Raw genomic sequence first — 57671 nt, 5'->3', positions numbered from 1 at the left:
AAAAGTATTGGCGTGCAAATAAGCAATGAAGTAGAAGGAAGTGAAGTAGAAGGAGATGTAGCAAACAAAGAAAATGAACTACATGAAGCGGAAAAAATTACAGAAGTAGATGAAATAGTAAGTTACGTTCATGCACAAAATTTTCGTTATTTATTTAACGAGTTAACTAATACGTGGGTTTCTATCAATCGCGGCGGTCCTGAAGCAATCGAAGGAATTCTCGTTCCAGGAGCTGGAGATTACTATACATTAGTAAATAGTGATGAAGTAATAAGACTAAATCCAAATCATATTAAAAGTATTAGCTGTGGTCCTAAAGGGGTCTTTAAACAAAGTGAAAAACAATCTAACGAAACTAGCCAAATGGAAGATACACAACAAAATGGGAAAATGAAGAATGGAGAGAACAAAGGCGAAGTGAAAAGCGAAAAGAAAGATGAAAAGAAAGATGAAAAGAAAGGCGAGAAGAAAGGCGAAATGAAAGGCGAGAAGAAAGGCGAGAAGAAAGATGAAAAGAAAAAGGAGGATAAAGAAAAATAGGATGATAAGTTCGAAAAACAGAAGATAAAAGATAAGCAAATAAAAAGATACACAACGACGTTCTCTTGCATCCTTTTAAGAAGGAGGGAAATTATGGACAAATTAAAATTTCTTCTGGGGAAACCAGTCAAATTAGAGATTTCAGGAAAAAGCATTATACAGGGAATACTTGTTGATTACGGTATAGACATTGTTGTAGTATACAACGGTAAAGAATATTTATATATTCCTTATCTGCACATTCACTATATTAAATTTGATGTAGATCCCATTACTGAGTTATCGAATACGGTTCCAGAGGTACCATTGAGCAATGAAGACTCTGCCATTTCCTATCGCAAAACATTAATGAATGCAAAAGGGCATTTTACCGAAATTTATGTGATTGGGAATAAGTCTATACATGGATACGTCGTTAATGTTTTGAATGATTATTTCGTTTTTTATTCTCCAGTGTACAAAACTATGTTCGTTTCCTTAAATCATTTGAAATGGTTAACACCATATCAAACAAATATTACACCATATACATTAGGAAACGAATTATTACCTGTTAAGCCCACTAATCTTTCATTACAGAGAACTTTAGAAGAGCAATTAAAGAAAACAGAAGGAAGATTAGTTATTTTTGATTTAGGCGATCACCCAATGAAAATTGGATTATTGAAACAAGTACAAAACAATATCGTCGAACTCGTAACAGCCAATGGGGAATCTATTTATTGGAAAATCACACATTTAAAAACTGTCCATCTCCCTCAATCTAGTTAAAAAATAAAATGATCCCTCCTATCTAACCTACTTAATATTTTTTCCGACGACATTATCTCATCTTGGATAGAAGACGGCTTTACTGCCCTAAGAGGCAAGAAAAGTTCTTGCCTCCTAGACTTCCTCTCGCATACTGATTCTGTTTTCGATCGAGAAGCGGCAGGAAAGCTTATTCATGTCGGAAAATTATGCTTATCGAATATTGACTGAACAATTGTCTACAATCGGAGGGATTTTTATTTAACTTTTCAAAAAAACAATTGAAATCCAGTGATACAGCATAATTAATGTGAAAATGACTGTTGGTGGAATGACAATAAATGTTATTTTTACATATGTGGACCAAGCAATTTTATTGTTATATTCTTTCAAAAGATGCATCCATAATAAAGTAGCTAAAGTTCCAATCGGTAAAAGCAATGAACCTATGTCACTGCCGATAATACTAGCAAGGTACGCGATTTCTAACATAGGAGAAGGTAAATTCATTTCAGTAAGCGTCAATGTTCCAATCATTAGCGCAGGATGATTATTAAATACGTTTGATAAAATGGATAGAGTCCCTCCCATAGCAAAACTTAAATAAAGAAAGTCATCTCCAATGTAGTGGTTCAAGATTTTTATTAAGTAATGGATTAGACCAATGCGATTTAAACCGTAAACGACAACATACATACTAAAAGCAAACAGTAGTATATGCCAAGGAGCTTTCATGAGTAGATCATACGGCTTAATCTTTAAATAGTACCATCTCCATCCAAGTAAAATGATTGAGCTGATTATGGCCGTTACTTCTAAAGGAATACCTATATAAGAAGTAAAAAATAAACTAACCCTCACAGCTAAAACAAACACAAGCACCCATATTATTTTCTTTTGTGATATTTTCATGTAATCATCTTGAGGATTTTTTAAAGGATGATCCAACTTATTATGGAAATTGATCGGGATGGAAAGAGAAGGCAACTTCTTCGGAATATCTTTATAAAATACTAGAAAGAGCAGTCCGAGTAAAAAAAGCAGTCCAATCATTGAAGGGATAAACATCATTGCTGTCTGTACATATAAATCCATATCAATTATTTTCAAAGAAATTAAGTTAACCATATTGCTAACACCTATCGGAGCGCTTGAAGCCGTTGCTATGATCGCACCGCTAATTAAATAAGGTGATTTTTGGTGTTTCTTTAATCGGAAACGGTTTAATAGTATTAATAAAATTGGCGTCGTAATCAGAATACTTCCGTCATTATTAAAAAAAAGGGTCATTAAGAAACAAAGTAAATTTGTGTACCAAAAAAGTCTAATTCCCGAACCTCTTGTCTTAGTGACAAGAATGGTCGCTACCCAATGAAAGAACCCGATACTTTCAAGAACTAACGCCATAATAAGTGTGGAAATAATCGTTAAAGCAGCACCGCTTACTTTAGAACTTATAGCGATTAAATCAGAAAAGTGAACGACTCCGCTTATAACGATCATGAAAGCTCCTAAGGTAGCGGAAACCGTTTCATTTAATCCTCTTGGCCTCCAAAAAATGAACATCATCATTAGCACAAAGGAAACGATCGTGATCACTATTTTCGAATCTGTCATTTTGTAACACTTCCTTTTAATGAATGAACTCCTTTCATTTATCCATAATCTTCATTTGTACTGCATATATATGTGTCCGAGTAATAACTTGTACTACGCAAATCGCACATTTTTCTTAAAATCAACTGTTTTGCTATAATAAAACGTGGAACTATTAATGCAGGAAAGGGTGTTGAAAAATGCCAGCTGTAGAATCAAATATGTTTCCGCTCGGAGAAAAAGCTCCTTCATTTGAACTCGTTAATGTGATCGATGGAAAGACTGTTCGCTTAGAAGATGCCAAATCCGATATTGCCACCGTCATTATGTTTATTTGCAACCATTGCCCGTTTGTCAAGCACGTTCAGCATGAGCTTGTTCGCTTAGCAAATGATTATCAACCAAAAGGAATTACCTTTATCGCCATTAACTCAAATGATGTCGAAAAATATCCTGAAGATTCACCAGAAAATATGAAGAAAGTAGCCGAAGAACTCGGATATCCATTTCCTTATTTGTTCGATGAAACACAAGAGGTAGCAAGAGCGTATCAAGCGGCTTGCACGCCGGATTTCTATGTCTTTGACGGTGAATTAAAGTGCGTCTATCGCGGACAACTTGACGACTCAAGACCGAATAATGGAATTCCTGTTACTGGGGAATCCATTCGTGCTGCTCTTGACGCACTACTCAATAATGAACCTGTACCGGAAAAACAAAAGCCAAGTATCGGCTGCAGCATTAAATGGAAAAATTAAAAGTAAATATTGACTTTTTAAGTTTTACCATTTATACTAACTAAGTACCATTCAGTTCGTTATATCAAGGATCATTGTAAGTCGTGCCTGATCGGAAGAAAAGGCCCTCTTATAAGGCCTTTCTTTCGTAAGCGCGACTTTTTTATTTTATGAGTAATGGAACGATGGTCAATATTTGTTTGGAGGAATTGACATGAACACAGGAAAAGTAAAATGGTTTAATGCAGAAAAAGGATTTGGATTTATTGAAGCGGATAACGGCAACGATGTATTTGTCCATTTCACAGCGATCCAAGGCGAAGGATTTAAAACGTTAGAAGAAGGCCAAAAAGTAACATTTGAAATTATTAATGGCAATCGCGGACCGCAAGCAGCAAACGTACAAAAAGCATAAAAAAACAGTCAAAAAGTAAGGTGATACCGCTTTTGGCGGTATCGCCTTTTTTTATGCCGAAAAACGAATTCACACTGGCGCAGTCTCGGAACTGCAAGGATGGAAGAGAGGTAGGGCTTTCATTGTTTTGCGTTTTTCGGTATGTTTTTATTAGGTGTATTTTATTAAAAAGCCGCCTTGCAATGGAAAACAACTTATTGTCGTAACCTCGGTGTTTGGTCTTCCCCAAACACTTTTTATTTTTTGATTGACTCTAACGTTACGTTATAGCGTAAGCTCAAGTTGGAGGTGAAAAACAATGCATTATAAAGTGAAAGAAGTAGCAGATATGGCGGGAATCAGTGTACGCACCTTGCATCATTATGACCAAATCGGGCTTCTTGTCCCAGACACCATCACACCGTCTGGCTACCGCCTTTATTCAGAGCAAAATCTAGAGCGCTTGCAGCAAATTTTGTTTTTCAAAGAAATGGGTTTTCGCCTTCAAGAAATTAAGCATATTCTCGACCATCCTCACTTTGACAGAAAAAAAGCGCTACAAGCTCATAGAGAAATGCTGATCAAAAAGAAAGAGCGCCTCGAAGAAATGATTAAGACGGTAGAAAAAACAATTCAATCAATTGAAGGAGGAATTCAAATGGAAAAGAAAGAGATGTTTAAAGGGTTCGATATGAGAGAAATTGAGGAGCATCAAAAAAAATATGCCCAAGAAGCGAGGGAAAAATACGGTAAAGAAATGGTGGAGAAAGTAGAACAACGAACATCAACGTATACGAAAGAAGATTGGGCTACAATCAAAACGAAAACAGAGGAGATTTACAATCGAATCATCGCCCGAATGGAATATGGTCCTGAAGATGCACAAGTTCAAGAAGCGGTTGCAGAATGGAGACAACTCATCACCGACTATTTTTACGAGTGCACCCTTGACATTTTCCGCGGGCTTGGTGATTTATATGTCAACGATGAACGATTTACCAAAAATATCGATCAATTTAAAAAAGGATTGGCCGCCTTTTTACGCGAAGCCATTCACGTTTATTGCGATCGACATAAAAGTGAATAGAATTTTAAACATCGAACTTCCATTTCCTTTTTGTTTATAATTTTTAAAACCAACTTGACAAATATGATTAATTGGTTTTATCATGAAATAAACAAAATATCAAAAATTCTGAAAACAAAAGGCTGATCAGACAAACTGAAGGCACTAAGGCGTTCTATGTGACGACTTAGTGCCTTTTCTGTTTTGTCACCACTAATAATGCTTGGAGGAGATGGAAACATGAAAAAACTCATTATTTTTGTGATGATTGGATTTATTGCTCAACTGATTGATGGGGCACTTGGAATGGCTTATGGGGTGACGTCGACGACATTGCTTCTCACATTTGGGATTGCCCCAGCGGTCGCTTCGGCCTCTGTTCATTTAGCGGAAGTCGTGACAACTGCTGCTTCTGGTGCATCACATTTAAAATTCGGAAATGTGGACCGTGATATGGTGATAAAACTCATTCTCCCAGGTTCTATCGGGGCGTTTGTCGGCGCTTGCTTTTTAAGCAACCTTCCTGGCGATCTCATTAAGCCATATGTTTCCCTTTTTCTATTAACACTCGGATTTTACATCATGTACCGCTTTCTCTTTCTTCATTCAAGACAAAAACAGATAAATCATAAAAAAATATCAAGCAAACAATTCATTCCATTAGGTTTACTAGCAGGCTTCTTTGATGCTACGGGTGGAGGAGGATGGGGCCCTATTGCTACACCAGTTCTTCTTGCCAATAAAGGAATAGAAGCACGAAAAGTGATAGGAACCGTAGATACCGCTGAGTTTGCAATAGCAGTCTCAGCAACACTGGGATTCTTCATTTCACTAGGATGGGAAGAGGTTAATTGGTTTTGGGTCGGAACGCTTATGCTAGGGGGACTCATCGCCGCTCCGATCGCCGCATGGCTTGTGAAAATCATGCCGTCCCATTTACTTGGCGTCCTTGTTGGTGGGCTCATCATTTTAACAAATGTGCGAACATTGCTGCATTCTTGGGGAATTTTTGAAGATTGGTATACACCCGTATATGCCACTGTCTTATTCGGTTGGGCTGCTTCCGTGTGGTTGGCAATTCGCAATCACCGCAAAACACCCTTATCCAATGATTTAACTTCATAAAAGTGTAATGTTTTTTAAACATGATAATATGATCAAAAGACGATGGGGATGTAGCCATCGTCTTTTTTATTCCATATAATGTATGAATATACAAAAAATATCAATGAACCTTATTGAATTAAAGAGAAAAACACCTAAATAATGAAATAAATAATGAAAACGTTTTCTTCAGAAAATTATAAAAATACAAGGGTTTTTATAAAAAATATATTGTCAAAACCAAAATCTTTCAATATAATAAACTCATGTTAGAAAACTATCCATTAAAATGTGAGGTAATGTAACATGCCAGAAGTAGCCGTATCTCAATGTTATGATGTGGAAGTTTTTGAGCGAATTAAAGAAGCGATTGAACAAAAACATGTAGAACTTTTACATTTACAATTTGTTGATATTGAAGGAATTTTAAAGCAAGTTACCATTACAGTTGATCAGCTTGAAGACGCTGTAGAAGGAAAAATCATGTTTGACGGTTCGTCCATTAAAGGATTTTCTCCAATCAACAAATCAGACCTCTACCTTCTTCCTGACTTGAACACTTTTGCGGTATTACCGTGGACGGTAGAGGAAGAATACGCAGAAGCGCGCTTTCTTTGTTCTGTCATCAATCCCGATGGAACGTTATTTGAAGGAGACCCTCGGAACGTATTAAAGAAAACGATTGAGCGAGCAGCGGAAAAAGGGTTTACCATCTCTGTCGGTCCCGAATTGGAATTTTTCTTATTTAAAACGGATGTAAACGGGAACCCAACGACACAACTACAAGATAACGGTGGATACTTTGAGCCATCTCCAAAAGACCTTGGTGAGCGTGTTCGCTTAGAAATTTATCGCGCATTAAAAGCAATGGGATTTACAATTGAAGCTTCACACCATGAAGTAGCAGAAGGGCAGCATGAAATCAACTTTAAATACGCGGATGCATTAAGTTCTGCGGATCATGCAACAACATACAAATGGGTCGTCAAAACGATCGCAAGTAAATATGGCTTACACGCAACATTTATGCCAAAACCGGTATTCGGCATTAACGGTTCTGGTATGCACGTCAACATGTCATTATTTAAAGACGGTGAAAATGCCTTCTTCGATCCTAGCGATGAGAATCAACTTTCTGAAACAGCGTATCAATTCATTGCTGGTTTACTTGCAAACGTAAAAAGTTTCGCAGCGGTGACCAACCCATTAGTCAACTCTTACAAACGTCTTGTACCAGGTTACGAAGCTCCTTGCTATATCGCTTGGTCCGCTTCGAACCGTTCAGCTTTAATTCGTATTCCAGCGAAAAGAGGCTTAGCGACTCGCGTAGAGCTTCGTTGCCCAGATCCATCTGCTAACCCATATTTAGCGTTCGCGGTTATCGCAGCTGCAGGTCTCGATGGAATTGAAAAAGGTCTACAAGCTCCTGCTCCAGTTGATGAAGACATTTTCCATATGACGGAAGAGCGTCGCACTGAACTTGGCATCGAAAATCTCCCTAGTAGCTTAGGAGCGGCTATTGAAGAGTTTGAAAACGGCACGATTGGTCGCAAAACATTAGGCGATCATGTTTTCAGCGAGTACGTCGCTATGAAAAAAGCAGAATGGGACAGTTACCGTACAGCTGTACACGCTTGGGAAATCGAGCACTATCAAGCGAAGTTTTAATAGAGAAAAGCGGGCACAATTGCCCGCTTTTTTATTGTCTTTTGAAATACTTTTCAACAATCAAATGCGTAAAAAGATCCTGGCTTCCAAAGTTCGTTGAAGTTGATGAAATATTGCATACTATTATTAAGTAAGAAGCTCGAAAGGAGAAAAAGAATGAAGCCCAAAAAGATAAAAGTCATCGTAGTTCAAGCGTTATATCCAAAACCAATTACAGTAAACCTAGATCATATGTTCAGCATCGGCGATTTATGGTGGGTACCAAGTTCGATCGGCCGTCATTACGGATTGAAAAATGAGGATACATATCAAGCATTTCTTGAAACAAGAAAATTTATGATGGATCCTAGTTTTAAGATGAAGCGAATGGATGGGTTAGCCGAAGTATTAGCGGAAATACGTAATGATATAGCATTAGTTTTAATGACAAACAGCCCGCAACCAGACAGTGAAGCTATTCTTGAAAAGTTAGGTTTAACGAACGTTTTTCATAAAAAAATATTTGAAGCAGGCAAACCAACAAAAACAGCGAAACACTTTGAAGAAATTCGCTCGGATTTTAAAGTAAGGTATGAAGAAATGATGAGCATCGGTGATAATTTACTAAACGATATTGTTCCAGCAAAAAATCTTGGGTGCAAGACGATCTATATTGACCCTCATAAAATCGGAAATAACGAAAGTGCTGACAGAATCGTTGAAAAATTGGAAGATTGTTTGGAAATACTGGGAAATTTACCCAAGGAAATGTAGTGAGATGTAAGATATTAAGAAACATCGCCTCTTGTTGTAATAACAAGAGGGTTTTTTATATTTTGTAATAAATGTTATATTTATCATAATCGGACGTCTTTATGACCAACTCTTTGTAAGTGCTTGATATGAACTGATGTTGTATGATTTAAATGATAAAAGGGTTCTGATAGAAAGGATGATACCGTGAAAGTGAATTCAGTAAAATTGATATCCGCTCTCTCGGTTCTTGCAAGCGGCGTGTGGCTTGTTGGTCTTTGGTTTACGATAAAAGATCAATTTTTTTACGAAGCCGCTCGCCCAGTAAAAGAAATTTCGTTAGAAGATGTTGCGGAAGAACAGAAAGACGGATTTCAAATTGTCGCTCTTGGCGACTCGTTAACGCGGGGAACGGGAGATGAAAGCGGAAAAGGATATGTCGGTTATGTATTGGACGAGCTGAAAACAAAAACAAAACAAACCATCTATGTGAAAAACCTAGCCATTAAAGGTCAAAAATCGGCAGGGTTAGTCTCTCAACTTCAACAAGTCGAAGTGCAACGACAAATTAAACAGGCGGATGTCATCTTGATGACGATCGGTGGAAACGACTTGTTTCAGGGCGGAGAAACGCTAAGTCATTTTTCACTTGAGCGAATTAATCAAGCAAAAGCGAAGTATTTGCGAAACTTACATACCATTTTTAAAACGATTCGCAACTTAAATCAGGATGCTGTCGTTTTTTACGTCAGTCTTTATAATCCGTTTAATGATCTTGCGGATGCCAAAAAGACATCCGCCATCGTGCGTGAGTGGAATTTCGATTCAGCGGAAGTGGCCGCAAACTATCCAAAGATCATCGTGGTTCCAACATTTGATCTGTTCGAACTGAATGTCAAGGATTATTTGTATAGCGATCATTTCCACCCGAACAAAGAAGGGTACAAGCTCATTGGTGAACGTGTGGCATCCCTCATCACCTTTGCGGAAGGGGAGAAAAACCATGACGAATGAAAATACGACTCTTGTCGTGAAAGACTTAAGAAAAAAGATTGGAAAAAAAGAAATCATTAAAGGCCTTTCTTTTGAGTTAAAAAAAGGCGAAGTATTTGGCTTTTTAGGCCCGAATGGAGCAGGGAAAACAACAACCATTCGTATGCTTGTTGGACTGATTAAACCGACATCCGGCCAAATTCTGCTATGTGGGTATGATTTACATAAAGAATTTTCAAAATCCATTCGCCAAATCGGTTGTATTGTTGAAAACCCTGAACTATATCCTTATTTGAGCGGATGGGAAAATCTCGAACATTTTGCACGAATGGTCCCCGACATTCCAAAACAACGGATATCCGAAGTCGTTGAATTAGTGGGGCTGCAAAATCGGATTCATGACCGCGTAAGCACGTATTCATTAGGAATGCGCCAACGACTTGGGATCGCACAGGCGCTCTTAGGAAAACCAAAAATCCTCATTTTAGATGAACCAACGAACGGATTAGACCCTGTTGGGATTCGAGAAATGCGGGAATTCATTCGTTATTTAGCGGAAAAAGAAGGGCTTACTGTCCTTGTTTCTTCACATTTACTAAGTGAAATCCAGCTTATGTGCGATCGCGTTGCCATTATGTCCAAAGGGAAAATTATACGAATCGATACGGTCGAACATCTCCTTTCCGAGCAAGAACGTGTTGTTTGGAAGGTCGATCCGATTGAAAAAGCAAGAGCTCTTTTAGAAAAAGAAACGGTGATCGCAGGAGAAAAAGACGGTACGTTAATTACCCATTATGATGCTGAAAAACTTCCATTATGGAATGAAAAGTTAGTGAAAGCAGGCATCAAAGTGAGTGAAATCCGTACCAAACTTCCAACGCTTGAAGACTTGTTTATCGAGCTGACTGGGGGCGAGACCATTGATTAATTTAATTCATAATGAAATGATTAAAATTGTTCGTAAAAAGCGTTTGCTTATCATTGCAGCGATTATTGCGGTTCTCGTTGCCCTTTTTACATACGCTCAATTGAAACGTGTTCAATCCATACAAGAACGATTAGGAACAACCGATTGGCGTTCGCAACTCCAACAACAAATCATTGATACCCAAAACCGTTTAAATTCAAGCGGAATATCAGAAGAATGGCGAAAGTTTTTACAAATTCGCCTCCGTCAACAACAATATTATTTAGATCATAACATCAATCCATCTGCACCGGGCGCACCTACGTTTATGCGAATGTTTGTAGAAAACTCCATTGACCTTTTTATCCCGTTAATGGTCATGGTCATTTCCGCTGATTTAGTTTCTTCAGAAGCGAGCGGGGGAACGATTAAATTACTGTTAACACGTCCTGTAAAAAGATGGAGAATTTTATTAAGCAAATATCTGGCGATGATTTTAGCTGTCTCATTTATTCTATTGTCTTTAGGAGTGATCTCTTATCTTATTTCTGGAATTGTATTTGGTTTCGGCGGCTGGACATTGCCATTATTAACCGGATTCTCTGTACAAGGAGAAGAATTAGATACATCCAACGTCCACTTAATTCCGCAATGGAAATATTTATTAATGGAATTCGGACTTGCTTGGTTCGTATCGATCGTTGTAGGAACATTGACGTTTATGCTTTCGGTTTTAATGAGAAGTACAGCCGCTGTCATGGGGATTATGTTAGCTGCACTCATTTCAGGAGCCATTTTGTCCAGTATGGTATCATCTTGGGAATCAGCCAAATACCTTTTTATGGTCAACCTGCGGCTAACGGATTACGTGAGCGGCATGGCGCCGCCAATCGACGGAATGACACTTGGATTTTCCATGACCGTTCTCACCGTTTGGGGACTGGCCGCGCTTATCATTTCATTTCTTGTTTTTACAAGACGTGATGTTTATTAATGAACTCCCTCTATATTTTATTTAAAAACAAGAAGAAATCACATAAACTAGAATAAGAAGAAAAACATGTGAAATTGATCGGTAAAGAAAAGGAATGAAGCTAGATGATGGAAACAAAAAAAATACTCGCCAAATTAAGCAATCGAACACCGACTTTGTTAGGAAAGGAACAATTTACGAAATTTGCGGTGCTTTTGCCGTTAATCGAAAAAGATAACGAGATTCACGTCTTATTTGAAGTTCGCGCCTTTCATTTAAGAAGACAACCGGGAGAGATTTGTTTTCCAGGCGGGAGAATTGACGCTTGTGATCAAAATGAACAAGAAGCAGCGATTCGGGAGACTTCAGAAGAATTAGGAATCGAAACATCAAAGATTACAAATATTTTTCCGCTCGATTACATCATTTCTCCTTTTGGAACGATCATTTACCCGTTTGTGGCCATCATTGCTCAATGCACTATGAAACCAAATAAAGAAGAAGTTGCGGAAATATTTACGGTTCCGTTATCCTTTTTTAAACAAACGACACCGGAGGTTTATCACGTTCACTTCAAAGCGCAACCTGAAGCTGATTTTCCATTGGATAAAATTCCGAATGGCAAAAACTACAATTGGCGCCTCCGCGAAATGGACGAGTATTTTTATTATTACAAAGATAAAGTGATTTGGGGGTTAACAGCAAGGATTCTTTATCACTTTATAGAAATTATTAATCAGGACTAGGAAAACATCATGATTAATCGAATAGGTATAAATAGTGTTCGAAAAACAGGAGGGGTCATGATGAAAAAACCGGTTGATTTAGGATATGGGATTTCATTCATTGATGTTTATGATTTAGGAATGCCACAGCGAACAGGTACATACGTGCTTCATGAAGAAGAGTTAACAATTATCGAAACAAGTGCCAGTCCATCTATTCCGTATTTACTAAAAGGGCTAGAAGCGTTAGGGCTTGAGGCGAAAAACATTAAAAACATTATTGTCACCCACATTCACCTTGATCATGCAGGAGGAGTCGGGCTTTTACTTGAAAAGTGCCCGAATGCAAACGTCATCGTTCATCCGAAAGGAAAACGGCACTTAGCCGATCCTTCCAGATTAATTCAAGGCGCAAAAGCGGTTTACGGTGAGAAATTTGACGAATTGTTCGATCCGATTTTACCTGTTCCAGAAGAACGCTTAATTGTAAAAGAGGACGGCGATACGTTGCAAATTGGCGAAAATCGTACATTGACATTCCTTCATACACCTGGACATGCCAATCATCATTTTTCGATTTATGATTCTCGCAGCAACGGAATTTTCACAGGAGATACGGCTGGCGTTTTTTATCCGCAATTGCTTGACTATGGAGTAGAATTGTATTTGCCTTCGACATCGCCAAATCAATTTAATCCGAAAGCGATGCTAGATTCCATTGAACGATTTGAGAATTTAAATGTTGACCGAATTTACTTTGGTCATTTTGGGATGTCAGAAAATCCAAGCGCTGTTTTTGAACAACTAAGATACTGGCTGCCGAAGTTTGTGGAAGTAGGGGAAAGAATAACAAAGGAAAATCCTAACGCTTCTTTTGAAGAAAAAACGAATGCCATTTTTAACGGTCTTTTTGAGATGATTCGCGCCTTTTTAGATGAACGCCGTATCCCTCGTGAAGCAGATGTTTATAACATCCTTCGCTTAGATTCACAAGTTTGTGCGATGGGAATTGCGGATTACTTTCAAAAGTAAAAAACACTCATCATTGTCAGGAGGAATAGGATGAAACAACGTGGCATTCGCCGAATTAAAACGGTACAGTATCAAACCAATAGTCCGATTCATCGCAACGGCTTTGTTTTGGAGCCTGGAAATTGGGAAGAGTATGATCCTTTTTTAATGCTAGCCGAAGATTTCTTCCAAAGAGGCACGTTCGATCTTCATCCACATCGCGGAATTGAAACGGTTACGTATGTGATTGATGGAACGCTTGAACATTTCGACAACAAATTCGGCTACGGAAAGCTCGAGCCAGGCGATGTACAGTGGATGACCGCTGGAAGAGGGGTCATCCATAAAGAAGATCCAGCACCGGGGTCAACGGTACACAGTTTGCAATTGTGGATTAATTTACCGAGTTCGAAGAAAATGACTGAACCTCGTTATCAAAATTTAAAAAGCAAGGATATGCCAGTTCGGGAAGAAGAAGGCGCCATCATCCGTGTTTTTTCCGGTTCATCCAAAGGCATACAGGCACCAACTCTTAATCATGTTCCTGTAACCATGATAGAAATGTTGCTAGAGCCAGGAGCGAGTGTGGTACAAGATTTACCTGGAAGCTATAACGGGTTTATATATATTTTAGAAGGCAGCGGAACCTTTGGTATCGATCAAACAGAAGGGAAAGCGGGACAAGTGTTATTTTTAAGCCGAGCGAACGATGTTGATAAAAGCGAAATCATGATTACGACTAAAGAAAAACTCCGCATTCTGTTATATGCAGGGGAACCAATCAACGAACCTGTGGTTGCGTACGGCCCGTTTGTCATGAACACGAAAGAAGAAATCCGTCAAGCGATTATTGATTATCAAACAGGGAAGTTTGAGCAATAAATCTCAAAGGTGGATCACTTCATATGCCAATCAATTACGTATGGAAATCATTTCTTTTTCATACACTCCATTTTTTAAAAGTGCCGGAGTTGGATTTGCCAGCACAAGCAACGGAAGAATTTGAGAGAATTTATAGTCATTATATTTCGTCGGGTAATGGAGACTTCATTCCTTATACAAGCAATTACCCGAAATATTTGTTTTTGCATTATCTTATCGAAAATAAAGACGTGCTTGTACATGGCTCGAACAACGAAAATATCGAGATTTTTGAGCCGAGAGAGCAATTGCTTTTTACTGGAAATCCGGTAAAAGCCGTTTTTGCCGCATCAGATGGCATTTGGTCCATGTTTTTTGCAGTCATTAATCGAAGGGAATATGTCGGATCTTTGCGAAATGCTTGTTTTACACTTCAAACTAAAAAGGGAATCAAGCGATTTTATTATTTTTCAGTTAACGAAGAGTATAAAGGGAAACTTTGGAGAGATGGATGCATTTATATCATGCCTAAAAATTTTTTCAAACGAGGCGGTATTCAAGATGAATGGATATGTGAAAACAAAGTGAAACCACTCGCCAAATTATCTGTAACCCCAAAAGACTTCCCGTTTTTAGAAAAGGTTAAACGTCATAAAGAAACGGATTCGATGTTCAAAACAATCGTGAAAGCACTTATTTTTAATCGTTAACCGGGTGGCGAAGAACGATCGAGAAAAAAACGTTTGGGTTTTAAAAAATAACCCAAACGTTTTTTGTTGTTACTTAAGTTTTATTAGATAATACCCCTTCCCGAAGTTTTACATATTCAGAAGTTTTTAGCTACTTCTTGAGCTTGTTTAATCGCTTTTTCTTTAATACCTTCTGCTTCATTAGGGAATGCGGCCATACCTTCTACAATAATCGATTGAACATTTGTAATTCCGATGAAGCCGAGCACTGCTTTCAAATAACGATCTCCAAATTCCATATCTTTCGCTGGACCTTCGGAATAAATTCCGCCACGGGCTTGAATATGTACCGCTTTTTTATTCGTTAATAATCCCACAGGTCCATTTTCTGTATATTTAAAAGTTTTACCTGCGATACAAATCGTATCAATATACGCTTTCATTTTTGGCGGAACGCTGAAATTCCACATTGGAGTAACAAATACGTATTTGTCTGCCTCGATAAACTGGTCCGTTAATTGATTGATGCGGCTTACTTTTTGTTTTTCATCTTCGCTTAACTGCTCAAATGACTGCCCTTGCTGGAGTTTACCCCAACCACTAAATACATCGGCATCAATATATGGAATATCCGTTTGATAAAGATCTAATTCCACTACCTCATCTTGTGGATTTTGTTGTTTGTAGGCATTTAAAAATGCTCTGCCGACAGATAAACTGAACGATTGGTCTTCTGTTTTCGGATTCGCAGTAATATATAGTAATTTTGCCATTTTTATCCCCCTTTTTTGTTTAACTCAGAAGTCATCGATTATTTTCTTCAAAAAAGTGAACATCATTCTTTTGCAATAGAAATTTGAATGGGAAGGGATATTTTTAACACTAACTATAATAAAGTAACCTACTTACTTTTGTAAAGTGATATGATTGTCTATTCGATTGTATATTTTGTGGCTTGTATGTACAACTTTGCCGTGATACCGTAGAGAAAGAATCCCTTGATGTCGTGTTAGGGATAAACGCAGATGGGGGATCCTTCCGTTACAGAAAGAAGGATTTTATCAAATTTTGGCGAAAGTTCATTACTAAAATTCGGGGAAGTGAAACGATGAAAAGCAAGAAAACAAAATATTACGTAGTTTGGGAAGGAAAAACAAAAGGCATCTTTTCATCATGGGATGAATGCAAACAATATGTGTTAGGAGTCGCCGGAGCGAAATATAAATCATTTTCATCAAAAGAAGAAGCGGAGCAAGCTTATCAAGAAGGTTGGATGAAATACTATAGAACTGCAGAGAAGGAGAGAACACCGCAAACGATTGAAAATGCTGCATATATAGAAGAGAGCATATGTGTAGATGCTGCGTGTAGCGGCAATCCGGGACAAATGGAGTACAAAGGAGTATACACAAAAACAGGAGAGATTTTGTTTCATTTTGGTCCCGCGCTTGGCACAAACAATATTGGAGAATTTTTAGCGATTGTTCACGCTTTGGCTTTTCTAAAACAGCATGGAAAAGATTGGCCGATTTATTCAGACTCGCAGACTGCCATCAAATGGGTGAAAGCGAAAAAAGTGAATACTTCATTAATAAGAAATAAAGATACAGAACGAGTTTGGCAGCTCATTGAAAGAGCGGAGCAATGGCTCAAACATAACGATTACAATAATCCTATTCTCAAGTGGGAAACAGATCGTTGGGGTGAAATTAAAGCGGATTTCGGACGTAAATAACTTAAACTAAAACATGTGGCGACGATACTTAATCATATTGTATTGCCTTTTTTCTTTTGTTAAACGTGCAACAAAACTTCATGTCAGATGATTTATTAAGTCCAAAAGGAAAGCTTAAAATTACTTTGCTAGCGGCAATTATCGTCGTTAGTGAGTTTTACACGATAGGTATTGAGTTATTTTTCAAGGGAAAGGGCTCTAAAGACTTGCGACACTGGCAAGCGAAAAACTTCATACTTTATTGTAAAAGAAAAGAGCCTATCTCCTTTCAAAACAAAGAAAAAAAGGGAGATAGGCTCTTTTTATCGTATCCGATCGACTAGTTTTCCTGGAAAACGCCATACTAAAACTAATCTTAATTTGAGGTGGCGAATGATGACAATTGTGAGACTCGGATATGTCGCAATGAGCGTTCATTTACAAAATTGCTCACCATCACAGACCATGACATTTGCACGGTTTCAAAAAATACAGAATCGCGAAGCGGCCATTAATTACGTTTTTAAATGAAATAAAAGGAACTGTTCCGCAAATTGACTGTATGATTGAAGCAAAACAAAAAGATGAAGCTTTATTCCGCTTAGTAGAGGATTTGCGACATTATTCAGAGATTGAATGGATTGACCGAGCAAGCTTTTATGTGCGATAGAGGCTGAACCAAATAGAAAATGTCAGCCTCCATCTATTCATAAATCGATTGACTCCAAACCGTTTACTTGACAGAATCATTGATTTTTACTTGATCCTTTACGACCGTCTCCATATAGTTTTTGCCCCATTCGTACATCGCATCAAGAATCGGCATTAGACTTTTTCCATGTTCAGTCAGTGAATATTCTACTTTTGGCGGAACAACAGGGTAGACTTTGCGTTCAACAATAAGGTCCGCTTCCAGCTCTCGCAACTGATTAACAAGCGTTCTTTGGGTGATCCCCGGCATAAGAGCCTTCAGTTCACCAAACCGCTTCGTTCCGCTTTTTCCTAGATGCCATAAAATAAGCATTTTCCACTTGCCACCAATCACAGCAAGTGTTAATTCTTTTTCACAATTATACGTCTTGCCACAAACATGTCCCATTTATTTCACCTCCATGTCTATTATAACCATTAGTATACTTTCTGCCTCTATATGACCATAATGTACATACTTATATATGATAAGCTTAATTTTCCGACATAAACAAGCTTTTCTGCCACTTCTCCGAACGAAAACGCCATCAGACAAATGAATTTGTCTGTCATGCGTTTTACGTTCGGAATCGGCATGCTTCTAGCATGCCGGGGCAGCAAGAAAAATCTTGCCGCCTATGGCAGAAAAGCGGTCTTCTATTCATGATGAGATATGTCGGAAACTCAACTTGAATCTATATAAAAGAATGCTCTATACTATAGTGTTACCGCAATAGCGGCTTATTTTAACTAAAAAATATTCACACCAAGGCTTTTAAACTGTTATAATGATCAAAAACTTTGCTATGGGGGAGATTTCATTGATCAATTATAATAACCGGACCTTTGTTTCTGTTGAAAATACCAGCAATGGTGAAGTTTCTTCAAAAACTTACTTTCATTACAAACAAGAGGGAAATATCATCACTGCTACATATTCGGGCGGTGAGATCGTAAGCGGAATGCTTATAGGAATCGTTAACGATGATGGCAGTCTAGAATTTCGATATAATCACGTTAACATAAAAAATGAGATTAGGGGAGGAAAATGTAAATCTATTCCCGAGCTTTTGCCTGATGGTAGAATTAGATTATACGAAAAATGGCAATGGTTAGACCATGATCATAGTGAAGGGGAATCCATTGTTGAAGAGGTAATGAAGTGAATCTTGTCAAATTAATAAAATCCATGGGGGAATAAAAAGAATGAAAAAAGCGTTAATTGTGATTGATTATACGATTGATTTTGTTGATGATCATGGCAAGTTAACGTGTGGGAAGCCAGCGCAAGAAATCGAAAAACGAATTTGCGAATTGACAGAAACGTTTATCAATCATGGAGATTTTGTTGTCATGGCCGTTGATTTTCATAAAGAAAACGATCCGTTTCATCCTGAAGCAACATTGTACCCGCCGCACAACATTGAAGGAACAGAAGGAAGAAAGCTTTATGGAAAATTGCATTCGATTTATGAAACATATAAAGAAAATATTTATTGGATGGATAAAACGAGATACAGTGCTTTTTCAGGAACGGATTTAGAGCTTCAGCTCCGCTCCAGAAAAATTCAAGAAGTTCATCTTGTAGGAGTTTGTACGGATATATGCGTTCTTCATACCGCCATTGACGGCTTTTACAAACATTTTGACGTCATCATTCATGAAGATGCGGTACAAAGCTTTAATCCGGTTGGACATCAATGGGCGTTGGAACATTTTCAAAACAACCTTGGATTTCGAGTCGTCCGAAACTATCAATAGGAGTGAGTCATATGACGTATCACAACCTTTCTCTTCATACGGATAAATATCAAATTAATATGATGTATGCCCATTGGAAAAATGGGACCCATAACGAAAAACGTGTCTATAATGCCTTTTTTCGAAAAAATCCGTTTGGGAATGGATTTGCGGTGTTTGCGGGCCTTGAAAGAATTGTACATTATTTACAGAATTTAAAATTCGAAGAAGAAGACATCGAATATTTACAACAACAAGAAGAACATTATGATCCTGCCTTTTTAGAAGAGCTTCGCAACTTTTCATTCACAGGAAACCTCTATGCCGTAAAAGAAGGAACCGTTGTATTTCCGAATGAGCCAATTATTCGGGTCGAAGCTAGAGCATTTGAAGCCCACCTAATCGAAACAGCCATTTTAAATTTCATGAACTATCAAACGTTAATCGCGACAAAAGCCGCAAGAATCAAACAAGTTGCCGGAGATGATTTATTATTTGAATTCGGGACAAGAAGGGCACAAGAAGCGGATGCAGCGATATGGGGAGCCAGAGCAGCCTATATCGCAGGCTTTCATGCGACAAGCAATTTACGAGCGGGAAAGCTGTTCGGAATTCCAACAGTAGGAACACACTCCCATGCATGGGTGCAAGATCATGATACAGAAGAAGAAGCGTTCGAAAAATTTGTGAGCGTATTCCCGAATAACGCCATATTATTAGTTGATACATATGATACTCTCCGTTCAGGTGTACCAAACGCGATTAAAGTCGCACATAAAGCAAAAAAAGAAGGAAAACAAGTAAAAGGGATTCGTTTAGATAGCGGAGATTTGGCGTATCTTTCAAAACAAGCAAGAAAGATGCTCGATGAACACGGTCTTCAAGACGTTAAAATTTCAGCATCAAATGATTTAGATGAACAAGTGATTATGCATGTCAAACTGCAAGGTGGAAAAATTGACGCTTGGGGAATCGGAACAAAACTCATTACCGCTTCGGAAGATCCTGCATTAGGCGGGGTGTATAAATTAGTCGCAAAAGAAAAGAATGGAATGTTTCATCCCGTAATTAAAATCTCCGAAGATCCAAATAAAATTACAACACCAGGTGTTTTAACCTTTTATCGAATTCTTGATAAAACAACGGGAAAATCTCATGGAGACTATATCGCCATGGTGGATGAGACCGTACCAAAAGAGGAATTGAAAATGTTTGACCCTGTTCACACGTACAAACAAAAAATCGTGAAAAACTTTGAAGCGGTCGAAATGCTTCAGCCGATCTTTATAAACGGAAAGTTGGTCTATGAGCTTCCTACCATTGAAGAAATTCGAAAATATCATCAAGAATCCTTATCGCAAATTTGGGAAGAAACCTTACGTCTTTTAAATCCGCAGGAGTATTATGTCGATTTAAGCGAAAATGTATGGAAAACGAAAATGAATTTAATTCAAAAATATCGGAAAGAAACAAATGACTTGGAATAAAATTAGAATTATTTTGTTTGTATGTCCAATTTATATATGATAAGCTTAATTTTCCGACATAAACAAGCTTTTCTGCCACTTCAGAAGCATGCCGGGCGGCAAGATTTTTCTTGCCGCCTATGGCAGAAAAGCGGTCTTCTATCGTGATGATAAAGATATGTCGGAAACTCAACTTGAATCTATATATATGGAGGAATACAATAGTTACAAGGATTATTTTTTGACTATTCAAAAAAGTAAAACGTTATTGGTGTTTGCTGTATGGGTCGCCTATAGAATTGAGTATCAATTGAGGAGGAAAAAACGTGTGGAATCATACAGAGGTAACAAAAAAATTATCCATCAAATTTCCGATTATACAAGCAGGAATGGCGGGTGGGATCACGACGCCTGAGTTGGTTGCTGCTGTATCGAATGCAGGCGGTCTAGGGATGCTTGGCGCGGGGTATATGACACCGGAACAATTGGAGTCGGATATTCAAAAAATAATAAAATTGACTTCCAAACCCTTTGGGGTCAATCTGTTTGTCCCTGAGAACCCGGTTGTCATCCAAGAGGAAATCGAAAGAGCGAATCAGCTGCTCGAACCGATCCGGCAAAGGTTGGGAATCAAAAAGAAGAGTCATCTTCCGCAAATCAACACTTCTGTCTTTGATGAACAAATTCAAATCGTTTTAAAATATGAAGTCCCTGTTTGCAGTTTCACATTTGGCATTCCTCCTAGAGAAACGATTCATCAATTAAAGAAGAACGGGATTGTCACAATTGGAACAGCCACAACCGTAAAAGAGGCAATCATGAATGAAGAAGCTGGAATGGATATGGTTGTGGTCCAAGGCAGTGAAGCTGGGGGACATAGGGGAAGTTTTGCAGAACCTTTTGATGATTCCATGATCGGAACAATGGCTCTGATTCCGCAAGTAGCAGATCATGTTTCAATTCCGATTATTGCAGCTGGAGGGATCATGGACGGTAGAGGCGTTTTTGCTGCTCTTATATTGGGGGCGGAAGCGGTTCAAATGGGAACAGCCTTTGTTACCTGTGTCGAAAGCGGAGCGAATGAACTGCACAAAAAAGCCATATTAAATGGTACTGAAGAACAGACGGTCATCACTTCGGCATTTAGCGGTAAGCCAGCTAGGGGATTAAAAAATGAATTTATCGTAAAAATGAAAGAACATGAGGATAGCTTGCCAGCCTACCCAATTCAAAATATGCTCACTCAAGATATCCGTTCAGAAGCTGCCAAACAGAAAAAATCAGAGTGGATGTCGCTTTGGTGCGGACAAAATCCTCGACTAAGCAAACATTTGCATGCTGCAGAATTGATCGAAATGATCACAAATCAAATAGAAGAAATCATAAATAAATTCCACTTAATAAAAGAAACCGAGAGACTTATTTGATCCCTCTTTTAAAAATAGGTAAGGTATGGTCCGATCAGAGAATACCCTACCTTTTTTCTTTTTGATCTAGTCAAAGGTTTTATGCAAGCTTTTATATATCATCGACTATGTATTTATAAAAACATATTTGCAACAAGAAACTAACACCACAACGTTTGACTGTACGGTTTTTGAACGATATAATTTCATTTAGAAACTGATAATAGGGAGGGAGTTCATTGGGAAGTTACTTAAAATTGGTGAACTTGCAGAATTAGCTGGCGTATCCAAAAGGACCATTGATTACTATACGCAATTAGGGTTGCTCGAACCTGTTCGCTCTGAGACCAATTATCGCTATTATCCCGAAGAGAGCATCGAACATTTGCAGTTAATCCATGCATTAAAAAAACAACATTTGACTCTTGAAGAAATAAAAGAGCGATTACAAATGCTCAAAAATCAACCAGCTTCTGTAGATGAAATTATAGATAAAATTGAGCATCTTCAAGAACAGATGAAACATATTCAAGAAGAAGTGCTGGAATTAAAGCCGTTACTTAAACAATTAGATGAACAACAGATCAAGCTGATGACAAAACCATTGGCTCAACAAGGTTACACTTTATTACACACATTAGCTTTATTGATTGGCGAAAATCCTTTTATTTAATCAATAGATGTTGAGGAGAGATGAAAAGGATGTTTAGAAAATTTTTATCCAAACTTGGTATTGGTTCTGCCAATATTAACCTCGTTTTGCATCATTCCCGAGTTCGTTTGGGAGAGGCCATTAGCGGTGAATTTTTCATCGAAGGGGGAACAGTAGAACAGCATATTAATAAAATTGATGTAGAACTTCGTTTAACATTAAATCAAAACGGGCAAACGCAAACAAAAACAGTAGCAACAATCCCAGTATCCTCTGCCTTTGTCATTCAAGCTGGTGAGAAAAAAGTGTTGCCATTTACATACGAACTACCAAAAACTCTGCCGGTGTCAAGAAACGGTCTTCACTACACGTTCGTTACCCGTCTTGATATTGCAGGCGGAGTTGACCATTTAGATGAAGATGTCGTGCAAATTCTCCCACCATTACCGCTTGAAAAAATCTTTATGGCTTTTGAAAAATTAGGGTTCCGGGAAAAAGCAACTTCAGGAGCGCTAAAACCATATGGTCAAGAATTTGAACTGTTCCCAACTGAACAATTTAGAGAGAGTGTTCAAGAAGTTGAGTTTTTCGCCTCTCTAGAAGAAGAGGGAGTTCGTCTGCTTCTTGAAGTCGATGTATATGCAGGTGCTTTTGGTTTACAGGAAAAAGAATTGAAGCGAGAAGTATTTTTCCCATATACGGAAACAAACGATGTGAACGTATTAGCTGACAAACTTCGCGAGATCATTCAAGAAATGATCGAACATCCATATCAATATACAGCATCTTCTTACATGGCTCATTCTCATGGACCAGGACATGGTATGATGGAAGCGATTGGCGGTTTTGCCACAGGATTGTTCACTGGAATGTTAATAGAGGAGCTCATAGATGATGTAGTGGAGGAAGCGTTTGATTTCGAGGAGGAAATGGAAGAAGGATTTTTTGATGATTTCTTCGACGGAGAAGATGAAGAATTTTAATCTTTAGAAAAAAATTTTGATTTTCTTTTCCAAGAACGGAGAAAAATAAAATATATTGATTATAGGAGGTGGATTCTCTAGCTGTTTGCATACAGCTAGAGAGCTTCATTGGAGATAATTAACTTACTGATGGTTGCTTTTTTAATTGCTTTAACAGCATTCTTTGTGGCATCTGAATTTGCCATTGTCAAAGTGCGCAGTACACGTATTGATCAACTCATAGCGGAAGGAAATCGAAGCGCGATCGCTGCAAAAAAGGTCATCTCGCATTTAGATGAATATTTATCCGCTTGCCAGCTTGGAATCACCATCACTTCACTAGGACTTGGTTGGCTTGGTGAACCGACCGTTGAACATTTGCTTCACCCTGTATTTGAACGAATGAATTTGAATGAATCCGTAGCATCTTTCCTTTCTTTTGTAATTGCGTTTTCAACAATTACATTTTTGCATGTCGTTGTTGGTGAGTTAGCTCCTAAAACATTGGCGATTCAAAAAGCAGAAACCATTACGTTGTTATGTTCAAGGCCGTTAATCTTTTTCTATAAAATCATGTATCCGTTTATTTGGGCATTAAATGGATCATCTCGTGTCATTACCGGCTTATTTGGACTAAGACCGGCATCTGAACATGAAATCGCCCATTCAGAGGAAGAATTGCGAATCATTTTGTCTGAAAGTTATAAGCACGGAGAAATTAATCAATCGGAATATAAATACGTAAACAATATTTTTGAGTTTGACAATCGAATCGCCAAAGAAATCATGGTGCCGCGCACAGAAATTGTCGCACTAGATAAAAATGATTCGATTGTAGATCATTTTGAAATTATAAAACAAGAAAAATATACGCGCTATCCAGTGATGGATGGAGACAAGGACCATATCATTGGTATGGTGAACATAAAGGAAATATTGACAGATTGCATTCAAAACCCGCAAGCGCTTGAAAAGAAGCTGGATGATTATATTCGTCCAATTATACAAGTAATCGAATCGATCCCTATTCATGACTTGCTTGTAAAGATGCAGCGTGAACGAATCCATATGGCGATCTTAGTCGACGAATATGGAGGAACGGCAGGACTTGTGACGGTTGAGGATATATTAGAGGAAATTGTCGGTGAGATTCAAGACGAATTTGATATAGACGAAGTTCCAATGATTCGCAAAGTGAACGAATATACCACCGTTGTTGATGGAAAAGTATTGATTGAAGATATCAATGACCTATTGGGAATCGATATCGATGATACGGATGTCGATACAATTGGCGGTTGGATATTAACAGAAAAAATTGACATTCAACAAGGCGAAGTCATTTCTTACGGTTCATATGACTTTAAAGTGTTAAAAATGGAAGGACGTCATATTCAATTGGTTGAAATTACAAAACGCGTGAATACTCCTTCTCTTACTGTACAAGAAGCAACCATAAAATAACGAAAGGCGGCAGCTTATAACGGCTGCCGTTTATTTTTTCTAAAAAGACAAGTTCTTTACATGTAGGACATACATATAGAAAGAAAATGCCACAATCGAGGGGGCAAGAAATGGTTGAAAAAGCGATCGCTATTTTGGTGGGTAGCATTTTGTTAGGAATCGGAATTAATGTTTTTTTAGTTCCGCATGAGCTTTTAGACGGTGGAATTATTGGGATTAGTTTAATCATTAAATACATATGGAACCTGAAAGTCGGACTTACTATTATTTTGCTTAGCATTCCGCTTTATATCATTGCTTGGGTTTATTACCGGCCTTATTTTTATAACAGTTTACATGGCATGCTTTTTTCATCGTTTATGATTGATGTTCTTTCCCCATTAAGAGGGAGCATCGAGATTCCTATTTTTTTCAGCTCCGTAATCGGCGGAGCGCTTGTTGGTACAGGGATTGGTCTTATGTTGCGCCATGAAACAAGCACAGGGGGAACGGATTTATTAGCACAATTCATCTCAAAGTTAACGAACTACAATGTCGGGATCCTTATTTTTATCATTGACGGAATCGTCATCCTTTGCGGAAGCTGGATTGTCGGCCCCCGTATTTTTCTATATTCTGTCGTAGTGGTGATATTGGTGGGAGCGGTAACAACAATATTGACTTCGGTTAATAGAAAAGCGGTTTGTTGAAGGTGGGTATCAAAAAGCATGTCAGATTATTACAATATTTTTTATAACGATATGAATTAACTATAATCAAATTATGTAAACTTATTTTTCTATTTTAGCATTGGGATGATTGTAAAATCGAAGTTAGTGAAACAAATCCTGACATTTGCAAACCAATGGATTGTGGCTGTAAGCATGATGAAGACTGCGGCCATGAAATGGTGCCTCATGGTGGCCATTACGACTATCTTGTAAATAGACGTTTGCATCACGTTCATAATGGACATTGTGATGATCATGGTCCTGTAGAAATTATAACGATAAAGTAAGTAGAAAAATCAAAGTACGGATCTTTTTAGAAAATATCTAATCCCAAAATCCCGCACTTCAAACGAAGTTAAGGGGAGGGGAGTTTATCTCACAAAAAAGGCCTGGAATATCCAAGCCTTTCTTTTTTGTATTGGTTTAGTTTACAATCCAGCTGATCTTTGAAGCCGCTTTAGGATTTCCTCAAAATCTTCTCGGGATATGCCAGGTGCGAATTCTTCTGGAAGCTCATCTAGCTCCGGAATCGGTCCTCCTTCAGGCGTTCCCTCGATCACTTCAAGCGGCTGACCGTCAATCGGACTGACACCCTTCCAAATTTTAGAGATATCTTTATATTCGCCTTCAAAATTCCATGTATAAAGCTTACGATGAATTCCCATTGCTTCGTATTTTCTTGTTGTGTCAAAGACATTGTTATCAAGATTAGGGATCGGCAGCATTTTCGTCATGTCCACTCCCGTTGCTATCTCCAGCGCCTTTGCATAAGCGGTGATGTGTACGCCGCCGCGAACAAGCAAGTATCCTATCATTTCACGCGCTACTGGATTATTGGTCATTTCATACACGCGCATTTTATGAGTACGTGCCCCGCACTCAAGGAAAAAGTTATGAAGCAAATCCAAAATTAAGTTACCGCTATTAAAAACATTATCTCCGTTCCACGGTTTTCCCATCGAGTCAGCCACTAGGGCTGTTTGGGCCGTAACAATGTAATGTTGAGAGTTCCGCAAATCTTTCGCATTTTGCATCGGAGCGATGTTTGGATCCCCTTGAAACGTGGTCCCTTGAATCATTAAATTAATCGTATTTGTTACTAATTCTACGTGTCCGAATTCTTCGGCTGTGATACTAGCAACCAAATCATAAAACGGCTTAAGTTTTTTCTTTCCTCGAAAGCTAAACGATTGAAACATATAGTTATTTAAAGTGGACATTTCACCAAAACGTCCCCCAAGCAGCTCCTGCACAGCAGCGGCGCCGTTCGGATCGGGTTCTTTCGGCATCGGCAATTCTATCGCTAATTTATTAATACGCGTAATCAAAGCCTTCCCTCCCCACAGTCTATTCATAAAAATGTATGAAGGGAGAGGCTTGTTTCAGTACACAATCCGTTTAGTTCGGCATAATTCAAACATAATGTATAACTGACGGGTGCCTATCTAGGTGATAAAAGGACTTGAAGAAGGGGGAGTAAAATAGATAGTCTTCCGTATGAACAATCTCATTAGACGATGGAATGGTATACAAAAGGGGACCTTAGATTTTTTTGGTCCCCCTGTCACATGAAGTTATGCTGTTTTTGATTCCGCTTGTTCATGAGCGATAGGCTTCTTCATGATAAAAGGGTATAATACGAGCCCTAGAACAAATAATCCAATCCCTAATAAGAATGTGTTCCAATCTGCTGTTCCTGTCTTAATAACCCAGACAGAGTAAATAAGAGCTAAAATAGTAATAACTCCGTCGTAAACTCGCACTCCCTTAGTGGCTTGATAGGTTTCTCCTGTGATAATCAACTTGAGTTGATATAAAACAGAAACAAGATATGGGACTAAATAGGCGAGTGTTGCGACTACAATCGCAAAGTTGTATGCTTGATTTACCGTTCCGGACACTGTTGAAAATAGAAAGAGCTGAGTCATAAAATTAGTAATAAATAAGGATCGAACAGGGCTATCTTTTTTATTGGTTTTAGCAAAGAAAGGCGGGAATAATCCTTCTTTTGCTGCTTGATAAGGTACCTCAGAACTAACGACAATCCATCCAACCGTAGATCCAAATAATGAAATGAGCGCTAAAATAGCCATAATATACGCCCCGTTGTTACCAACAACTGCATGCAGAGCATCAACAAGCGGTTTTTGCGATTGTTGCAATTCTTCTTGAGGAATCGCTCCCATTGTCAGTAACGTAATACCAGCATAAATGAGTACAGAGATGACTAATCCGAGCAGAGTCGCTTTTTTTACATCCTTTTGCGACTTTGCGCGGTTGGAAAGCATAACCGCTGATTCAATTCCAATAAATGCCCAAAGCATCGTAATGGCTGCCCCATTGATTTGACTTGTAACAGATAAAGACTGTCCTTCTTGATTTACAAATTCAAATCCATCTCCTAAATTAGAAGCATCAAAAATCCAAACGGTTAAGATAATATAAACTAAAAAGCCAACTACTTTTGTTCCTGTTGCTAGAACATTAATGTTTCCTGCATAACTGAAATCGCGACAAAGAATCCAATGAATTCCCCATAAAACAAGAGAGCATACAACAAATGTGAGAGCCTTTCCTACTTCTAGTTGAAAATTCCCCATTGTCAGCAATACTTGTTTACTTTGCATAACCGGAAAAAAGGTCGATAGATAGCCTGCAAAAGAAATAATGACAGAAGCAGTTGCAGCCCAATTCGCTGCCCAATATCCCCAAGCCATGCTGTATCCCGCTATATTACCTGCTTTCGGCGAAGAAAACATCGCTTGTGCATAGCTTTGCGGTCCTGCTTTTAACTCAGGTTTTCTCGTGGCTAAATTTCCGAACACAAGAGCAATCATCCATACACCCAATCCCGTTGCAATCCAAGCAAGGATCGATCCCATTGGACTTGCTACTTGAGCCAAACTAGCTGGAAGCATGAATATGCCTCCACCGATCATATTACCAATAACAAATGCGGTTAAAACCCATACGCCCCATTTTTTAGTTGCCATATGATTTCCTCCTTATGTTCAATCCCAGATAAAAATATAAATTTGCTCTGCATTAGCTGATTTTCGTTTATGACAGTAAAATAATATAATATTATTTTATTTTGGTAAAGTAATAATATATTAAAGAAATAAAGATTATTAATTCTAAATAATCCTTATTATTTATTTTTTTAAAACTTTATACTTGTTCAAAAACGGGTAAAGATATATGAAAAAGGACAACTACTAGGGAGGAAATGGTTCATCAAAAAGATGGAGGAATAAAATGAGCAACTCAAGAAGTTATTAGGAGGAAAATTTAAAACTGTCATGGAATACCCTTTCTCAAAAGAAGGAAGAATTTATTTTCGATGCCAGAATAACTTGATTTATATGTATCGCTTAAGTCGAAATAAAAAAGAACAACCATTCGTCATTCATTGGTTGAAATCTTCTCTAAACTAAACAGGATGCTACTTAAAAAGTCTGTAAGAAGACATTGATATCATCTAGGAGGAATAAGAGTTGAGCCAAGACAATGAGATGCAACAGAAACGAAAAGGTTCGGTTTGGGAAGTATTGAAAACAGCTACTCGACTAGGATTGACTTCTTTTGGGGGACCCATTGCTCATTTAGGGTATTTTCGTGAGGAATATGTGAACCGACGAAAATGGTTAGATGAAAAAACGTATGCTGATTTGGTAGCACTGTGTCAATTATTACCAGGGCCGGCGAGCAGTCAGGTTGGAATGGGGATTGGGTTTATACGAGCTGGTTTTTGGGGAGCGATTGCCGCTTGGCTTGGATTTACTCTCCCTTCCGCGATTGCACTGATCTTATTTGCCTACTTTTTAAAAGGAACTTCCTTTAGCGAAACAGGCTGGCTTCATGGATTGCTCGTTGTGGCAGTCGCTGTTGTGGCTCAAGCTGTGTGGGGCATGGCGAAAAACTTAGCCTTTGATCGTCCGCGTGCCACCATTGCAATCGCAGCGGCGATTTTGACTTTGATTATTCCGAGCGTCTTTAGTCAAGTGGGAATCATCGTAGGTGCTGGAATCGTTGGATGGTTTTTGTTCCGAGGTACACCAGATGCAACCCCCGTTCCGATTTCGATCTCGTTTAATAAAAAGATCGCCAGTATCTTGCTTATTTTATTTTTTGTTTTGTTGGGATTGCTTCCTGTCATTCGACAGTTCACCGACTCGAATCTGATTGCGCTTTTTGATAGCTTCTATCGATCCGGTGCCTTAGTATTCGGAGGGGGACATGTTGTCCTTCCTTTATTACAAGCCGAAGTGGTTCCTACAGGGTGGCTAACGGCCAATCAATTTTTAGCCGGGTACGGAGCGGCACAAGCAGTACCCGGACCATTGTTTACCTTCGCATCATACTTAGGAATGGCTAGTTTCGGATGGAAAGGAGCTGTGGTGGCAACTATTGCGATCTTTCTTCCTTCTTTCCTGTTAATCCTTGGAGCCCTTCCTTTTTGGAATTGGCTTCGTCATCATCCACGTTTTCAAGCAGCACTGTACGGGATCAATGCAGCTGTTGTGGGAATCTTACTCGCAGCACTCTACCATCCTGTATGGACGAAAGCGATTAAAAGTCCGTTAGATTTTTGCCTTGCTTTAGCTTCCTTTGGCCTATTAACGGTCTGGAAGTGTCCGCCTTGGGTTGTGGTTGTATTTTCTGCCACTGCTGGGGCTCTTCTTTCTTTGATTTCATAAAATATCCACCAGCAAAGCCGGGTTCGCAGGAACTCGGTTTTTATTTATTTTTCTTCTATATAAGAGTGAAGTTTATACACATACATGTATTGTCGCATTATATATATTTTTACTTGCTTATATAATTATATTGTTATATGATGATTGGAGGATAGGGGGGATAGCATGAAACAAATTGTTGCGAGTGTGGATGAAGTGGCGACAGTCTTAAAATTATTGGGCGACAAAACAAGACTCACCATGATGGCGCTATTAGACCATCATGATTGTTGCGTGTGTGAGTTGGTTGAAATTTTTCAAATGAGTCAACCGGCCATTAGCCAACATCTTCGGAAATTAAAAGATGCAGGTTTAGTGAAAGAAACGAGAAAAGCCAAATGGATCTTTTATTCTATGAACAAGGAACATGAATTGTATTCATTAATCAAAAATATTTTAGCTCATATTCCAGACCAGCAAGAAAAATTAAAGGAACTTAAAGAAAGAACAAAAATCTCGTGTGAGTAAAGGAGAGTTGATCGTTTGCTTTCGGTCATACTGGCATCATTGATTTTTCTCGTAACTTTAGTGTTTGTTATTTGGCAGCCAAAAAACTTATCGATTGGTTGGTCTGCATGCGGAGGAGCGATCCTTGCTTTATTAGTAGGCGTAGTTGATTTTAAAGATGTCCTCGATGTGACAGGCATCGTCTGGAATGCGACCCTTGCTTTTATTGCGATTATTATTATTTCGTTGATTTTAGATGAAATTGGCTTTTTCGAATGGGCAGCATTACATATGGCGAAAGTGGCGGATGGAAACGGAGTAAAAATGTTTATCTTTGTTTCCATTCTAGGAGCCTTAGTAGCCGCATTTTTTGCCAATGACGGTGCAGCCCTCATTCTCACACCGATTGTTCTCGCGATGGTGCAAGCTTTGAAATTTGATGAAATGAAAGTCCTACCTTTTATTTTAGCGAGCGGTTTTATCGCTGATACAACTTCTTTACCGTTAGTCGTGAGTAACTTAGTGAATATTGTATCTGCCGATTACTTTCACATTGGGTTTGTTGAGTATGCATCACGTATGATCATTCCGAACTTCTTCTCGCTCGGAGCAAGTATTTTAATGTTATATCTGTATTTTAGAAAAGATATACCGAAACAATTTGATTTGTCGCATTTAAAGAAACCAAGCGAAGCCATTAAAGATCATAAAATGTTTAAGCTTTCTTGGGTCGTATTAAGCATTTTATTGATCGGTTATTTTGTAAGTGAATTTACAAAGGTTCCTGTATCTTTCATTGCCGGAGTGGTCGCACTAGTTTTCTTATTCATTGGAAGAAAAAGCCCAGCTGTTCATGTCAAACAGATATTAAAAGGAGCACCGTGGGCGGTTGTCTTTTTCTCCATCGGGATGTATGTCGTCGTCTATGGTTTAAGAAACGTAGGATTGACCAATGTATTAGCTGATGTGATTCAAGCAGCAGCTAATCAGGGACTATTCGTTGGAACGGTTTCCATGGGCTTTATTGCGGCGATTCTTTCATCAGTGATGAATAACATGCCAACAGTGATGATTGATGCTTTAGCGATTGCTGATACCAACACAACAGGCATCATTCGTGAAGGTTTGATTTATGCCAATGTGATTGGTTCCGATTTAGGACCGAAGATTACCCCAATCGGTTCTCTAGCAACCCTCCTTTGGTTGCACGTATTATCAACAAAAGGAGTCAAGATTACATGGGAAACTTACTTTAAAAATGGGATTATTTTAACCATTCCAACATTATTCATTACACTTGTTGGACTTTATATATGGTTACTCATCATTTAAGAAAAGGAGTAGAGACACATGAAAAAGAAAATTATTTACTTCTTATGCACCGGAAACTCTTGCCGCAGCCAAATGGCAGAAGGATGGGCTAAAAAATATCTTGGCGATGAGTGGGAAGTCTATAGCGCTGGCATCGAAGCTCACGGATTAAATCCGAACGCCGTAAAAGCCATGAAAGAAGTAGGAATTGATATTTCGAACCAAACATCTGATGTCATTGATCCTGAAATTTTAAACAAAGCTGATTTAGTCGTAACATTATGCGGACATGCGGCAGAACATTGCCCGGTGACGCCACCGCATGTGAAACGCGTACACTGGGGATTTGATGACCCTGCAAAGGCAGAGGGAACAGAAGAAGAAAAATGGGCTGTATTCCGTCGTGTTCGTGATGAGATTGGCGAAAGAATTAAGCGTTTTGCGGAAACAGGTGAATAACAACCTCTTTGTAAAAATTACCCAAAGCCGAGAGAGCCATTCTCTCGGCTTTCATTTATTTATAAGGCAAAAAGATTTCGTCTTCTTGCCAAGAAAAAACGAGAAATTTTAAGAATAACCTAAAATAAGATAGGATGTGTCCAAATTTAGGGGGTCAATCCGCAAACTCTTATATAAAAATCACATATTAATATAACAGATTACTATTTAAGGGGGACTAGAAATGGAAGATTGGTTAAATCTCATTGGTAATTTAGGATTTCCTATCGTTGTAACTTTTTATCTGTTAGTACGATTTGAAAGAAAAATAGATAATCTAACAGAAGCAATCAATAAAATAGCAGATATCATTGAGGAAAGAAAGGACAAACAAATAGAAAGATAAGAATAAGAATTTATATCTATTATTGATGTATCTCCTATACCAGTTTCGTTAACATATTTTTACTTTCTTTGCTATTTCCTCAACTAGGATCACGATCATGTGAATTTGCATTTCGCAGCTCTAAATAAGAATGAACTTTACTAAAACATCCTTTCAACAGGGATGTTTTTTTGATTAGAAAAGAATAACGAAATAATCGATAGGGAGACTAAAGTCTTTTTAGACGGAGGTAACATAGACATAAATAAAAATACGGACAAATATACATATGTGTTGTAAAATATATACAAAAATATAAACTGAAAGAATTTTAAGGAGTTTCTATAAAGAGATTGTTAGAGTCGAGGTTGTTTATTCAAAACACAAAAAAAGCTTTATAGATTTTCCATTGCCTTTTAATGCAATAAAGGGGGATATGTTATGAAAAGTTGTCTATTTATTAATGGTGAAGAAAAAGTTCCAACGAATACGTATGTAGTATACAACCCACATACAGGTGAGGTGATTGGAGAGGTAGCCGATTCCACCGAAGAAGAGATGCGCACTGCGATCGAAGCAGCTTCTCGAGCTTTTTATAATATGAAAACACTACCTTCTTGGAAAAGGGCAGATATTTTATATAAAGCAGCGAGCCTGTTAGAACAAGAAAAGGAAGAAGTTGCATCCATCATCACAAAAGAAGCGAGCAAACCAATCAGTGCAGCTAGGGTGGAAGTAGAGCGTTCCATTCAGACCTTGCAGTTTTCCGCCGAAGAAGCCAAACGAATAGGAGGCGAATACATTCCTTTAGATGCTGCAAAAGGGGGAGAAGGGAGAGACGCCTATACGATTTATGAACCGTTAGGCGTAATTGGGGCGATTACTCCATTTAATTTTCCTTTAAACTTGACCGTTCATAAAGTTGGACCTGCGATTGCAGCCGGCAACACCATCGTTGTCAAACCCGCTGAACAAACTCCTTACAGCAGTTTGAAATTGGCGGAAATTTTAACGAGAGCAGGACTTCCTAAAGGCGCGATCAATGTCGTACCGGGAGATGGACCGAGACTTGGAAAAGTTTTTCTAGAAGATGAACGAATTAAAAAAATCTCCTTTACAGGTAGCCCGTCGGTTGGAAAACTGATTAAAAGCCAAGCGGGTCTAAAGAAAGTGACATTAGAACTTGGAAGCAATTCCGCTCTGTATATTGATGAAAGTGTAAAAGAACAATTAAGCAAAATTGTTCCAAAAGCGGTGATCGGGGCTTTTTCTTATAACGGCCAAGTTTGTATCAGCACTCAAAGAATTTATGTTCATCAGCGTATAGCCCAAGAATTTATCGATCTTTTCGTTAAAGAAACGAAAAACCTCTCTTTTGGAGATCCTTTTGATGAGAAAACGGTTGTGACAAGTTTAATTAATAAAAAGTCACAAAAACGCATTATGGAATGGATCGATGAAGCGGTCAATCGAGGGGCAAAAGTATTAACTGGCGGTGTAGAAATAGGCAATGGCATCGCTCCTACAGTACTTACAAATGTTCCAGCTGATTGTAAAGTTTCCTGCCAAGAAGTATTCGGACCGTTAGTGATTATTGAAGAAGTAGAAAATGAAAAGGATGCCTTAAAGAAAATGAACAACAGTGAGTTTGGACTAAATGCAGGAGTATTTACAAACCGCTTGAACCAAGCGATCGAAATGGCTCATGGTTTAGAGGTAGGGCAAGTATTCATAAATGATGTTCCGACTACCCGCTTTGACCATATGCCTTATGGGGGAGTAAAATCTTCTGGTTATGGATATGAAGGAGTGAAATATGCAATTAGAGAAATGATGCAAATGAAAATGATCAGCCTTAACTACAAAATTTAGCTTTATTTTTTAAGGAAAAGAGGGATAACCATGCTTTTGATTAAAAGGTTATTTTCGGTCCTAATGGTTTTGTTGATGATTAGCGGATGTCAAGAAAAAGAAGTACAAATGAAAACGGATGATCAAGGTGTTCCATCCAATCGCGAACACAAGAAGGCCAGTGATGGTCAAGATTGGCAAGAAAGCCCTCTGTTTAAATCAGGAGATTTTACAATGATTGGGCAAGAAGGGCGTTTAGGTTTCATTTATAGTGATCGCGAAGTTGACAGATTTTACCCTAATCAAACTCAAAAGTATATGTGGCATTTTTGGGGGGATGACCAAGAGTTTGATGGGGAACTGAAAGTGATGGCCACGCACGAAAACGGTGGAGAACCAATCACTGTGTTAGAAGATCTCCCTTTAGGTGGTCCCAATAATGGAGCAGACCGCCATGTTCCATCCAATATGTCCTTGCCTAAAAGCGGGATGTGGAAATTGGATGCCTATATCGGAGACAAGTTATTTGGAAGTGTTTATGTCAAAGTCCACGAAAAATAAGTCACCATGATTCTTCATGATTGAACGAACGGTATAATGAATGAAAGGATGTTTAGATGTTTATATGAATTTGCAATTCGAGATTCGTAAGGCAACCATTCAAGATATAGAAGAAATTGTAAGATTGCGTTTGGAGCTTTTTAAGGAATTAGGAGAAGTACAGTCTGTACAAGAGGAAGCTCTTGCCATCACGGCTACAAGAAAATATTTAGAGGAAGCACTTTCTAACAATGAATTTATCTCCTTTTTAGCTTTATCCAATCATCATGTGATAAGTATTAGCGGGATGGTTTTATTTAAACGACCACCTTACTTAGAGAATTTAAACGGACTTGAAGCTTATATACTGAATATGTATACAATTCCTGAATATCGGGGGAAAGGTTTAGCAAGAACATTGTTACAGAATTGCATTGAGGAATGCAAAAAAATCGGAGTAAAACGAATTTGGCTGCATGCATCTAATGATGGAATGCCATTATATAAAAGTATGGGGTTTACTTTTAAAAACAATGAGATGGAATTGTTTATTTGAAAGTAAGTTATATAGTTTATTGTAGTTTATTGGAGCCTAGCATCTAAAATTATAGAAGCATTATAAGCTACCACAGTAGGTCAAACAATCATTGACCGATTGCTATACGAATTAAAGAGGAAGTAAATAATTAGATTAGAATGAAAGGCACAGATCAATCGGTGCCTTTCTATTTTCTAAGGATCAATTAAACTTAATAATAGCTAGAAACCGAATATTTTGAATCCTTTTTTGTTATGATAATGTTATGATAATAATGAACAATTCGGAAATTCCGAATCGTTTGTGTAGGAGGGGGAATAAAATGAATCAAGTCATTGAAACGATTTTACAGCATCGTTCCATTCGAAAATTTGAAGATCGACCTCTATCCGATGAGCAAATTCGTACCATTGTTGAATGTGCTCAAGCAGCATCAACATCCAGCTTCATTCAAGCCTACTCGATCATTGGAGTAAAAAATAAAGAAACGAAGCGGAAGCTTGCTGAGTTAGCTGGAAATCAATCATATGTAGAGCATAATGGCCATTTTTTTGTATTTTGTGCGGATTTACATCGCCATGAGATTGTCGGTGAAATGGAAAACGTCGATTTATCTTCTGCATTAGAAAGCACCGAAAAGTTTATGGTTGCGCTTATTGACACAGCACTAGCTGCGCAAAATGCTGTAATAGCGGCTGAATCCATGGGATTAGGAGTTTGTTATATTGGCGGTTTGCGGAACAATTTACCTGAAGTGTGTGAGCTCTTAAAAGTTCCGAAACGGGTGATTCCTTTATTCGGAATTGCAGTAGGATATCCGGCGCAAAATCCTGATAAAAAGCCGCGCTTACCTTTTCATCATGTTTACCATGAAGAAACATACCAGCAAGATCGCTCCGAATTAGAAAATCAACTCAAGCAATACAATGAAACGATTTCGTCATATTATAAAAATCGCACAAATGGAGAACGCCAGGATACATGGACTAGACAAATGGCTAACATGCTTAGTAAACAGGTCAGAATGTATATGAAGGAGTTTGTCGAAAGTAAAGGATTTAATTTAAAATAGCTCCTTAAAAAGTGAATAAATAGAGCAGGCAGAAGAGGTTTCTTCTATCCTTTTATTTATATAAAGAAGAAACTTTCTTTAGAAGATTCATAAAGAATACTGCATATTTTTCAGATTAAAATTTGCATATCTTCCTTATCTTTTGTTAGCCTTATTATAGAGTCAGCTTTAAAGGGAGGGGTGTTATGATGGCACAACCGAAGTATATTACAAACATTGAAAAAATCACACAAATCCCTAAAGAAGAGCGAGAAAAATTAAAAGAAATCACTAACAAATTTGCATTTAGAGTAAATGAGTATTATCTTAATCTGATTAATTGGGATGATCCGAACGACCCTATACGGAAATTGGTTATACCGAATGAAGGAGAATTAAACGAATATGGTCGTTGGGACGCTTCCGATGAGTATACCAACTATGTAGTGCCAGGGTGCCAACACAAGTATAAAACAACGGCATTACTCATCGTTTCAGAAGTTTGTGGAGCATATTGTCGATTTTGTTTCCGAAAGCGTTTGTTTCGCAGTGATGTAAAAGAAGCGATGGCAGACGTAACACCTGGTATTGAATATATTGCACAAACTCCTGAAATCAATAATGTTTTATTGACTGGTGGAGACTCTCTTATTTTGGCAACCAAAAAAATTAGATATATTGTAGAAAAATTGCGAGCGATTGACCATGTTAAAATCATTCGTTTCGGTTCCAAATTGCCTGTATTTAATCCGATGAGAATTTATGAAGATCAAGAACTGCTTGATGTGTTCCGTCAATATTCCACACCAGAAAAACGCATTTATGTCATGGCACATGTGAACCACCCACGTGAAATAACAGAAGAAGCACGCAAAGCCTTTCAAGCTCTTCACGATGCCGGAGTTATCGTTGTGAATCAAACCCCTATCCTAAAAGGAATCAATGATGATCCTGATGTGTTAGCCGAATTATTAGATAAACTTTCATGGGCAGGAGTAACACCATATTACTTCTTTGTGAATAGACCGGTAGCCGGAAATAGCGATTTTGTGTTACCGTTGGAAGAAATCTATCGAATTGTTGAAAAAGCAAAAGCAAAAACATCGGGATTAGGTAAACGTGTTCGCCTCGTTATGAGTCATACCTCAGGAAAAATTGAAATATTAGCAATAGAAAATGGCAAAGCCTATCTGAAATATCATCAAGCAAGAGATGAGAGTCAATATGGAAAATTTATGGTTTTGGATTGTCCAAAAGATGCCACTTGGTTCGATGACTTACCTGGAAATGAACAATATTGGCAAAAGCCAGTAAAAAAAATAAAACAAGCGGTTTCGGTTAACTAAATGAACCTCTTCCACCTCTAAATGGAGGTGGGAGAGGTTCATCATTTTTTCTTTCATATAAATAAAAATGATATGAACCAGCTTTTTTCAGAAAAATCATTATATAAAATAAATAAAATTATTAATATTCTGATTATTCGTTGACAGACAAATGAAAAATAATTATGTTATTTATAAGCATAACAATAAAGTAGACGGAGGTAAAACATGGAATTTTTGTCTGTTCGGAAAGACGAGGGTATCACTTATGTAACATTACAAAATCCAAGAGAGTTTAACGCGTTATCATTAAAATTGCTCCAAGAATTAGATTCTCTTCTTCAAGAGGTTGCTGAAAAAAGAGAAGTAAAGGTTGTTGTTATTGAAGGATCTACAAAGGCATTTTGTGCTGGCCATAGTTTACGTGAAATAGAAAATATGAATCTTAATTTATTTCAAAGTTTAAATATTATTGAGTTAGGTAAAAGAATGTTCTATCAACAACTTCATATGGAAGATTTCCAGGCCTTAAATTACGCAACGGAAGTCATTGCTTTGAACAGTAAACATCCTGATGCTGTAGAAGGAATTCGAGCATTCTTTGAAAAAAGAACCCCTGTATGGAATGACAATTTAAAAACAAGAATTTAATTTTTGGAAGCGTTTTACATAGTATAAACAGTTTTTTCGTTAAATAGCCAATAACAGCGGTTTAAAATTCCCCAAAAATCACAGGTCATCGTTTTAAACCAACATCTTTAGATGGAGTGGAGAAACGATGCTGAAGATTGGGGAGTTTTTTATTTTATGCCATTACCTTTAACAGAAAGGCGATTCTTATTGTCTACGGGAAAAGAAAAAGCAGGAGTTTATCCTCGTTCATAATGGGGAATTTCATTTCATTGAAATGCACATAGAAGTTGAAATTGTCAAAATAACAACCAAAATCCAATAAAGAAATTGATGTTTAGCATGTAAGTAAAGTGAGGAACTTGGAATAAGAAATGATAAAATAAAACAAAGTTATATTGTCTTCTTTCATTTGAAAATCAACACCGAAGTAGATCGAATCAAATACGATATGAAAAACGAACGGAAAGGAAGAAAAGGCATGAAATCCATGTATCCTAAGAACGGCCGCGTTATTTTACATGTTGACTGTAATGCCTTTTTCTGCAGCTGCGAAATCGCGCGAGATCCATCATTAGAGGGAAAAGCAGTAGTGGTGGCTGGAGACCCGAAAGAGCGAAAAGGGATTGTTTTGGCAGCGAACTATATAGCGAAAAATGATTTTGGGATCTATACGACCATGCCTTTGTGGGAGGCAAAGAAAAAGTGTCCACAATTGGTGATCCTGAAACCTGATTTTGACCTATATCGAGAAATGAGTACGAAAGTTTTTCAATTTCTAGCAACTTTTTCGCCGATTTTGGAACCCGCTTCTATTGACGAGGGATATTTGGATATAACCAATTGCTATTCGTCGGGAACTCCTCTTCAAATCGCTCAGCAAATTCAAAAAGGTTTGTTAGAGACATTAAAAATTCCCGTTAGCATTGGGATTGCTCCTAATAAGTTCTTGGCAAAAATGGCGAGCGATCTGAAAAAACCATTAGGAATTACAATCCTTCGCAAACGGGATGTGCCAAAAATACTCTGGCCTTTGCCCGTTCAAGCGATGCATGGGATTGGAGAAAAAACAGCAAAAAAGTTAAAAAGCATTGGTGTTTTTACCATTGGTGAATTGGCAAAAACGGAAAAAGGAGTGTTAAAAGACTTACTTGGCATCACAGGGGTCTACTTGCAGGAGCGAGCAAATGGAATCGATCACCGACCGGTTGATCCTGAAGCCGTTCTTAAATTTAAAACCATCGGCCATTCCACGACCCTTTCTCATAATGTTACTGAGGAACATACCCTCATTGAAGTATTGCGAAAACTGGCTTATTCAGTCAGCAACCGAATGAAAAGGAAGCGAGTCGTTTCCTCAACGATTCAAATTACGATTCGCTACGCCGATTTCCAAACGGTGACTCGAAGTAAAAAGTTATTGAATCCGTTTCAAGAACCAGAAGAAATTTTTGAATATGCGGTGAAGCTATTGAAACAGCATTGGAATGGAGATCCAGTGAGATTGTTAGGGATTACCGCCCTGGATGTATTGGACAAAAAAGAATCGATCAAACAATTAGATTTGTTCAGCTATGAAGAAGATGCAAAAGATGAAGCATTATTGAATGCCATTGAGCAATTAAAACGAAAATTCGGTGAAGGAATTATTCAACCCGTATCAGAACTTCTTAACAAAGAGAACAATCTGAAAGAAAAGATCCAATTGCGGTACGATGCGAAGCAAAAAAGGAGGGGCGGTGAATCTATGTAATACGATCTTGTCGAGATCGTTGAAGACACAGATCCTGCTTCAGATTACGTTCCAAGATTGAACATCAATGACAATCCAAGGGATGTCCGCTTACATATTGTAAATATAAAAATATGAAATGAGTTTTAGGAGAGGGTATTGTGGAAAAATATTTTTACACCTTTCCTTTGGTAAAAGGGGTCACAAAACCATTTGGGGTATATGACAAAGATAAAAATAAAGTAGGAGAAGTTCAACGAGTTTATTCGAGTTTATTTACGAAAATATCAGAGATATTTATGACTGGATGGGAAGTAAATGTTGTATTCAAAGATGCAGAATCAAAAATCGAAATTAAAGAACTTTTCCGTTGGAGTAATCCTCAATGGAAAATTTTAAAAAACGGCAATGAGATTGGTGTCTTGAAAAATATAAAGATATTTGAACTGGGAGACACTAAAGAGCTTGTCCTTCATAACCAAGTGTTTACGATTCATGATGAGTTTGCTGCAACGAAAACAACCGTTACTAATGAAAAGGGACAAACCGTTGCAGTTATTGATTACAAACTATTCGATTTTTCACGCCAAAGAGAAATTACAATTTATGATGAGAGTTTACCTTTTGGATTACTCATTGGGATCGATTATATTACTAGTTTGAAAAGAAAATAATAAAGAGCAACGATTTTGCAGTTATTCTCGATAGAAGGATTTTTGAAGCATATAATCGAAATACCAATCCTTTGTACATCGGTGGTCTGAAGAGAATGGTTATAAAATCGTATCGTTATCTTCTGGGATGTAACGAGTGAAGGCCCATCGTTTTTATGAAGAAAAAATGGGCTATGATAAAGTCAGTTATGTATTTTTGAAAAGATTATGAAACAACAAATAATAACGTTATTTTTTGTATGACAGCAATCAGGTCACAGCGGGAGAGGCAGATGGTTCTGATTGGAGTTTGTCGCGTTTACATATTGTCAGGGGGCTTGTTGATGTTCTCAGCATTGTTTAGTTTTGTTCATTTATATATTCGCAAAAAAGGTTTATCTTTAGAATCTGAAAGTGCTTAAACATGTGTAAATTTCTTGAACAAACGGATGCTTGAATTGAATAAGAACAACCGAAGACCGCAATAAAGTGGTCTTTTTCTTTTGATGAAAGTCAACAATGAAATTTAACAGTGCCTCCCATCTCTGTAGAATCCATATTCGCTGTAAGATGAACAAGGATTGTATAATCCTGCTCACAACAAATTGGTTATTGCAAATGCGACGAATTTTTACTATCCTTGTATCAGCAAGTATATGTTGATATTTTTTCAACAACATCAAAAATGTTGATATATATTCATCAACAAAAAGAGGGATATTATGAAACCAACGCCAGCAATCTGTTTCGCAGCAGATGTCAAACAGTCCAAACGGATAGAGAAAGAACATTTAATTTCCATACTGAAAGAATGCCAGCAGACAATCAACAAACAATTTGAACAAGACTTGCTTGTTCCGTTTGCCATTCGAAATGGCGATGAACTCATTGGCGTCATGAAAAACTTTTCGCATGCCTATCCGCTGATCAACCAGATTTTCCAACTGTCACGGCTCCATCGTTGTCCTTTTTATTTAGGCATTGGAATTGGAGAACTGGAAACGGATGAAATAAACGTTCATACGATGAATGGAAGCGCTGTGTTACATGCATTTGAAGCAAGGGACAAACAACTAAAGAAAAAAAGTGAGCAAGCAAAAATTTGGAATGATGTTGAAACCGAGACAAGCTTTTATTTTTCATCCGAACTTGTCCCGCACGAACCACTTAACGCCTTATTAAATGTAATCGTCACAACCAAACGAAAGTGGACGGATAAGCAAAAACAAGTCATCGAATTGATTGAACAATTTCCCGAATGGACGTATGAAAAAATCGGAAAACATTTAGGGTACAAATCACCCATTTCGACCGTCAGTTACTTACTGAAACGTGCTGATTACCAAAAAATCAAAGCAGTAGAAGATAGCTTTACTCAATTGCTAGTGCTGTATGAAAATCTCTTGAATCGTAGGGAGCGATAAAATTTGTGGATTTATTTTTATGCTGCTCATTTGCTGGGGGATTTTATTTTTCAATCGGATTCATTCATCGAGCAGAGAAAGAGTAAACCCATCATTACACTAGCCAAGCATGTTGCTATTCATGTGATTTTAATGGCAATGGCTAGTCTCGTGATTGCATTCGTCAATCCATCTATTACTAGTGCAACCCTTTGGTCATTTGGACAAGCTATTTTAATAATCTCTATTTTTCACTTTGTTATTGATTACGGAAAAATAAAATTAAGCAAAAAAATGAATAGAGTAAGTAGTCACGCACTGTTGTTTCTCATCGATCAAGTTCTTCACTTTTTGACCATTATTTTTGTACTTCATTATTTCACTGCCACGACGTCAGAATGGTCATTTATGGACAATATCCAAGCGTTTTATGCGGTGTTTACAGGTAATGCTAGTATTTATGAAAAGATCGCTGCTGTCATTTGCATTTTTATTTTAGCCACTTATGGAGCTGGTTATTTTCTTGGAATTCTCTTGCAAAATATTGCTCCAAACAGCGAATTGCAAGAAGGAATATATCGCTTATCCGATGAAAAGACAGAAGTAAAAACGAAATATGAAAGTGATGGAAGAACAGAAACAGAGATCACCACGATCAAAACAGAGCAGTATTTTCATGATTCACCAGCCAAAATTGGTCAAATCATCGGCATGCTAGAGCGGGCTCTGATCGTGATCCTGATGATGATCGATTTACCACAGGGACTTGCCTTTTTAGCAGCATTAAAAACATTAACCCGATTTAAGCAATTTGAACACAAACAATTTGCGGAATATTATCTGATTGGAACACTATCGAGCGCTATGATCGGAATTTTACTCGGAATCGTCGCTTCAAAAATATGGTGAAAATTATAGTTTTCTAGGATATAGAGCCATTGTAGCTTTACCCTTATATTAGGGACATACGAGCGAGAACCCTCCCCATTTCAATGGGGCAGATGAAAGCGAGTATTGCTCTATCCCCTTTCCGGGAATGCTTAGACCAACCATTTTTTACCTTAACTCATACCATATGTAATAAAATAAAATCAATACTTATTCTGAGGAAACGATTCGGAAGTATATCGAAAACCAGAAAAAGAGAGAGTGAAAACATGCGAAGGACGTATCAATTTAAGCTGGAACCAACGGCGGAACAGGTTGAGAAGATCGAACAAACCTTACATTTATGTCGTTGGCTCTATAATTCGATGCTGGAACAAAGAAAGCTTGCCTATAAACTTTGGAGGATTTCTTTCACTTTCTACACACAGAAAAAAGAGCTGCCGAAAGTAAAAGAAGAAATTCCGGAATTTAAGGAAGTATACTCACAGGTACTCCAGGACGTTTGTCAGCGGCTTGATCAAACATTTCAAGCGTTTTTCCGTCGTTTGAAGAAGGGAGAAAAAGCGGGTGATCCTCGCTTCCAAGGCAAGAATCGTTATGACAGTTTTACTTATCCGCAAAGTGGTTTCAAGCTGGAAGGGAAGTACTTAACGTTGTCTAAAATCGGGACCATCCGTATGAAGCTGCATAGACAGATGGACGGCAAGATCAAGACATGCACCATCAAGCGAAAAAATGGCAGAAACTTGTTGTGTAGCATTTCGAGGAGATAAAATGGTCCTGGTCCGCCGTGTGAAAGCCAAAGCTAACACATATATGCAACTGATTCCTCCTGGAGGACATATAGAGAACTGTGAAACTCTTGAAGAAGCTGCTCGCCGTGAGTTATATGAAGAAACCGGAATTGTAGCGGAACAGTTAAATCTTGTAGGAGTTATTTCTTTTATTACCTATCCAAAAAAGGATCACGCGATTTGCTTTGTATACTTTAGTTATAGTAATCAAGGAGAAATAGAAGCGAAAGAAAAAGAAAAAGAAAAAGTAATTCCTGAATGGGTTGAGGTTAAGGGTTTTGAAGAAAACGAAGATATTCCTCATTACTACCGGCAATTTCTTAAAGCAGCTATGGAAAACAAACAATTTATAAATTGCATAGTGGAATGGGATGAAAACAAAGAGGGATTGGTTACATTTAAATAATAAACCGTTGAGGCTTGCTCACCAGTAATCCCTATTGCCCGAAGTTAAAGAAGAAGTGAATTAAAATTTTCAAAAGGGGAATTGGCATGAAAGAAACATCCGTTAACTTAGTAACATTTAGTTATGAGGATATTCCAGAATTGATATCGCTATCGGCATCAGTGGGATGGGATTATGACGAACATGAAATTCGGACAATTATGAAATCTGGGAAAATCTATGGACATAAAAACGAAGAAGGGAAAATTGTATCAAGTGCGGCAATAATTCCTTATGATACTTCTTTAGCTTCTATTGGAATGGTAATCGTTCATAAAGAATATAGGGGCATGGGGCTTGGAAAAATAGTTACCCAAGCGTGTATAAATACCGTTTCAAAAGATACTACTATTATGCTTATTGCAACGGAACAGGGGAAACCCTTATATGAAAAGATGGGTTTTAGGGTCATTGATTGTGTTCATAAATATCTTTGCGATCATTACATACCTGTCCATTCAATTAATAAAGCAGATATTGAAATAAACACTTTTAGCCAAGGAGACCTAACACAAATTATAAAGTTAGACGAGAGAGCTGTCGGGGCTGACAGAAGGAAGTTTCTTGTTAATAGGATTGAACAAGCAAAAGAATGTTTAGTAGTTAAAGATCACGCCGGAACAATTATAGGTTATGGTCTTTCTATTTTGGGACCTATCAATCTCATATTAGGTCCAATTGTCGCTCCTAGTTTTGAAGTAGCTTCTTTGTTGGTAAATGAATTGGCTCGCAATCATCAAGGAAAATTAAGAATTGATGTTCCGTCAGGGCATGAAGAGTTTATGTTATTTTTGGAGCAGCGCGGTTTTTATAAAGTAAGCCAACCTCCAATCATGATCATAAATTCAAAGCAATTACCTCGGCGAAATGGTTCGTTATATGGAATTGCTGCACAGGTGTTTGGATGATTAAAGGACCGTGACTTGTCAGTATTATTGATAACCTAAATCATTACTTTTGATAGGAGGATAAATATGGAGCGAAACAACAAATTAGCCCTAATTATTATTGACGTTCAACAAGGATTTGAGGATAAAAGATGGGGAGAGCGTAATAATCCGAACGCCGAGGAAAACATATATAGTCTATTAAAAATATGGAGAGAGAAAAAATGGCCTATTATACATATCCAGCATATATCTACTAATCCTAATTCTCCTCTGTCAGCAAACAGTAAGGGAGTATTATTTAAAGAGATCGTAAAACCTCTAGATGGGGAAGTTGTCATTCAAAAAAATGTTAATAGCGCCTTTATAGGGACAAATTTGGAACAATACCTAAAAGAACATGATATCAACGATGTAGTTATTACCGGCTTAACTACTCCTCATTGTGTTTCCACCACTACTAGGATGAGTGGGAACTTAGGATTTAATACATATCTGATTTCAGATGCCACTGCCGCCTTTGGTATGAAAGGTCCTGATGGTGTATATTATGATGCTAATCAAATTCATAATATTTCTCTTGCCACTTTACATGGAGAATTTGCAACGGTTCTTACTACGGAAGAACTTATTGAACAAATTGTAACGAAGTAGAATGTGACTGTGAAGAGATGATTAATGGAATATTTATGATTTTACCAGTAACGACTTAGTTAAAATCACGAAAAATTTGAAGAGAGTCAAAACAGTCTAAGAGCTCATTAGACTGTTTTTATTATTGTTATTAAAAATAAAAAACAGAGATAAATATTTTATCAAAAAGGGGAGCAGCATGGTCTGTTTTATGCTTTCGTTTTTACACAATGATACAACAAAAAGTTTGAAAAGTGATAAAAGTCATATTATTTTTATTTTCATATAAACAATAGTAAAATGAAAATTGTAAGACGTATTTAATTATCTTTGGAGGGCATTAAAAATGAGCACGCTTAGTGACAGCTTCAGAAATCCATGGGAAAGGTTTCACGGTCCCAATCTTGGATACGTTATGGAAATGTACGAACGGCATTTACAAGATCCAAGTTTGGTTGATCCAGAATTGAAAGAGTGGTTTGACCGCTGGGGTCCGCCCGAGTTTCCGAACCCGAACAACGATGATAAGCCGAAAGATTTTGTACCTCGCACCAATGTATCTGCCAACTTGTTAGAAAAATATGTTCAGGCAGTTAAATTGGCGGATTATATTCGTACTTTCGGACATTTGAATGCCAAAATCAATCCGTTAGAGACGTCTGAAAAAGATTCGCATCAGATTGATATTCAAAAGTTCGGATTAACAGAAGAGGATTTAAAATCCATTCCTTCTTCTATTATAAGCCCGTATTTGTCTAACCATATTCAAAATGGGTTTGAGGCGATTCAATATTTAAAAGGGGTCTATACAGCGAAACTAGCGTTTGAATTTGGTCATGTCCAAGACGCAGAAGAAAAAAACTGGCTCTTACAAATGGTCGAGTCAGGAAACTATCAACCTTCTATCTCGAATGAAAAGAAGAAGGAACTGCTAAAACGGCTGGCCGAAGTCGAGGTATTCGAACAATTTTTACATCGGACATTCGTTGGTCAAAAACGTTTTTCCATTGAAGGCATTGATACGTTGGTTCCATTACTCGATGAAATAATTTCAGAATCTGTACAAAAAGGAACAAAACTGATTAATATCGGTATGGCTCATCGTGGGCGGTTGAATGTATTGGCACACGTATTAGGGAAGCCTTATGAAATGATTTTTGCGGAATTCCAACACGCACCAAACAAAGAATTGATCCCATCCGAAGGTTCTATTGGGATTACATATGGATGGATGGGTGACGTCAAATATCATTTAGGATTAGATCGAAAAATCAAAAATGAGAACACCGTTCGAGCAATTATTACGCTAGCCAATAATCCAAGTCATTTGGAATATGTCAACCCGGTTGTTGTCGGCTATACGCGGGCAGCTCAAGAAACTCGCAACAAACCTGGTTTTCCTGAACAAGATGAGAGTAAGTCATTTGCTATTTTAATTCATGGTGATGCGGCGTTTCCAGGGCAAGGGGTCGTGGCGGAAACGTTAAATTTAAGCCGGTTAAAAGGCTATCAAACAGGCGGCACGATCCATATCATTGCGAACAATATGATTGGATTTACGACGGAAAGCGAAGATTCTCGTTCCACGAAATATGCGAGCGATTTAGCAAAAGGATTTGAAATTCCAATTGTTCATGTCAATGCAGACGACCCGGAAGCAGTGCTTGCAGCCGCTCATTTGGCTGGCATTTACCGACAAACATTTAAGAAAGATTTTTTAATTGATTTAATTGGATATCGTCGACACGGTCATAACGAAATGGATGAACCAGCCCCGACTAATCCACTAATGTATCAAATCATTCGTAACCATCCGACTGTCCGCAATCTCTACACCACTCGTCTCGAACAGCAAGGGATTATCTCGTCAGCAGAGGAAGTTGATCGCTTTGCCGAAGAAGTGGAGAAGAAGATGCAAGAAGCTTATAGGAAAGTATCTGATGTAAAAGAAGAACTCGATTATGAAATGAATCCACCAGAAGTAGCGGAAAAAGGCATTCCAAAAATCGATACAAGCGTACCTATTAATTTGCTCAAACAAGTAAATCATGAGCTTGTACAATGGCCAGACGATTTTCACGTATTTAATAAATTGGAACGAATTTTGAAACGGCGCATTACCGCTTTTCAAGAAAACAAAATCGATTGGGCTCATGCCGAAATGCTCGCATTTGCGACCCTCCTTCAAGACGGCATTCCCATTCGCTTGACAGGACAAGATTCAGAAAGGGGAACGTTTGCCCAACGTCATCTGATTTTACATGATGACAAAACAGGAAAAACGTTTTCGCCGCTGCATCAACTATCGGGCAGCAAGGCGTCTTTTGCGATTCATAATAGTCCGCTGTCCGAAGCAAGTGTGCTTGGATTTGAATACGGTTATAACGTATTCGCACCCGAAACGTTAGTGCTGTGGGAAGCGCAATTTGGTGATTTCGCCAACTCCGCCCAAGTGATCATTGATCAGTTTATCTCATCGGGAAGAGCGAAATGGGGACAAAAATCCGGTCTTGTTATTCTGCTTCCACATGGATATGAAGGACAAGGACCTGAACACTCAAGCGCCCGTTTGGAACGATTTCTTACATTAGCTGCTGAAAATAACTGGACGATCGCCAATATGACGAAATCATCCCAATATTTTCATATTTTACGTCGTCAAGCGCTGATTTTACAAAAAGAAGAAGTGCGGCCGCTTGTCATTATGTCGCCGAAAAGCTTGTTGCGTCATCCATTGGTCGTATCAGGAGCAGCGGATTTGAGCGAAGAAAGTTTCCAACCGGTGCTGCCACAACCGGGATTGGGACATGACGCGGAGAAAGTCGAACGCTTCATCCTATGTTCAGGTAAAATCGCAATTGATTTAGCGGAAAAATTAGAAGAAGTAAAAGACAAAGACTGGCTCCATATTTTACGGGTAGAAGAATTATATCCGTTTCCAATGGAGGAAATTTCTCGTTACGTCAAGCAGTTTCCGAATGTAAAAGAAATCGCATGGGTGCAAGAAGAACCAAAAAATATGGGAGCTTGGAATTTTGTAGAACCTCGACTGCTTACATTGGCGCCTGCGGGAGTTCAAGTTTCTTATATCGGTCGCAGAAGACGCTCTAGCACAGCAGAAGGCGATCCAATTGTTCATAAAAAAGAGCAGGCACGAATTATTAACCAAGCATTCACACGTTCGTGATTCTTGAATATAAACGAAATTGGCGAAAGGAGATAGAACAGTGGCAGAAATCAAAGTGCCAGAACTAGCAGAATCGATAACGGAAGGCACCATTTTTCAATGGCTCAAACAACCGGGAGATTTTATTCATAAAGGGGAGCCGATTGCGGAGTTAGAAACCGATAAAGTCAATGTAGAATTAGTGTCTGAAGATTCAGGGGTCATCACCAAATTACTATTTAATGAAGGGGATACAGTTAGAGTAGGGGATACGATCGCCATTGTGTCAGAAGAAGCGGAAGCAAATGTTCCACAAGCGGAGGAAACACCAAAGCAACTGGAAAAGAAAAAACCGAGTCAACCGATAGCTGTCAAAGAAGAACCAGTTACAAGGCCAACTCAACGACCGATTGCTTCACCATCAGCGAGAAAACTAGCCCGCGAAAAAGGAATTGACTTATCAAAAGTGACGCCATTTGATCCGCTTGGCCGTATACGCAAACAGGATGTAGAAGCATATTCGAATCAATCAGCACCAATTGCAGAAACAGTCAAACCGACGACGCCTGAGACGCCTGATCTGTTTGAACCGGAAAAACCAGTGGAACGAATAAAAATGTCCAGACGCCGCCAAACGATTGCGAAACGGCTCGTGGAAGTTCAACACACAGCGGCGATGCTTACAACATTTAACGAAATTGATATGACAGCGATTATAGACTTGCGCAACCGTCGAAAAGATGCGTTTTATCAAGAACATGATGTACGACTCGGCTTTATGTCTTTCTTCACGAAAGCCGTCGTAGCGGCATTGAAAAAATATCCTTTGTTAAACGCGGAAATTCAAGGGGACGAAATCATCGCGAAGAAATACTATGATATCGGGGTGGCCGTGTCGACGGACGAAGGCTTAGTCGTTCCTGTTGTGCGCGATGCGGATAAGAAAAATTTTGCCGAAATTGAACGAGAGATTTTACACTTAGCGACAAAAGCGCGTGAAAACAAATTAAGCTTAAAAGACTTGCAAGGCGGCACATTTACCATTACCAACGGCGGAGTGTTTGGCTCGCTACTGTCCACACCCATTTTAAACGGACCGCAAGTCGGCATCTTAGGAATGCACAAAATTCAACTTCGCCCTGTCGCCATCGACGAAGTGCGCATGGAAAATCGTCCAATGATGTATGTTGCGCTATCTTATGATCACCGCATTATTGACGGGAAAGAAGCGGTTGGCTTTTTAGTGAAAGTAAAGGAACTTCTCGAAGATCCAGAGCAATTATTATTGGAATCATGAGGGAGTGCTCCCTCATGATTTTTATTCTGTCTCCTTGACAGAGATAAGATATCGTTTTAGATGTTCTGTAAGCTCTAATAAACTGGCAAATGTATAGTCAGGGGTAACATCAAGAAAGTCCATTACGTTGTTTGTGCGATTGATCCATGCAGTTTGAAAACCAAATTTGCTCGCTCCGGAAATATCCCAAGTATTCGAGGATAAAAACAATACTTCCTCTCGATTTACGTTCAATCGGCTTGCCGCATGTTGATAAGCGGATGGTGAAGGCTTGTATTGCTTTACTTCATCGACACTGATGATGTAATCAAAATACTCTGTCAAACCTGTATTGTCGAACAGAGGAAGCAGCATATCAGGAGAACCGTTTGAAAAGACGACAAGTGTTTCCGCTTGTAACACTTCTTTTGCCTCTGGATAAGGGGATAAGAAATGATAAGTGTTTAATAAATCTTCCGCTATTTTTACTAATTTAACATTTATTAGATTAACAGTTCTAGCCACTATTTCAAGAAGAATTAAGGAAACAGTGTTGATTTACTCACAATGTATGTTATTAACAATGTATGTTATTATAGGAAGTCTTCCAGGGGAATATTTACAAATAATAAAAGCTTAATAAAAGCTCGCTGCATCATAACAGCGAGCTTTTATTATAGTTACCGCAAGTTGTGAATAAATAAACTTAATTAGGGTGGAATTTGGGTGAAACCTCCTCCTAAACAAAAACGTAAGAAATGTATGAACAAATGGAAGGGGGTTATTTATTATAGCTGTTTTCATGATCGTTTTAGCTGTTCTTGTTGATTTTTTTGGCTTGATGTCGATCGAAAAAGATGGGATTGGATGAAAAATTGGACTAAAGTCCAAAAAATGATGTTTTTTATATCTTTCATTGTTATTTCATTAGCTATTTTATGTTGGATTAAGTTTTTAACAGTGGAATACAAAAAACATGAGGTAAGCAGACATATTAAACATGACGAAAATGTGCTTACCTTTATTACAAATATTACAAATTAAAATAAAAAGTTTACAAAGTTTACGTTGTTATAACAGTTTATATATTTGAATTAATACAGGTTTGTATTATAATAAAATGCGTGAAGTTTAATATAATATAGATGGAGGTGATAAAATGAAACAGTATATTTTTAAATTCAGCACACAAAGCGAACAACCAGTTATTTGGGAGGAATTCATTCCAGCAACCGGCATGATGGATGCCTTTCGAAAAGCGAAAGCATTAAGCGAAAAATACAAAAAGGAAAAAGGAGTATTGATAAAAGTAAAATATAAAGGAGTTCGCTATTATAACGCAGACATTGCTTAATAAAAAAATGGAAGGATGGTTATAAAGTGAACGCCTTGTATCTTCGAACGCTGTGCAGCCATTTTTAAGAAAAGAAATTCTTGAAAGTGGCTGCACGTTTTATTTTATGTTGCATATTTTTAAGAAAACGAATAACAAATCAAATTTAAATTTAAGGAGAAAGTTAACAATGATTTCGCTTCCTGTATCAATAGATACCGAGCAAATAAAAACACAACGTTTAGATTTATCTTATCCGACCGTAAGCCAGTTGCATGACAAAAACATCGAACAACAAATCAATTATGAGATTTTAATGACCGTTCAAAGAATGTTGCAAAAACAAGGATTTTATGAAAATCCGTTAACAGAAATCACGGCATCATACGAAATAAAAACGAACGAACGCGGGATTTTAAGCCTAACGTTAATCAATTATGCTTATTCTGGCGGAGCACACGGAATGACAATTATTGAAGGATTAACGTTCGATGTAACAACAGGAAAACGTTATAAGTTATCTGAACTTTTTCAAAAAAACAGCAATTATGTAGAAAAAATTTCAGAAATCGTTAAAAACCAAATTGAAGAAAGAGATCTATTTTTGCTTGAACCGCCATTTAAAGGAATTTCGCCAGAGCAAGACTACTATATAGCCGATAAGGCACTGGTCTTATTTTTTCAACTTTACGAATTAACGGCTTATGCTTACGGATTTCCTTATTTTCCAATATCCATTTATGATCTCCAAACAATCATTGACGAACAAGGACCATTAGGAAAAATGTTTGGCTAACGATAGCTGAACTTTTTTGTCTCAAAAAATAAAGTTTACTTTTAAAATGAGATAAAATTGTTATAACTTCCTATAATTTATATTATGTCTACTAAAATTTAAAAAATATATGAGTGGCTTTTGATTACCACTACTCTTTCTTTATTTGATAAAATTCTTCGCTAAATTGTTTGTCTTGTTTCAACCATCTAAAATAAGTTCCTAATGTAATTCCAACTGTTTCACATGCTTGATGAACACAATAACTTTTTCGATATTCATCGATAAAAGCTTTTTTTCTTGCTGCAACAGCTTGTTTTGTTCTTTTTAATTTCGCATTTTGCAATGTTTCTGCATCCATATTTTTATCTGGGAACGCTTCAAATTTGCGTTTTAAGTATAATCCTTTATCGTGATAAATCCAGTCGTAAAATTCCTTAATGTTTTTTCTGCCGCTCATATATAAACGAATATGTTTTTCTTTTTTGGTTAAGCACACGTCAAATCCTCGCGCTTTTAGATGATGTTCTAATACCGTCATGAAATCGAGAGAACCGCCAACAAAACTGACTAAATAGCCACGAGAATAAATATTTCCATCACCGTCAAAATAGCCTCTTATAAAATGATTTAAATACACTTCTGGAACATACGGAAATTTTATATCCAATGATTTATTTGGTGTGATACCATGTATCTCCATTAGATCGTTTTTCATAACTTTGCTATTGAGATATAACATATAAACACCGGTTTGCTTATTTTGATAAAGTGGTTGATTAGACCCTAATTCGTCTCTGATTTGTTCTAAAATATATTTTTCTTTTTGCGCGAATCCGATCGTCTGAAAATCATTGGAGACAAAACCGTCCGCTATAAAAAAACCTAAGATATAAGCCATATTTTTAGACCAAGTCTTGAAATAATCTTCATTTAACTTATACTTACGCTTCCAACTACCAAACGGCCTTTTTTCAATATTATGATCAGACAAAATCATTCTTATATATCTTGGGGACACATTGGAAAGCTTTGCAATTTCGGTGGTACTAGCACCTTCAAGATAAAGTTTTATAATTTCGTCTATCTCCAACGTTCGTTTTATATTTTTTCTTGTCATCTTTAAAACCCCTTCCATATTTATTTAAAATATATTATAAGAACAAATGTTCTTATTGTCTATATAAATTAAAATATTCGTAATAATCCCTTCCCCACTTTAATTAATGAATGGAAATAAATCGCAAAACAAAAAAAGAGACAGTAAAGTGCAAGTACTGTCTCATCACGCCGCTTTATTCCTTATGCTCCGGGCTGCTTTTCACAATTACTGATAAATTGAGTGGAGGCATCGTCCTGTATGAAACAAGAGCAGATTCCGCAATCCTTCTTTCATAATTCTTAATCTCAACAAAAACAATTGATTTATCTAACAACACGATGCGTATTTATGGGAAAGGAAAAAAAGAGCGCTTACTACCCCTTCATCCCATGGTTGTCCCTTTAATGAAAAGCTATATGGGAAGTTTAGAAGAATATCAGCTCCATCCTTCTCAACAAATAAAAACGGTAAAAAACTGAACCCGCGTGGTTTACATAAGATATTTAAGGAAATCTTACAAAAAGCAGGTCTGCCACCTCAGCGGTTCTCACTCCATCATTTGCGGCATACGTTTGCTACATTATTAATACAAGAAAATAAAGAAAATGTTGATTTGCGTACCGTACAAGAACTACTCGGTCATGAAAGTTTAGTCACGACGCAAGTATACACGCATGTTGACTTTGAGCAAAAGAAAAAAGCGATTGAAACATTTAACATATTTTGAAACCTGCTTAGTACGGAAATAACTACCCTAGCCGGGTAGTTATTTTCCTGTGTGAATATGAGTTGGCGGATACAAAGGCACTGAATGCGTAAGATCGTATGGCATTGGGTTCATTCCATGAGTTTGCTGATAAGGCATTGGAGCATGTGCAAAATACCCCTGCTGCGCCATCACAATCTGATTATAAAGTTCTGGTGCTTTAAATGTGAAATAATCAGAATAATTATTCCCTGATTCCTTAAGTATTTTTTGCTGTAATGCTGTAAATGCATACTTTACGAGATGTTCTTTAAACAGATTGATGTAATTTTTATTTTTCAATTGATTCCTAAATACATTAGGAATTTCATCATAAATTTCTTCTAAGTTTAGAGTGATATTATAATTCGACTCAAGTTCCATCGCAGTTTCAAAAAGAGTTTCGATTATTACTTGAGCCGCTCGAATTTCTTTAATATACTTTGCATCGCTTAAAATGTAATGTTGAAGAGCGCCTAACTCATATCTGGAATGGCCAAGCAGAAAGCGTATAACATCATCTGAGACCCACATTTCATGAAACAAAGTAGAAAGAGTGTATCTGAGTCCATGTGGCGTGAAATGTTTCTCGGTTTTATGGACTGTTTTTGTCCCTATTCTTCCTTTCTTCCCTTTTACGTTGTTATGATCCGCATTCTCAGAGTTTTCGTATTCTACTTTCATCCATCCAAGATGTTCGCATACTTTATTAATTATATAAGACCGCTTGGAGTTTCTTTCTTAATGAAAGGCTCCCCTGAAAATAAGCGGTATACAAAGATATGAACCGAATAGTATGGACAATACAACTTATTTTAATGAATCGTTGTGCCAAAAAATTGGCATGAGTGTCTCTGTTAATGCTTAATGTTGATTTTGTAAAGTATTAAAACTGAGGGTGTCCCAAAAGTGATCCCTTTTAAGACACCCCCTTTTAGTTATTTTTACCTCATAATTTTTAACATTGTATTGGTGTTCTTTTGAAATTCATAAGGAACTTTAATTTCTTCTGTCATCCATCCTAAATTGTGTATATCACTGATTAGTTTATCCAAGTATTTATATCTCTCACAAGCAAAGTTAGTTGTAGGAAAAATCCTTACTTCATCTTTGGTTACACGCATAAGTTCTTTTATAGTCTGTAAATGAAACTCATAGTCCAGTTTATCTTCATAAAGAAATAGAAAATTTGCTGAAAGTGTCAAGTCAAACTGCTTATCATCAAACGGTAAGGTCGGTAAAACGGCAGAAATATAACGATTCTTATTCCGTTTCATGTCTGAGATACATTGATTCATTGCTTGTGTTCTTATCTGTTTCAACTCATCAACTGATTTAAAATAATCCCACAAAAAATTTTTTTGAATATCAGCCCTTTCCATGTTAGACATGGTGGTTTCAATATCTTGTAAACCTTTTTGCTCTAATTGTTCAATAGGAAGATAATAAGCAATATCACATGCTGTAACATCCATTCCAAGTTGATTGGATACTGCTGTAAAGGAACATGCCCCAGCAGGGCAATCAAGAATCTTACGCCCCACTAAATCTTCTTTGGTAAGGCCAAACATTCGCATGTATTCATCCCAAGTCCTACCAATAAAGACAATGCGATTTAAATCCCACTTGTTAACTGACTCAACTTTACTCATCTCCACTCACCTTTCTTAACTAATCTGAACTAAGCTCTGTAAATAATATACCAAATATACATAATTTAGCACATATAAAATGCCTCTTTGGTTAAAAACATTAATCTTGCGTTATACTGCTCGTTAGCCAATCATGAAACGATCTTCACCATAGATTAACAAGAAAATCAACATCATTCCTTAACAGAACCTTTAAAGAAGGAGAAATTGCCCCGCACATGTTAACAAATGCGGATGCGCCTCTACATGCTTGATAGCGATGTTTAATTCCGATAAACACCAATTTATATTTTTTATCGCCCATTAAGAAGGAATGAAGCGGTTTCCCTCGAAATAAATCAGGAAGACAAATGAAGGAAAAGGAAGCAAAGAATGGTGTCCATTCCATCCAAGAGAGGTGTTGTAAATGGATTTTGCACTAACCATGTCTTTTTTAGGAGTGGCGATATTGCTGACGTTAATGCCCGGGCCAGATATTCTGTTTGTGATTACTCAAAGTATTTCGCAGGACAAAAAAGCGGGAATCGCCACGGCGCTGGGACTTTGTTCAGGTCTTATTGTACATATCACGGCTGCAACGCTTGGGATTTCCACAATCATTTATCAATCCGCTCTGGCTTTTACCGTCATAAAATATACGGGTGCGGCCTATTTGCTGTATTTAGCATGGCAATCATTCAAGGAAAAAGAAACAGGCTTTGCTTTTAACCACAACAAGCCTTTCAAGTATCCATCATTGTATAAAAAAGGAATTCTCATGAATCTGCTTAATCCAAAAGTATCATTGTTCTTTTTGGCATTGTTGCCTCAATTTGTGAATAAATCGATGGGACACATTACGTTGCAGATGTTTATTCTGGGGATTATTTTTCTGGTTCAGGCTTTAGTGATTTTTATCGCTGTCAGCGTGTTTTCAGAGAAACTGCGCCATGTCCTGCTTGCTAATTCGTTCATAGCAAAGCGAATGAACATTGTAAAAGGTTTGCTATTAGGGCTGATTGGTATACAGATTGCGTTTAGTGAAAAGTGAAATCGTTAGAGTGTTATCTTTTAATAAATGTCTCTGTTCAATTTCAATGTTGATTTTTAGACCACAGAAAAAGACCGAAATCAATCGGTCTTTTTTGTATGTCCTGTTCAACTATCGCCAACCGCTAGTTGAACAAGCTCATCATTAAATTAACCTCTTCACAAATAAAACTCTATCTTGATTTGGTCCATCATAATCAGTATGTACAGAAACTCCGTCTACTTTTTTATCTCCGTTTTTTTCGATTTCAAATCCCATTGTTTTTGTCAATAATAAATTGAGCCAGAGCGATCACTTCAAAAGTGAGCCACTTTTAGAATCAGAGTTCCCATAAATGGGAGAGGGTGGGTGT

At 37.7% G+C, this 57671-nt stretch carries 60 protein-coding genes and 3 pseudogenes (1 of these 63 running past the window's edge); 52 read left to right on the top strand and 11 right to left on the bottom strand.

The genetic code is table 11. From position 1 onward, the window contains the following. Both EDD69_RS07070 and EDD69_RS07065 read left to right on the top strand, forming a co-directional pair. A protein-coding gene (locus EDD69_RS07070; protein WP_132948259.1) for a spore coat protein CotH crosses the window boundary here: on the top strand, nucleotides 1–540 show its 3' portion. The gene continues 444 nt to the left of window position 1, outside the view; the window shows 540 of its 984 coding nt (coding positions 445–984); its start codon lies beyond the left edge, outside the window; it ends in the stop codon at nucleotides 538–540. Nucleotides 541–633: 93 nt separating this feature from the next. Beyond that, a complete protein-coding gene (locus EDD69_RS07065; RefSeq protein ID WP_132948258.1) occupies nucleotides 634–1311 on the top strand; it encodes a DUF2642 domain-containing protein in 678 nt (225 codons plus the stop codon). A gap of 240 nt (nucleotides 1312–1551) precedes the next feature. Here the strand turns inward: EDD69_RS07065 and EDD69_RS07060 are convergent, their stop codons facing one another. Next, nucleotides 1552–2907, bottom strand: coding sequence for an arsenic transporter (locus EDD69_RS07060; protein WP_424565340.1), 1356 nt, complete (start codon nucleotides 2905–2907; stop codon nucleotides 1552–1554). A gap of 179 nt (nucleotides 2908–3086) precedes the next feature. On the opposite strand from EDD69_RS07060, the gene EDD69_RS07055 reads away from it, so the two are divergent. The 13 genes from EDD69_RS07055 to EDD69_RS06995 all read left to right on the top strand — a co-directional run bounded on the left by EDD69_RS07055 (nucleotide 3087) and on the right by EDD69_RS06995 (nucleotide 14767). Further along, nucleotides 3087–3644 (top strand): thioredoxin family protein, encoded by a 558-nt coding sequence (locus EDD69_RS07055; RefSeq protein ID WP_132948257.1) that lies wholly within the window; start codon nucleotides 3087–3089, stop codon nucleotides 3642–3644. A 193-nt stretch (nucleotides 3645–3837) separates the two neighbouring features. After that, nucleotides 3838–4038 carry a cold-shock protein gene (locus EDD69_RS07050; protein ID WP_132948256.1) on the top strand — a complete coding sequence of 67 codons (201 nt, stop codon included), beginning with the start codon at nucleotides 3838–3840 and terminating at the stop codon, nucleotides 4036–4038. Nucleotides 4039–4336: 298 nt separating this feature from the next. Continuing rightward, the gene (locus tag EDD69_RS07045) at nucleotides 4337–5104 is read left to right on the top strand and encodes a MerR family transcriptional regulator (RefSeq protein ID WP_132948255.1); all 768 of its coding nucleotides are present in this window, start codon (nucleotides 4337–4339) and stop codon (nucleotides 5102–5104) included. Between the two features lie 219 nt (nucleotides 5105–5323). Further along, nucleotides 5324–6208: a sulfite exporter TauE/SafE family protein gene (locus EDD69_RS07040; protein ID WP_132948254.1), complete on the top strand. Its 885-nt coding sequence runs from the start codon at nucleotides 5324–5326 to the stop codon at nucleotides 6206–6208. Between the two features lie 285 nt (nucleotides 6209–6493). Next, nucleotides 6494–7855 carry a type I glutamate--ammonia ligase gene (glnA, locus tag EDD69_RS07035; protein ID WP_132948253.1) on the top strand — a complete coding sequence of 454 codons (1362 nt, stop codon included), beginning with the start codon at nucleotides 6494–6496 and terminating at the stop codon, nucleotides 7853–7855. 156 nt (nucleotides 7856–8011) lie between these two features. After that, a complete protein-coding gene (locus EDD69_RS07030) occupies nucleotides 8012–8608 on the top strand; it encodes an HAD family hydrolase (protein WP_243643057.1) in 597 nt (198 codons plus the stop codon). Nucleotides 8609–8794: 186 nt separating this feature from the next. Beyond that, nucleotides 8795–9601 (top strand): SGNH/GDSL hydrolase family protein, encoded by an 807-nt coding sequence (locus tag EDD69_RS07025; protein ID WP_132948251.1) that lies wholly within the window; start codon nucleotides 8795–8797, stop codon nucleotides 9599–9601. After that, nucleotides 9591–10508, top strand: coding sequence for an ABC transporter ATP-binding protein (locus tag EDD69_RS07020; RefSeq protein ID WP_132948250.1), 918 nt, complete (start codon nucleotides 9591–9593; stop codon nucleotides 10506–10508). Before EDD69_RS07025 ends, EDD69_RS07020 begins: the two co-directional genes overlap by 11 nt. Continuing rightward, on the top strand, nucleotides 10501–11481 hold the full coding sequence (locus EDD69_RS07015; RefSeq protein WP_132948249.1) for an ABC transporter permease: 981 nt from the start codon (nucleotides 10501–10503) through the stop codon (nucleotides 11479–11481). Before EDD69_RS07020 ends, EDD69_RS07015 begins: the two co-directional genes overlap by 8 nt. Nucleotides 11482–11588: 107 nt before the next feature. Continuing rightward, nucleotides 11589–12206, top strand: a complete 618-nt coding sequence (locus EDD69_RS07010) for an NUDIX hydrolase (RefSeq protein WP_132948390.1) — start codon at nucleotides 11589–11591, stop codon at nucleotides 12204–12206. Between the two features lie 60 nt (nucleotides 12207–12266). Next, on the top strand, nucleotides 12267–13217 hold the full coding sequence (locus tag EDD69_RS07005; protein ID WP_132948248.1) for an MBL fold metallo-hydrolase: 951 nt from the start codon (nucleotides 12267–12269) through the stop codon (nucleotides 13215–13217). Nucleotides 13218–13247: 30 nt separating this feature from the next. After that, on the top strand, nucleotides 13248–14078 hold the full coding sequence (locus EDD69_RS07000; RefSeq protein ID WP_132948247.1) for a pirin family protein: 831 nt from the start codon (nucleotides 13248–13250) through the stop codon (nucleotides 14076–14078). Between the two features lie 23 nt (nucleotides 14079–14101). Next, nucleotides 14102–14767 carry a hypothetical protein gene (locus tag EDD69_RS06995; protein ID WP_132948246.1) on the top strand — a complete coding sequence of 222 codons (666 nt, stop codon included), beginning with the start codon at nucleotides 14102–14104 and terminating at the stop codon, nucleotides 14765–14767. 116 nt (nucleotides 14768–14883) lie between these two features. On the opposite strand, the gene EDD69_RS06990 is transcribed toward EDD69_RS06995, so the two are convergent. Further along, nucleotides 14884–15519: an FMN-dependent NADH-azoreductase gene (locus EDD69_RS06990; RefSeq protein WP_132948245.1), complete on the bottom strand. Its 636-nt coding sequence runs from the start codon at nucleotides 15517–15519 to the stop codon at nucleotides 14884–14886. Between the two features lie 335 nt (nucleotides 15520–15854). Here EDD69_RS06990 and EDD69_RS06985 point away from each other — a divergent pair, with 335 nt between their 5' ends. The 3 genes and pseudogenes from EDD69_RS06985 to EDD69_RS06975 all read left to right on the top strand — a co-directional run bounded on the left by EDD69_RS06985 (nucleotide 15855) and on the right by EDD69_RS06975 (nucleotide 17130). Continuing rightward, on the top strand, nucleotides 15855–16481 hold the full coding sequence (locus EDD69_RS06985) for a ribonuclease H1 domain-containing protein (protein WP_132948244.1): 627 nt from the start codon (nucleotides 15855–15857) through the stop codon (nucleotides 16479–16481). A 375-nt stretch (nucleotides 16482–16856) separates the two neighbouring features. Beyond that, nucleotides 16857–16973, top strand: a pseudogene (locus EDD69_RS06980) (UV DNA damage repair endonuclease UvsE); the annotation flags it as partial. Beyond that, nucleotides 16933–17130, top strand: coding sequence for a hypothetical protein (locus tag EDD69_RS06975; protein ID WP_207893262.1), 198 nt, complete (start codon nucleotides 16933–16935; stop codon nucleotides 17128–17130). The pseudogene EDD69_RS06980 and the gene EDD69_RS06975, both read left to right, overlap by 41 nt. 63 nt (nucleotides 17131–17193) lie before the next feature. Here the strand turns inward: EDD69_RS06975 and hxlR are convergent, their stop codons facing one another. Further along, the gene (gene hxlR / locus EDD69_RS06970; RefSeq protein ID WP_132948243.1) at nucleotides 17194–17559 is read right to left on the bottom strand and encodes a transcriptional activator HxlR; all 366 of its coding nucleotides are present in this window, start codon (nucleotides 17557–17559) and stop codon (nucleotides 17194–17196) included. 47 nt (nucleotides 17560–17606) lie between these two features. Then, entirely contained in the window at nucleotides 17607–17771 is a 165-nt protein-coding gene (locus EDD69_RS15285; protein WP_165871742.1) for a hypothetical protein, read from the bottom strand. A gap of 200 nt (nucleotides 17772–17971) precedes the next feature. On the opposite strand from EDD69_RS15285, the gene EDD69_RS06965 reads away from it, so the two are divergent. From EDD69_RS06965 to EDD69_RS06930, 8 genes are all read left to right on the top strand, one after another. Next, the gene (locus EDD69_RS06965) at nucleotides 17972–18316 is read left to right on the top strand and encodes an avidin-fold protein (RefSeq protein ID WP_207893260.1); all 345 of its coding nucleotides are present in this window, start codon (nucleotides 17972–17974) and stop codon (nucleotides 18314–18316) included. Nucleotides 18317–18356: 40 nt separating this feature from the next. Continuing rightward, nucleotides 18357–18911 carry a cysteine hydrolase family protein gene (locus tag EDD69_RS06960; protein ID WP_132948242.1) on the top strand — a complete coding sequence of 185 codons (555 nt, stop codon included), beginning with the start codon at nucleotides 18357–18359 and terminating at the stop codon, nucleotides 18909–18911. An 11-nt stretch (nucleotides 18912–18922) separates the two neighbouring features. Next, complete coding sequence (locus tag EDD69_RS06955; protein WP_132948241.1) at nucleotides 18923–20377, top strand: nicotinate phosphoribosyltransferase; 1455 nt, start codon at nucleotides 18923–18925, stop codon at nucleotides 20375–20377. Between the two features lie 305 nt (nucleotides 20378–20682). After that, a complete protein-coding gene (locus EDD69_RS06950) occupies nucleotides 20683–21783 on the top strand; it encodes an NAD(P)H-dependent flavin oxidoreductase (protein ID WP_132948240.1) in 1101 nt (366 codons plus the stop codon). A 196-nt stretch (nucleotides 21784–21979) separates the two neighbouring features. Continuing rightward, nucleotides 21980–22435, top strand: coding sequence for a MerR family transcriptional regulator (locus tag EDD69_RS06945; protein WP_306420898.1), 456 nt, complete (start codon nucleotides 21980–21982; stop codon nucleotides 22433–22435). 29 nt (nucleotides 22436–22464) lie between these two features. Beyond that, nucleotides 22465–23397 (top strand): sporulation protein, encoded by a 933-nt coding sequence (locus EDD69_RS06940; protein ID WP_132948238.1) that lies wholly within the window; start codon nucleotides 22465–22467, stop codon nucleotides 23395–23397. Between the two features lie 108 nt (nucleotides 23398–23505). Next, nucleotides 23506–24840 (top strand): hemolysin family protein, encoded by a 1335-nt coding sequence (locus tag EDD69_RS06935; RefSeq protein WP_132948237.1) that lies wholly within the window; start codon nucleotides 23506–23508, stop codon nucleotides 24838–24840. 110 nt (nucleotides 24841–24950) lie between these two features. Next, the gene (locus EDD69_RS06930; protein ID WP_132948236.1) at nucleotides 24951–25529 is read left to right on the top strand and encodes a YitT family protein; all 579 of its coding nucleotides are present in this window, start codon (nucleotides 24951–24953) and stop codon (nucleotides 25527–25529) included. Between the two features lie 449 nt (nucleotides 25530–25978). On the opposite strand, the gene EDD69_RS06920 is transcribed toward EDD69_RS06930, so the two are convergent. Beyond that, on the bottom strand, nucleotides 25979–26878 hold the full coding sequence (locus EDD69_RS06920; RefSeq protein ID WP_132948235.1) for a manganese catalase family protein: 900 nt from the start codon (nucleotides 26876–26878) through the stop codon (nucleotides 25979–25981). A 246-nt stretch (nucleotides 26879–27124) separates the two neighbouring features. Further along, entirely contained in the window at nucleotides 27125–28543 is a 1419-nt protein-coding gene (locus EDD69_RS06915) for an amino acid permease (RefSeq protein ID WP_132948234.1), read from the bottom strand. A 522-nt stretch (nucleotides 28544–29065) separates the two neighbouring features. Here EDD69_RS06915 and chrA point away from each other — a divergent pair. From chrA to odhB, 22 genes and pseudogenes are all read left to right on the top strand, one after another. Continuing rightward, the gene (gene chrA / locus EDD69_RS06910; RefSeq protein WP_424565344.1) at nucleotides 29066–30250 is read left to right on the top strand and encodes a chromate efflux transporter; all 1185 of its coding nucleotides are present in this window, start codon (nucleotides 29066–29068) and stop codon (nucleotides 30248–30250) included. Between the two features lie 165 nt (nucleotides 30251–30415). After that, nucleotides 30416–30757 carry an ArsR/SmtB family transcription factor gene (locus EDD69_RS06905; protein ID WP_132948232.1) on the top strand — a complete coding sequence of 114 codons (342 nt, stop codon included), beginning with the start codon at nucleotides 30416–30418 and terminating at the stop codon, nucleotides 30755–30757. Nucleotides 30758–30772: 15 nt separating this feature from the next. Beyond that, complete coding sequence (locus EDD69_RS06900) at nucleotides 30773–32068, top strand: arsenic transporter (RefSeq protein ID WP_132948231.1); 1296 nt, start codon at nucleotides 30773–30775, stop codon at nucleotides 32066–32068. A gap of 18 nt (nucleotides 32069–32086) precedes the next feature. Next, complete coding sequence (gene arsC, locus EDD69_RS06895) at nucleotides 32087–32506, top strand: arsenate reductase (thioredoxin) (RefSeq protein ID WP_132948230.1); 420 nt, start codon at nucleotides 32087–32089, stop codon at nucleotides 32504–32506. A gap of 223 nt (nucleotides 32507–32729) precedes the next feature. Further along, on the top strand, nucleotides 32730–32891 hold the full coding sequence (locus EDD69_RS06890; RefSeq protein WP_132948229.1) for a YvrJ family protein: 162 nt from the start codon (nucleotides 32730–32732) through the stop codon (nucleotides 32889–32891). Nucleotides 32892–33311: 420 nt separating this feature from the next. Then, a complete protein-coding gene (locus tag EDD69_RS06885; protein WP_132948228.1) occupies nucleotides 33312–34742 on the top strand; it encodes an aldehyde dehydrogenase family protein in 1431 nt (476 codons plus the stop codon). Nucleotides 34743–34772: 30 nt separating this feature from the next. After that, nucleotides 34773–35282: a hypothetical protein gene (locus EDD69_RS06880; protein WP_132948227.1), complete on the top strand. Its 510-nt coding sequence runs from the start codon at nucleotides 34773–34775 to the stop codon at nucleotides 35280–35282. Between the two features lie 40 nt (nucleotides 35283–35322). Further along, entirely contained in the window at nucleotides 35323–35817 is a 495-nt protein-coding gene (locus tag EDD69_RS06875) for a GNAT family N-acetyltransferase (RefSeq protein WP_243643056.1), read from the top strand. 304 nt (nucleotides 35818–36121) lie between these two features. Continuing rightward, nucleotides 36122–36871, top strand: coding sequence for an oxygen-insensitive NADPH nitroreductase (nfsA, locus tag EDD69_RS06870; RefSeq protein ID WP_132948226.1), 750 nt, complete (start codon nucleotides 36122–36124; stop codon nucleotides 36869–36871). A gap of 188 nt (nucleotides 36872–37059) precedes the next feature. Beyond that, on the top strand, nucleotides 37060–38196 hold the full coding sequence (locus tag EDD69_RS06865; RefSeq protein ID WP_132948225.1) for a KamA family radical SAM protein: 1137 nt from the start codon (nucleotides 37060–37062) through the stop codon (nucleotides 38194–38196). A 207-nt stretch (nucleotides 38197–38403) separates the two neighbouring features. Next, nucleotides 38404–38826, top strand: coding sequence for an enoyl-CoA hydratase-related protein (locus EDD69_RS06860; RefSeq protein ID WP_132948224.1), 423 nt, complete (start codon nucleotides 38404–38406; stop codon nucleotides 38824–38826). 460 nt (nucleotides 38827–39286) lie between these two features. Beyond that, nucleotides 39287–40558 carry a DNA polymerase IV gene (locus EDD69_RS06855; RefSeq protein ID WP_132948223.1) on the top strand — a complete coding sequence of 424 codons (1272 nt, stop codon included), beginning with the start codon at nucleotides 39287–39289 and terminating at the stop codon, nucleotides 40556–40558. 140 nt (nucleotides 40559–40698) lie between these two features. Then, nucleotides 40699–41211 carry a tubby C-terminal domain-like protein gene (locus EDD69_RS06850; RefSeq protein ID WP_132948222.1) on the top strand — a complete coding sequence of 171 codons (513 nt, stop codon included), beginning with the start codon at nucleotides 40699–40701 and terminating at the stop codon, nucleotides 41209–41211. A gap of 67 nt (nucleotides 41212–41278) precedes the next feature. Beyond that, nucleotides 41279–41422 (top strand): annotated as a pseudogene (locus tag EDD69_RS15530) (GNAT family N-acetyltransferase); the annotation flags it as partial. A gap of 490 nt (nucleotides 41423–41912) precedes the next feature. Further along, the gene (locus EDD69_RS06840) at nucleotides 41913–42614 is read left to right on the top strand and encodes a SatD family protein (protein ID WP_003399372.1); all 702 of its coding nucleotides are present in this window, start codon (nucleotides 41913–41915) and stop codon (nucleotides 42612–42614) included. Nucleotides 42615–42617: 3 nt separating this feature from the next. Further along, nucleotides 42618–43502, top strand: a complete 885-nt coding sequence (locus EDD69_RS06835) for a DUF3307 domain-containing protein (RefSeq protein ID WP_132948221.1) — start codon at nucleotides 42618–42620, stop codon at nucleotides 43500–43502. 248 nt (nucleotides 43503–43750) lie between these two features. Next, the gene (locus EDD69_RS06830; RefSeq protein WP_165871741.1) at nucleotides 43751–44254 is read left to right on the top strand and encodes an RNA-guided endonuclease InsQ/TnpB family protein; all 504 of its coding nucleotides are present in this window, start codon (nucleotides 43751–43753) and stop codon (nucleotides 44252–44254) included. A gap of 1 nt (nucleotide 44255) precedes the next feature. Then, complete coding sequence (locus EDD69_RS06825) at nucleotides 44256–44681, top strand: NUDIX domain-containing protein (protein ID WP_207893259.1); 426 nt, start codon at nucleotides 44256–44258, stop codon at nucleotides 44679–44681. An 86-nt stretch (nucleotides 44682–44767) separates the two neighbouring features. After that, nucleotides 44768–45628 carry a GNAT family N-acetyltransferase gene (locus tag EDD69_RS06820; RefSeq protein WP_132948218.1) on the top strand — a complete coding sequence of 287 codons (861 nt, stop codon included), beginning with the start codon at nucleotides 44768–44770 and terminating at the stop codon, nucleotides 45626–45628. Nucleotides 45629–45694: 66 nt separating this feature from the next. Next, the gene (locus EDD69_RS06815; RefSeq protein ID WP_132948217.1) at nucleotides 45695–46261 is read left to right on the top strand and encodes a cysteine hydrolase family protein; all 567 of its coding nucleotides are present in this window, start codon (nucleotides 45695–45697) and stop codon (nucleotides 46259–46261) included. Between the two features lie 325 nt (nucleotides 46262–46586). Continuing rightward, complete coding sequence (locus EDD69_RS06810; protein WP_132948216.1) at nucleotides 46587–49427, top strand: 2-oxoglutarate dehydrogenase E1 component; 2841 nt, start codon at nucleotides 46587–46589, stop codon at nucleotides 49425–49427. Nucleotides 49428–49467: 40 nt separating this feature from the next. Beyond that, a complete protein-coding gene (odhB, locus tag EDD69_RS06805; protein ID WP_132948215.1) occupies nucleotides 49468–50703 on the top strand; it encodes a 2-oxoglutarate dehydrogenase complex dihydrolipoyllysine-residue succinyltransferase in 1236 nt (411 codons plus the stop codon). Nucleotides 50704–50724: 21 nt separating this feature from the next. On the opposite strand, the gene EDD69_RS06800 is transcribed toward odhB, so the two are convergent. Continuing rightward, a complete protein-coding gene (locus tag EDD69_RS06800; RefSeq protein ID WP_243643055.1) occupies nucleotides 50725–51207 on the bottom strand; it encodes an HAD-IA family hydrolase in 483 nt (160 codons plus the stop codon). A 634-nt stretch (nucleotides 51208–51841) separates the two neighbouring features. Between EDD69_RS06800 and EDD69_RS06795 the strand changes: the two genes are divergently transcribed. Both EDD69_RS06795 and EDD69_RS06790 read left to right on the top strand, forming a co-directional pair. Then, complete coding sequence (locus tag EDD69_RS06795) at nucleotides 51842–52036, top strand: hypothetical protein (RefSeq protein WP_132948213.1); 195 nt, start codon at nucleotides 51842–51844, stop codon at nucleotides 52034–52036. Between the two features lie 169 nt (nucleotides 52037–52205). Next, nucleotides 52206–52811 carry a DUF3298 and DUF4163 domain-containing protein gene (locus EDD69_RS06790; RefSeq protein WP_132948212.1) on the top strand — a complete coding sequence of 202 codons (606 nt, stop codon included), beginning with the start codon at nucleotides 52206–52208 and terminating at the stop codon, nucleotides 52809–52811. Between the two features lie 130 nt (nucleotides 52812–52941). On the opposite strand, the gene EDD69_RS06785 is transcribed toward EDD69_RS06790, so the two are convergent. After that, complete coding sequence (locus tag EDD69_RS06785; RefSeq protein WP_165871740.1) at nucleotides 52942–53910, bottom strand: LAGLIDADG family homing endonuclease; 969 nt, start codon at nucleotides 53908–53910, stop codon at nucleotides 52942–52944. A gap of 415 nt (nucleotides 53911–54325) precedes the next feature. Here EDD69_RS06785 and EDD69_RS15525 point away from each other — a divergent pair, with 415 nt between their 5' ends. Beyond that, entirely contained in the window at nucleotides 54326–54619 is a 294-nt protein-coding gene (locus EDD69_RS15525; protein WP_341539344.1) for a tyrosine-type recombinase/integrase, read from the top strand. 39 nt (nucleotides 54620–54658) lie between these two features. Here EDD69_RS15525 and EDD69_RS06775 read toward each other — a convergent pair whose 3' ends face one another. Both EDD69_RS06775 and EDD69_RS06770 read right to left on the bottom strand, forming a co-directional pair. Continuing rightward, entirely contained in the window at nucleotides 54659–55321 is a 663-nt protein-coding gene (locus tag EDD69_RS06775; protein WP_243643054.1) for a site-specific integrase, read from the bottom strand. A gap of 260 nt (nucleotides 55322–55581) precedes the next feature. Further along, on the bottom strand, nucleotides 55582–56289 hold the full coding sequence (locus EDD69_RS06770; RefSeq protein ID WP_132948211.1) for an SAM-dependent methyltransferase: 708 nt from the start codon (nucleotides 56287–56289) through the stop codon (nucleotides 55582–55584). A 406-nt stretch (nucleotides 56290–56695) separates the two neighbouring features. Between EDD69_RS06770 and EDD69_RS06765 the strand changes: the two genes are divergently transcribed. Further along, nucleotides 56696–57319, top strand: a complete 624-nt coding sequence (locus EDD69_RS06765; protein ID WP_132948210.1) for a LysE family translocator — start codon at nucleotides 56696–56698, stop codon at nucleotides 57317–57319. Between the two features lie 144 nt (nucleotides 57320–57463). On the opposite strand, the pseudogene EDD69_RS15520 reads toward EDD69_RS06765, so the two are convergent. Then, nucleotides 57464–57577, bottom strand: a pseudogene (locus EDD69_RS15520) (GNAT family N-acetyltransferase); the annotation flags it as partial. Nucleotides 57578–57671: the final 94 nt, after the last annotated feature.

Source organism: Thermolongibacillus altinsuensis (assembly GCF_004341205.1).
Classification (GTDB): Bacteria; Bacillota; Bacilli; order Bacillales; family Anoxybacillaceae; genus Thermolongibacillus; species Thermolongibacillus altinsuensis.
This window is presented reverse-complemented; position numbering and strand designations above follow the sequence as displayed.

What these genes read in the sequence shown, in the direction of transcription:
- EDD69_RS07065 (WP_132948258.1), top strand. Translation starts at nt 634, where the DNA reads ATGGACAAATTAAAATTTCTTCTGGGGAAACCAGTCAAATTAGAGATT.
- EDD69_RS07060 (WP_424565340.1), bottom strand. Translation starts at nt 2,907, where the DNA reads ATGACAGATTCGAAAATAGTGATCACGATCGTTTCCTTTGTGCTAATG.
- EDD69_RS07055 (WP_132948257.1), top strand. Translation starts at nt 3,087, where the DNA reads ATGCCAGCTGTAGAATCAAATATGTTTCCGCTCGGAGAAAAAGCTCCT.
- EDD69_RS07050 (WP_132948256.1), top strand. Translation starts at nt 3,838, where the DNA reads ATGAACACAGGAAAAGTAAAATGGTTTAATGCAGAAAAAGGATTTGGA.
- EDD69_RS07045 (WP_132948255.1), top strand. Translation starts at nt 4,337, where the DNA reads ATGCATTATAAAGTGAAAGAAGTAGCAGATATGGCGGGAATCAGTGTA.
- EDD69_RS07040 (WP_132948254.1), top strand. Translation starts at nt 5,324, where the DNA reads ATGAAAAAACTCATTATTTTTGTGATGATTGGATTTATTGCTCAACTG.
- glnA (WP_132948253.1), top strand. Translation starts at nt 6,494, where the DNA reads ATGCCAGAAGTAGCCGTATCTCAATGTTATGATGTGGAAGTTTTTGAG.
- EDD69_RS07030 (WP_243643057.1), top strand. Translation starts at nt 8,012, where the DNA reads ATGAAGCCCAAAAAGATAAAAGTCATCGTAGTTCAAGCGTTATATCCA.
- EDD69_RS07020 (WP_132948250.1), top strand. Translation starts at nt 9,591, where the DNA reads ATGACGAATGAAAATACGACTCTTGTCGTGAAAGACTTAAGAAAAAAG.
- EDD69_RS07010 (WP_132948390.1), top strand. Translation starts at nt 11,589, where the DNA reads ATGGAAACAAAAAAAATACTCGCCAAATTAAGCAATCGAACACCGACT.
- EDD69_RS07005 (WP_132948248.1), top strand. Translation starts at nt 12,267, where the DNA reads ATGAAAAAACCGGTTGATTTAGGATATGGGATTTCATTCATTGATGTT.
- EDD69_RS07000 (WP_132948247.1), top strand. Translation starts at nt 13,248, where the DNA reads ATGAAACAACGTGGCATTCGCCGAATTAAAACGGTACAGTATCAAACC.
- EDD69_RS06995 (WP_132948246.1), top strand. Translation starts at nt 14,102, where the DNA reads ATGCCAATCAATTACGTATGGAAATCATTTCTTTTTCATACACTCCAT.
- EDD69_RS06990 (WP_132948245.1), bottom strand. Translation starts at nt 15,519, where the DNA reads ATGGCAAAATTACTATATATTACTGCGAATCCGAAAACAGAAGACCAA.
- EDD69_RS06985 (WP_132948244.1), top strand. Translation starts at nt 15,855, where the DNA reads ATGAAAAGCAAGAAAACAAAATATTACGTAGTTTGGGAAGGAAAAACA.
- hxlR (WP_132948243.1), bottom strand. Translation starts at nt 17,559, where the DNA reads ATGGGACATGTTTGTGGCAAGACGTATAATTGTGAAAAAGAATTAACA.
- EDD69_RS06960 (WP_132948242.1), top strand. Translation starts at nt 18,357, where the DNA reads ATGAAAAAAGCGTTAATTGTGATTGATTATACGATTGATTTTGTTGAT.
- EDD69_RS06955 (WP_132948241.1), top strand. Translation starts at nt 18,923, where the DNA reads ATGACGTATCACAACCTTTCTCTTCATACGGATAAATATCAAATTAAT.
- EDD69_RS06940 (WP_132948238.1), top strand. Translation starts at nt 22,465, where the DNA reads ATGTTTAGAAAATTTTTATCCAAACTTGGTATTGGTTCTGCCAATATT.
- EDD69_RS06930 (WP_132948236.1), top strand. Translation starts at nt 24,951, where the DNA reads ATGGTTGAAAAAGCGATCGCTATTTTGGTGGGTAGCATTTTGTTAGGA.
- EDD69_RS06915 (WP_132948234.1), bottom strand. Translation starts at nt 28,543, where the DNA reads ATGGCAACTAAAAAATGGGGCGTATGGGTTTTAACCGCATTTGTTATT.
- chrA (WP_424565344.1), top strand. Translation starts at nt 29,066, where the DNA reads ATGCAACAGAAACGAAAAGGTTCGGTTTGGGAAGTATTGAAAACAGCT.
- EDD69_RS06905 (WP_132948232.1), top strand. Translation starts at nt 30,416, where the DNA reads ATGAAACAAATTGTTGCGAGTGTGGATGAAGTGGCGACAGTCTTAAAA.
- arsC (WP_132948230.1), top strand. Translation starts at nt 32,087, where the DNA reads ATGAAAAAGAAAATTATTTACTTCTTATGCACCGGAAACTCTTGCCGC.
- EDD69_RS06890 (WP_132948229.1), top strand. Translation starts at nt 32,730, where the DNA reads ATGGAAGATTGGTTAAATCTCATTGGTAATTTAGGATTTCCTATCGTT.
- EDD69_RS06885 (WP_132948228.1), top strand. Translation starts at nt 33,312, where the DNA reads ATGAAAAGTTGTCTATTTATTAATGGTGAAGAAAAAGTTCCAACGAAT.
- EDD69_RS06880 (WP_132948227.1), top strand. Translation starts at nt 34,773, where the DNA reads ATGCTTTTGATTAAAAGGTTATTTTCGGTCCTAATGGTTTTGTTGATG.
- EDD69_RS06875 (WP_243643056.1), top strand. Translation starts at nt 35,323, where the DNA reads ATGAAAGGATGTTTAGATGTTTATATGAATTTGCAATTCGAGATTCGT.
- nfsA (WP_132948226.1), top strand. Translation starts at nt 36,122, where the DNA reads ATGAATCAAGTCATTGAAACGATTTTACAGCATCGTTCCATTCGAAAA.
- EDD69_RS06865 (WP_132948225.1), top strand. Translation starts at nt 37,060, where the DNA reads ATGGCACAACCGAAGTATATTACAAACATTGAAAAAATCACACAAATC.
- EDD69_RS06860 (WP_132948224.1), top strand. Translation starts at nt 38,404, where the DNA reads ATGGAATTTTTGTCTGTTCGGAAAGACGAGGGTATCACTTATGTAACA.
- EDD69_RS06855 (WP_132948223.1), top strand. Translation starts at nt 39,287, where the DNA reads ATGAAATCCATGTATCCTAAGAACGGCCGCGTTATTTTACATGTTGAC.
- EDD69_RS06840 (WP_003399372.1), top strand. Translation starts at nt 41,913, where the DNA reads ATGAAACCAACGCCAGCAATCTGTTTCGCAGCAGATGTCAAACAGTCC.
- EDD69_RS06830 (WP_165871741.1), top strand. Translation starts at nt 43,751, where the DNA reads ATGCGAAGGACGTATCAATTTAAGCTGGAACCAACGGCGGAACAGGTT.
- EDD69_RS06825 (WP_207893259.1), top strand. Translation starts at nt 44,256, where the DNA reads ATGGTCCTGGTCCGCCGTGTGAAAGCCAAAGCTAACACATATATGCAA.
- EDD69_RS06820 (WP_132948218.1), top strand. Translation starts at nt 44,768, where the DNA reads ATGAAAGAAACATCCGTTAACTTAGTAACATTTAGTTATGAGGATATT.
- EDD69_RS06815 (WP_132948217.1), top strand. Translation starts at nt 45,695, where the DNA reads ATGGAGCGAAACAACAAATTAGCCCTAATTATTATTGACGTTCAACAA.
- EDD69_RS06810 (WP_132948216.1), top strand. Translation starts at nt 46,587, where the DNA reads ATGAGCACGCTTAGTGACAGCTTCAGAAATCCATGGGAAAGGTTTCAC.
- EDD69_RS06795 (WP_132948213.1), top strand. Translation starts at nt 51,842, where the DNA reads ATGAAACAGTATATTTTTAAATTCAGCACACAAAGCGAACAACCAGTT.
- EDD69_RS06790 (WP_132948212.1), top strand. Translation starts at nt 52,206, where the DNA reads ATGATTTCGCTTCCTGTATCAATAGATACCGAGCAAATAAAAACACAA.
- EDD69_RS06785 (WP_165871740.1), bottom strand. Translation starts at nt 53,910, where the DNA reads ATGACAAGAAAAAATATAAAACGAACGTTGGAGATAGACGAAATTATA.
- EDD69_RS06775 (WP_243643054.1), bottom strand. Translation starts at nt 55,321, where the DNA reads ATGAAAGTAGAATACGAAAACTCTGAGAATGCGGATCATAACAACGTA.
- EDD69_RS06770 (WP_132948211.1), bottom strand. Translation starts at nt 56,289, where the DNA reads ATGAGTAAAGTTGAGTCAGTTAACAAGTGGGATTTAAATCGCATTGTC.
- EDD69_RS06765 (WP_132948210.1), top strand. Translation starts at nt 56,696, where the DNA reads ATGGATTTTGCACTAACCATGTCTTTTTTAGGAGTGGCGATATTGCTG.